At 69.2% G+C, this 44,624-nt stretch carries 41 protein-coding genes and 1 tRNA gene; 18 read left to right on the forward strand and 24 right to left on the reverse strand.

Annotated features, from left to right (window positions below):
* The 3 genes from rpsA to mscL form a co-directional block, all read left to right on the forward strand.
* Positions 1-1,635, forward strand: a 1,635-nt coding sequence (gene rpsA / locus VGE03_RS02770; RefSeq protein WP_331044945.1) for a 30S ribosomal protein S1, incomplete at its 5' end; no start/stop codon positions are given.
* A gap of 244 nt (positions 1,636-1,879) precedes the next feature.
* The gene (locus VGE03_RS02775; protein ID WP_331044946.1) at positions 1,880-2,161 is read left to right on the forward strand and encodes an integration host factor subunit beta; all 282 of its coding nucleotides are present in this window, start codon (positions 1,880-1,882) and stop codon (positions 2,159-2,161) included.
* Between the two features lie 14 nt (positions 2,162-2,175).
* Positions 2,176-2,589 carry a large-conductance mechanosensitive channel protein MscL gene (mscL, locus tag VGE03_RS02780; RefSeq protein WP_331044947.1) on the forward strand — a complete coding sequence of 138 codons (414 nt, stop codon included), beginning with the start codon at positions 2,176-2,178 and terminating at the stop codon, positions 2,587-2,589.
* Here mscL and VGE03_RS02785 read toward each other — a convergent pair.
* Positions 2,586-3,731 carry an N-acetyltransferase gene (locus VGE03_RS02785; RefSeq protein ID WP_331044948.1) on the reverse strand — a complete coding sequence of 382 codons (1,146 nt, stop codon included), beginning with the start codon at positions 3,729-3,731 and terminating at the stop codon, positions 2,586-2,588. The genes mscL and VGE03_RS02785 overlap by 4 nt on opposite strands.
* A 177-nt stretch (positions 3,732-3,908) precedes the next feature.
* On the opposite strand from VGE03_RS02785, the gene VGE03_RS02790 reads away from it, so the two are divergent.
* Genes VGE03_RS02790 through VGE03_RS02800 form a run of 3 tightly spaced genes read left to right on the forward strand, consistent with a single transcriptional unit; the run spans position 3,909 to position 9,359 of the window.
* Positions 3,909-4,562: a hypothetical protein gene (locus VGE03_RS02790; RefSeq protein ID WP_331044949.1), complete on the forward strand. Its 654-nt coding sequence runs from the start codon at positions 3,909-3,911 to the stop codon at positions 4,560-4,562.
* The gene (locus VGE03_RS02795) at positions 4,468-6,078 is read left to right on the forward strand and encodes a DNA polymerase Y family protein (protein WP_331044950.1); all 1,611 of its coding nucleotides are present in this window, start codon (positions 4,468-4,470) and stop codon (positions 6,076-6,078) included. Before VGE03_RS02790 ends, VGE03_RS02795 begins: the two co-directional genes overlap by 95 nt.
* Entirely contained in the window at positions 6,075-9,359 is a 3,285-nt protein-coding gene (locus tag VGE03_RS02800; RefSeq protein ID WP_331044951.1) for an error-prone DNA polymerase, read from the forward strand. The genes VGE03_RS02795 and VGE03_RS02800 overlap by 4 nt, the downstream gene beginning before the upstream one ends.
* Positions 9,360-9,366: 7 nt before the next feature.
* Here VGE03_RS02800 and VGE03_RS02805 read toward each other — a convergent pair whose 3' ends face one another.
* The 4 genes from VGE03_RS02805 to VGE03_RS02820 form a co-directional block, all read right to left on the reverse strand.
* Positions 9,367-9,555 carry a hypothetical protein gene (locus tag VGE03_RS02805; protein ID WP_331044952.1) on the reverse strand — a complete coding sequence of 63 codons (189 nt, stop codon included), beginning with the start codon at positions 9,553-9,555 and terminating at the stop codon, positions 9,367-9,369.
* Positions 9,556-10,641 carry a 4-hydroxyphenylpyruvate dioxygenase gene (gene hppD / locus VGE03_RS02810; RefSeq protein WP_331044953.1) on the reverse strand — a complete coding sequence of 362 codons (1,086 nt, stop codon included), beginning with the start codon at positions 10,639-10,641 and terminating at the stop codon, positions 9,556-9,558.
* A 225-nt stretch (positions 10,642-10,866) separates the two neighbouring features.
* Complete coding sequence (locus VGE03_RS02815; RefSeq protein WP_331044954.1) at positions 10,867-12,813, reverse strand: M1 family metallopeptidase; 1,947 nt, start codon at positions 12,811-12,813, stop codon at positions 10,867-10,869.
* 53 nt (positions 12,814-12,866) lie between these two features.
* Complete coding sequence (locus VGE03_RS02820) at positions 12,867-14,123, reverse strand: multidrug effflux MFS transporter (RefSeq protein WP_331044955.1); 1,257 nt, start codon at positions 14,121-14,123, stop codon at positions 12,867-12,869.
* A gap of 80 nt (positions 14,124-14,203) precedes the next feature.
* Here VGE03_RS02820 and arsC point away from each other — a divergent pair, with 80 nt between their 5' ends.
* Positions 14,204-14,551 carry an arsenate reductase (glutaredoxin) gene (gene arsC, locus VGE03_RS02825; RefSeq protein ID WP_331044956.1) on the forward strand — a complete coding sequence of 116 codons (348 nt, stop codon included), beginning with the start codon at positions 14,204-14,206 and terminating at the stop codon, positions 14,549-14,551.
* A 61-nt stretch (positions 14,552-14,612) separates the two neighbouring features.
* The gene (locus VGE03_RS02830) at positions 14,613-16,253 is read left to right on the forward strand and encodes a family 43 glycosylhydrolase (RefSeq protein ID WP_331044957.1); all 1,641 of its coding nucleotides are present in this window, start codon (positions 14,613-14,615) and stop codon (positions 16,251-16,253) included.
* A gap of 3 nt (positions 16,254-16,256) precedes the next feature.
* Here VGE03_RS02830 and VGE03_RS02835 read toward each other — a convergent pair whose 3' ends face one another.
* From VGE03_RS02835 to VGE03_RS02845, 3 genes are read right to left on the reverse strand one after another with little or no spacing between them, the layout of a single operon-like run.
* Positions 16,257-16,823 carry an SCO family protein gene (locus VGE03_RS02835; protein ID WP_331044958.1) on the reverse strand — a complete coding sequence of 189 codons (567 nt, stop codon included), beginning with the start codon at positions 16,821-16,823 and terminating at the stop codon, positions 16,257-16,259.
* The gene (locus VGE03_RS02840; protein ID WP_331044959.1) at positions 16,823-17,278 is read right to left on the reverse strand and encodes a copper chaperone PCu(A)C; all 456 of its coding nucleotides are present in this window, start codon (positions 17,276-17,278) and stop codon (positions 16,823-16,825) included. Before VGE03_RS02840 ends, VGE03_RS02835 begins: the two co-directional genes overlap by 1 nt.
* On the reverse strand, positions 17,275-18,645 hold the full coding sequence (locus VGE03_RS02845) for an MFS transporter (protein WP_331044960.1): 1,371 nt from the start codon (positions 18,643-18,645) through the stop codon (positions 17,275-17,277). Before VGE03_RS02845 ends, VGE03_RS02840 begins: the two co-directional genes overlap by 4 nt.
* A 157-nt stretch (positions 18,646-18,802) precedes the next feature.
* On the opposite strand from VGE03_RS02845, the gene cyoA reads away from it, so the two are divergent.
* Genes cyoA through VGE03_RS02880 form a run of 7 tightly spaced genes read left to right on the forward strand, consistent with a single transcriptional unit; the run spans position 18,803 to position 25,574 of the window.
* Positions 18,803-19,990, forward strand: a complete 1,188-nt coding sequence (gene cyoA, locus VGE03_RS02850) for a ubiquinol oxidase subunit II (RefSeq protein ID WP_331044961.1) — start codon at positions 18,803-18,805, stop codon at positions 19,988-19,990.
* Positions 19,990-22,026 carry a cytochrome o ubiquinol oxidase subunit I gene (cyoB, locus tag VGE03_RS02855; RefSeq protein ID WP_331044962.1) on the forward strand — a complete coding sequence of 679 codons (2,037 nt, stop codon included), beginning with the start codon at positions 19,990-19,992 and terminating at the stop codon, positions 22,024-22,026. The genes cyoA and cyoB overlap by 1 nt, the downstream gene beginning before the upstream one ends.
* A gap of 2 nt (positions 22,027-22,028) precedes the next feature.
* On the forward strand, positions 22,029-22,652 hold the full coding sequence (gene cyoC / locus VGE03_RS02860; protein WP_331044963.1) for a cytochrome o ubiquinol oxidase subunit III: 624 nt from the start codon (positions 22,029-22,031) through the stop codon (positions 22,650-22,652).
* Positions 22,649-23,029, forward strand: a complete 381-nt coding sequence (gene cyoD, locus VGE03_RS02865) for a cytochrome o ubiquinol oxidase subunit IV (protein WP_331044964.1) — start codon at positions 22,649-22,651, stop codon at positions 23,027-23,029. The genes cyoC and cyoD overlap by 4 nt, the downstream gene beginning before the upstream one ends.
* Positions 23,030-23,074: 45 nt before the next feature.
* On the forward strand, positions 23,075-23,770 hold the full coding sequence (locus VGE03_RS02870) for an SURF1 family protein (RefSeq protein ID WP_331044965.1): 696 nt from the start codon (positions 23,075-23,077) through the stop codon (positions 23,768-23,770).
* Positions 23,767-25,041 (forward strand): ATP-binding protein, encoded by a 1,275-nt coding sequence (locus tag VGE03_RS02875; protein WP_331044966.1) that lies wholly within the window; start codon positions 23,767-23,769, stop codon positions 25,039-25,041. The genes VGE03_RS02870 and VGE03_RS02875 overlap by 4 nt, the downstream gene beginning before the upstream one ends.
* Complete coding sequence (locus tag VGE03_RS02880; RefSeq protein ID WP_331044967.1) at positions 25,041-25,574, forward strand: response regulator transcription factor; 534 nt, start codon at positions 25,041-25,043, stop codon at positions 25,572-25,574. The genes VGE03_RS02875 and VGE03_RS02880 overlap by 1 nt, the downstream gene beginning before the upstream one ends.
* Positions 25,575-25,598: 24 nt before the next feature.
* On the opposite strand, the gene VGE03_RS02885 is transcribed toward VGE03_RS02880, so the two are convergent.
* The 10 genes from VGE03_RS02885 to VGE03_RS02930 all read right to left on the reverse strand — a co-directional run bounded on the left by VGE03_RS02885 (position 25,599) and on the right by VGE03_RS02930 (position 32,271).
* Positions 25,599-25,683, reverse strand: a tRNA-Leu gene (locus VGE03_RS02885).
* Between the two features lie 39 nt (positions 25,684-25,722).
* Positions 25,723-26,487, reverse strand: coding sequence for a hypothetical protein (locus tag VGE03_RS02890; protein ID WP_331044968.1), 765 nt, complete (start codon positions 26,485-26,487; stop codon positions 25,723-25,725).
* 2 nt (positions 26,488-26,489) lie between these two features.
* Positions 26,490-27,023 carry a DUF1453 domain-containing protein gene (locus tag VGE03_RS02895; RefSeq protein WP_331044969.1) on the reverse strand — a complete coding sequence of 178 codons (534 nt, stop codon included), beginning with the start codon at positions 27,021-27,023 and terminating at the stop codon, positions 26,490-26,492.
* A gap of 79 nt (positions 27,024-27,102) precedes the next feature.
* Positions 27,103-28,116: a fumarylacetoacetate hydrolase family protein gene (locus VGE03_RS02900; protein WP_331044970.1), complete on the reverse strand. Its 1,014-nt coding sequence runs from the start codon at positions 28,114-28,116 to the stop codon at positions 27,103-27,105.
* Positions 28,117-28,174: 58 nt separating this feature from the next.
* Positions 28,175-28,927 (reverse strand): hypothetical protein, encoded by a 753-nt coding sequence (locus VGE03_RS02905; RefSeq protein WP_331044971.1) that lies wholly within the window; start codon positions 28,925-28,927, stop codon positions 28,175-28,177.
* Positions 28,928-29,010: 83 nt separating this feature from the next.
* Positions 29,011-29,277 carry a hypothetical protein gene (locus VGE03_RS02910; RefSeq protein WP_331044972.1) on the reverse strand — a complete coding sequence of 89 codons (267 nt, stop codon included), beginning with the start codon at positions 29,275-29,277 and terminating at the stop codon, positions 29,011-29,013.
* Positions 29,268-29,726: an isoprenylcysteine carboxylmethyltransferase family protein gene (locus VGE03_RS02915; RefSeq protein WP_331044973.1), complete on the reverse strand. Its 459-nt coding sequence runs from the start codon at positions 29,724-29,726 to the stop codon at positions 29,268-29,270. Before VGE03_RS02915 ends, VGE03_RS02910 begins: the two co-directional genes overlap by 10 nt.
* Entirely contained in the window at positions 29,723-30,088 is a 366-nt protein-coding gene (locus VGE03_RS02920) for a cupin domain-containing protein (protein ID WP_331044974.1), read from the reverse strand. Before VGE03_RS02920 ends, VGE03_RS02915 begins: the two co-directional genes overlap by 4 nt.
* Positions 30,085-31,290 (reverse strand): isoaspartyl peptidase/L-asparaginase, encoded by a 1,206-nt coding sequence (locus tag VGE03_RS02925; protein WP_331044975.1) that lies wholly within the window; start codon positions 31,288-31,290, stop codon positions 30,085-30,087. The genes VGE03_RS02920 and VGE03_RS02925 overlap by 4 nt, the downstream gene beginning before the upstream one ends.
* 39 nt (positions 31,291-31,329) lie before the next feature.
* Positions 31,330-32,271 carry a hypothetical protein gene (locus tag VGE03_RS02930; RefSeq protein ID WP_331044976.1) on the reverse strand — a complete coding sequence of 314 codons (942 nt, stop codon included), beginning with the start codon at positions 32,269-32,271 and terminating at the stop codon, positions 31,330-31,332.
* Positions 32,272-32,433: 162 nt separating this feature from the next.
* Here VGE03_RS02930 and VGE03_RS02935 point away from each other — a divergent pair, with 162 nt between their 5' ends.
* Positions 32,434-34,374 carry an oligopeptide:H+ symporter gene (locus tag VGE03_RS02935; RefSeq protein WP_331044977.1) on the forward strand — a complete coding sequence of 647 codons (1,941 nt, stop codon included), beginning with the start codon at positions 32,434-32,436 and terminating at the stop codon, positions 34,372-34,374.
* Positions 34,375-34,604: 230 nt separating this feature from the next.
* Here the strand turns inward: VGE03_RS02935 and VGE03_RS02940 are convergent, their stop codons facing one another.
* Positions 34,605-36,686, reverse strand: coding sequence for a TonB-dependent receptor plug domain-containing protein (locus tag VGE03_RS02940; protein ID WP_331044978.1), 2,082 nt, complete (start codon positions 36,684-36,686; stop codon positions 34,605-34,607).
* Between the two features lie 149 nt (positions 36,687-36,835).
* Positions 36,836-38,881: a TonB-dependent receptor plug domain-containing protein gene (locus tag VGE03_RS02945; RefSeq protein WP_331044979.1), complete on the reverse strand. Its 2,046-nt coding sequence runs from the start codon at positions 38,879-38,881 to the stop codon at positions 36,836-36,838.
* A 171-nt stretch (positions 38,882-39,052) separates the two neighbouring features.
* Between VGE03_RS02945 and VGE03_RS02950 the strand changes: the two genes are divergently transcribed.
* On the forward strand, positions 39,053-40,012 hold the full coding sequence (locus VGE03_RS02950) for a TraB/GumN family protein (protein ID WP_331044980.1): 960 nt from the start codon (positions 39,053-39,055) through the stop codon (positions 40,010-40,012).
* Between the two features lie 84 nt (positions 40,013-40,096).
* Here VGE03_RS02950 and tldD read toward each other — a convergent pair whose 3' ends face one another.
* Genes tldD through VGE03_RS02970 form a run of 4 tightly spaced genes read right to left on the reverse strand, consistent with a single transcriptional unit; the run spans position 40,097 to position 43,307 of the window.
* Entirely contained in the window at positions 40,097-41,527 is a 1,431-nt protein-coding gene (tldD, locus tag VGE03_RS02955) for a metalloprotease TldD (protein ID WP_331044981.1), read from the reverse strand.
* A 44-nt stretch (positions 41,528-41,571) separates the two neighbouring features.
* The gene (locus tag VGE03_RS02960) at positions 41,572-42,348 is read right to left on the reverse strand and encodes a GIN domain-containing protein (protein WP_331044982.1); all 777 of its coding nucleotides are present in this window, start codon (positions 42,346-42,348) and stop codon (positions 41,572-41,574) included.
* A 15-nt stretch (positions 42,349-42,363) separates the two neighbouring features.
* Positions 42,364-42,942: a DUF1700 domain-containing protein gene (locus VGE03_RS02965; RefSeq protein ID WP_331044983.1), complete on the reverse strand. Its 579-nt coding sequence runs from the start codon at positions 42,940-42,942 to the stop codon at positions 42,364-42,366.
* Positions 42,939-43,307, reverse strand: a complete 369-nt coding sequence (locus VGE03_RS02970; protein WP_331044984.1) for a PadR family transcriptional regulator — start codon at positions 43,305-43,307, stop codon at positions 42,939-42,941. The genes VGE03_RS02965 and VGE03_RS02970 overlap by 4 nt, the downstream gene beginning before the upstream one ends.
* A gap of 246 nt (positions 43,308-43,553) precedes the next feature.
* On the opposite strand from VGE03_RS02970, the gene coxB reads away from it, so the two are divergent.
* A complete protein-coding gene (coxB, locus tag VGE03_RS02975) occupies positions 43,554-44,441 on the forward strand; it encodes a cytochrome c oxidase subunit II (protein ID WP_331044985.1) in 888 nt (295 codons plus the stop codon).
* Positions 44,442-44,624: the final 183 nt, after the last annotated feature.

Raw genomic sequence — 44,624 nt, forward strand, 5'->3', positions numbered from 1 at the left:
GACCTCGGCGAAGGCCAGGTCGTCCACGGCCGCGTCGTCGGCATGGAAAAGGACATCCTGATCATCGACGTCGGTCTGAAGACCGAAGGCCGCATCCCGGCCCGCGAATTCGGCATCGGCGAAGGCGCCGTGATCCCGAAGGTCGGCGATAACGTCGAGGTCTACCTGGAGCGCGTCGAGAACGCCCTGGGCGAGGCGGTCATCAGCCGCGACAAGGCCCGCCGCGAGGAAGCCTGGACCCGTCTGGAAGTGGTCTTCGCCGACGGCCAGCCGGTCAACGGCGTCATCGTCGGCCGCGTCAAGGGCGGCTTCACCGTCGACCTGGGCGGCGCCTCGGCCTTCCTGCCGGGCTCGCAGGTCGACATCCGTCCGGTGCGCGACGTCGCCCCGCTGATGGGCAAGGAGCAGCCGTTCGCGATCCTCAAGATGGACCGTCCGCGCGGCAACATCGTCGTCTCGCGTCGCGCCATCCTGGAAGAAGCCCGCGCCGAACAGCGCACCGAGCTGGTCGGCCAGCTGCAGGAAGGTGAAGTCCGCGAAGGCGTGGTCAAGAACATCACCGACTACGGCGCGTTCGTGGACCTGGGCGGCATCGACGGCCTGCTGCACGTCACCGACATGTCGTGGAAGCGCGTCTCGCACCCGTCGCAGGTGCTGGCGGTCGGCGACACCGTCAAGGTGCAGATCGTCAAGATCAACCCGGACACCCAGCGCATCTCGCTGGGCATGAAGCAGCTGCAGGCCGACCCGTGGGACGGCGTGGAAGCCAAGTATCCGGTCGGCGCCAAGATGTCGGGCCGCATCACCAACATCACCGACTACGGCGCCTTCGTGGAGCTGGAAGCCGGCGTCGAGGGCCTGGTGCACGTCTCGGAAATGTCGTGGACCAAGAAGAACGTCCACCCCGGCAAGATCGTCTCGACCTCGCAGGAAGTCGACGTGGTCGTGCTGGATGTCGACGCTTCGAAGCGCCGCATCTCGCTGGGCCTGAAGCAAGCCCAGGACAACCCGTGGGACGCCTTCGTGGCCTCGCACCCGATCGGCTCGACCGTCGAGGGCGAAGTCAAGAACGCCACCGAGTTCGGCCTGTTCATCGGCCTGGACAACGACATCGACGGCATGGTCCACCTGTCGGACCTGGACTGGAACGTGTCGGGCGAGGAAGCCATCCAGCGTTACCGCAAGGGCGAAACCGTCAAGGCCAAGGTCCTGGACGTCGACGTCGAGAAGGAACGCGTCTCGCTGGGCATCAAGCAGCTCGGCGGCGATCCGATGGAAGGCGACACCTACAAGAAGGGTCAGCAGGTCACCGTCACCGTGACGGCGATCGAAACCGGCGGCATCGAAGTCAAGTTCGGTGAAGACGACGCTCCGGTGACCTCGTTCATCCGCAAGTCGGACCTGTCGCGTGATCGCAACGAGCAGCGCACCGAGCGCTTCTCGGTCGGCGACCGCGTCGACGCCATGGTCACCGGCGTCGACAAGGCCTCGCGCCGCGTGTCGGTGTCGATCAAGGCCCTGGAAATGAAGGACGAGGCCGAGGCCATCGAACAGTTCGGTTCGTCCGACTCGGGCGCCTCGCTGGGCGACATCCTGGGCGCCGCCCTGCGCGAAAAGGCCGGCTCGAAGGAGTAAGCCTCTTCGCCATCGGCGAAAAACGGATCAGGCGGCCGGAGAAATCCGGCCGCCTTTTTCGTGGACGCAGTCCGCTCTCATCGGCGAATTTATGTACGGTTGCCGACAGTTAACTCACAATTTGCCCCGCTGACGGGCCTTTGGCCCTTTTTCCCCCGCCGCGCGAGCGTTAGGGTGGGGTTGCATCCGGCGTTCAGATGCACCCGTATGGGCCCGGGAAGGGCTGAACAGGGCGGGGGCCTGCATGATCAAATCCGAGCTCATCGAAAAGCTCGCTGCCGAAAACACGCATCTGACCCATGCGGAGGTCGAGCGTGTGGTGAATGTCGTGCTCGGCCGGATGGTCGATGCGCTGGGCGAGGGCGGTCGCGTGGAACTTCGCGGCTTCGGAGCCTTTTCCGTCCGGGGACGTCCGGCCCGCGCCGGCCGCAACCCGCGCACGGGGGAGTCGGTCGATGTGCCGGCCAAGGCCGTGCCCTTCTTCAAGAGCGGCAAGGAGCTGCGTGAGCGGCTGAACGCCGACTGACCCACAGGAGCCCCATGGGACTGGTCACCGAGTTCAAGGAATTCATCGCCCGCGGCAACGTCATTGATCTGGCCGTCGGCGTGATCATCGGCGCGTCGTTCGGCAAGATCGTCACCAGCCTGGTCGAGCAGGTGGTCATGCCGCCGGTCGGACTGCTGCTGGGTCGGGTCGATTTCTCGAACCTGGAATGGGTTCTGACGCCCGAAAATCCCGCGACCGAAGAGGTCGAGAAGGTCGCTATCCAGTACGGCGCCTTCATCAACACCGTGATCCAGTTCCTGATCGTGGCGGTGGTGATCTTCCTGATGGTCAAGCTGGTCAACAAGCTGCGTCGCGAGCAGGCGGCCGCTCCGGAAGCGCCGGCCGCGCCGACGCCGACCGAGGCCCTGCTGGCCGAAATCCGCGACGAACTGAAGGCCCGCCCCTAGGCCTTGGAGGCGGCCCCGGACGTCCTGAGCGGCGCCCGGACACCCTGGCGCCGGACTTCCAGCGGCACGGGGCGAAGACACATCGCATAGTCGCCATCGTAGGGGGTGGGAGACCACAGCGCCGGATCAGGCGCGTCCTGCGAGAAGTGGACGTGACAGTGGCCCCAGCCGCCCTCACGGCGGGCGCTGTCGGCAAATTCGCCCAATCGCGGCAGCATTCGAGGCGACACGGTCTGCAGCCTCAGCTTGGCGGCGCCCATGGCGCGGCCCGCGTTCATCAGGGCCTGCATCAGGACGGGGACGGCGTCGGCATGCCCGTCCAGCGCTTCGAGATCGAGGATCTCGAGCACCGGGGCTTCGAGGATGTTCGACTTGGCCATCATGGCCATGGCGTAGGCCGCCACGGCGCCGTCCCTCTCGAAGGCGAGGACCAGAGGGGGCTGTGACAGATCGGGGTCCTGAAGGCGCCAACGCTGCACCTCGGGGCTTCGGTCAGCCAGCAGCCGGCCTTCGCTCGCCAAAGCCTCCCAGAAGGCGGCGTAGAGCGAACGGTCGCCGAAGTCCGTCAGGATGGTGACGCCCTCAGGCAAGGTCGGACGGGCGATCCGGCCCAGCCGGTCGTTCATCAGACGCTCACGTGGGCCGATCAGGCCGGGCGCGGCCTGATAGAGCCGGCGCCACAGGCGGCTGATGGCCAGAGGCAGGGGATCGATCACCCAGCTCAGCTTCAGGGCGTGGGTCTGTTCGGGCCAGGCCTGCATCCCGTGCCGGACATAAAGGGGCTGGGACTTCGAATTGGCGTTGAAGGTGTAGCGGGCGAAGACCCCCGGCTGGCAGGTGAAGGTCTTCAGCATGCCCCGGCTGGACCCTCGCGCGGCCGCCGAGACGATGATGTTGAAGCCGGTCGCCCCATGCAGTCGTCGCTCGCCCAGCCGGAAGCGCTGGATCAGGGTGCCGACGTGGGCGGCGGGCTCGCCGTCGGGGCCGTCGACGATCCAGCCGGCGGGTGCGCCGATGTCGAGACGGGCCGGGTTGCTGTGCAGCCATCGCCAGCCCGCAAGGGAGCGCTCGGGCCAGCCGACGCTGCGATGCAGGGCCTGAACCCCGGGGTAGTCGCCTTCGATGATCTCTCTCGGCGTCATGGCTGGGCTGTCTCGTTTCGGGAACCAGTATGGCTCTCGCCGCGAGACGTGCATGGATCGGGCCGGTTGTACATCCTTGGGTAGTCTTCGGACGGCGCGCGGAGGTAAGACGGCGATTCCGGTTTGACTCTGTTCCGGCTGGAACAAATAATGAACATTCCTCGTTCCGAGCCCGCCATGTTCGCCCCCGATCTCTCTTCTCGCGCTGTGTTTCCGGAGACGCCCGAGTCCCTGGAAGAGGTGTGCGCGTCGGCGCCGCGGGACGGGGCGGCGACCTTGCTGTTCGCCCTGTCGCGACGGTGCGGGGGCGACGATCGGCCGGTGCTCATCGCCGCGTCCCGGGCCTGGCTCGGGGAAAACGGTCGGCCTTACGGGCCCGGGCTGGCGGGCGTGGCCCTGATCCTGACGCCGGTCGCGACGGCTGCGGAGGGGTTGTGGGTGATGGAACAGGCGTTGCGGTCCGGAGCGGTGTCCTTGGCGCTGGGGGCGGTGGATGGGGCGAACCTGGCCCAGACCCGGCGGCTGGCGTTCGCGGCGAAGGAAGGCGGGGCGACCGGCTTGATGATGCCGCGGCGTCCGGACGGGCTCAGCGCGGCCCGTCGCCGATGGCAAATCACGGCGGCCCTGTCGGCCCCGGATCGGGACGATCCCCGCGCGCCCGGGCGGACGAGGCTGGTCGCTGAAATGACGCGCGGGCGCGGCGAGCGGCCCGGCGTCTGGATGATGGAGCAGGATGATGAGACGCATCGTCTCCGTCTGGCTGATCGACTGGCCGATTTCGGTCCGCCGCCGATCGCTGGAACGGGCGCGGCGGCCGGCCTCGCCGCCTGATCCCGCCCTCGACCCTCAAACCCCGTTCGCCCTGATCCTGAAGAACAGCCGGGGCGCGGCGGTGATCCACGCCCTGAACCCGGCCGCTCGCGCCGCGGGGCTGCGGCGCGGCCAGACGCAGGCGGACGCCCTGGCCATGATCCCGCATCTGCTGTGCCAGCCCGCCGACATCGCCGCCGACGATCGGGCGCTGAAGGCGCTGGCGGTGTGGGCCGAGCGGTGGTCGCCCTCGGTCAGCCTCGATCCGTCGGAGGAGGGGCTGGAGGGGCTGTTCCTCGACGTGACCGGAGCGGCCCATCTGTTCGGCGGCGAGGCAGCCCTGCTGGCGTCGATCCGGACGCGGCTGGCCGAGACGGGGACGACGGCGCGTGTGGCCATGGCCCCGACGCCGGGCGCGGCCTGGGCTTTGGCGCGCTGGGGCGAGGGACAGGACCCGATCGCCACGGACGAGACCCTGTCGGACCTGCTGGCCGATCTGCCGATCGACGCCCTGAGGCTGGACGACCGGACGATCTCGGGCGCGCGGCGGCTGGGGCTGAAGACCATCGGCAGCCTGTACGCCATGCCGCGCGCGGGGCTGGCGCGACGGTTCCGGGACGGGGACGCCATCGGGCTGGTGAAGCGGCTGGATCAGGCCCGCGGGCATGTGGCGGAAGCCCTCGTGCCGGTGCGTCCGCCCGCCCGCTATCGGGTGTGGCAGGCCTTCGCCGAGCCCTTGGGCGACATCGCCGGGGTGGAGGGGCGCCTGCCGGACATGGCGCAGGATCTGTCGCGGACGCTGGAACGGGATGGGCGGGGCGCCAAGGCCCTGACCCTGACCGGCTTCCGCACGGACGGGGAGGCGACCCGGCTGTCGGTGCGCATGGGCCTGCCGGGGCGGGACGTGACGATCTGGATGCGGTTGTTCCGCGAGGCGGGGTTCGGGCGGCTGGAGCTGGGTTTCGGGCTGGACGCCCTGATGCTGACCGCCGACGAGACCGAGGTCATGGCGGCGCGGCAGGGGGCGCTGGAGACCGAGGCCGAGGCGAAGCAGGCGGAGAGTCTGGCGGGACTGATCGACCGGCTGACGGCGCGGCTGGGCGAGGGACGGGTGCTGACCCCCGCGCCGGTGGACAGTTGGATCCCCGAACGGGCCGAGCGGCTGGTCCCGGCGCTGGGCCGGGTTCCGGCGGCGGATGCGGCGGAGGTCGGTCGTCGGCCCATCCTGCTGCTGGACCCGCCCGAGCCGCTGGAGGATCCGGTGTTCGACCTGCCGGACGGGGCGCCCGCGCGCTTCACCTGGCGGCGGGTCAGCCGTCGCATCGTCAGGGCCGAGGGGCCGGAGCGGCTGTCGCCCGAATGGTGGCGACCCCGTCCGGACGGGCGCGAGGCGCGGACCCGCGACTACTACCGCGTCGAGGACGGCGAGGGTGGGCGCTACTGGCTGTTCCGGGAGGGGCGCTACGGCTGGGATTACGCCGGGGCGGGCGATGACCGCCGCGCGCCGAGCTGGTGGATGCACGGGGTGCTGGCGTGACTAGCTGGGATGGTCAGTACGCGGAGCTTGGGGCGATCACCAACTTCAGTTTCCTGGAGGGGGCGTCGCATCCGGGCGAGGTGATGCACCAGGCGAAGGCGCTGGGGCTGGCCGCCGTGGGGGTGGCGGACCGCAACACCCTGGCCGGCATGGTGCGCGCCCTGATGGGGGCGGAGGAGATTGGCATCCCCCTGATCGTCGGCGCGCGGCTCGGCTTCACCGACGGGACGGACCTGATTGTCTTCCCCCGCGACCGGGCCGCCTACGGCCGCCTGTGTCGCCTGCTGACCCTGGGCAAGAGCGAGGCGGTGCCGCAAGCCGGTGCTCAGGCCGAGGGTGACAGAATTGAAAAAGCCGAGACGCGGCTGACCTTCGAACAGGCGGTCGGTCTGGGCGCGGGGATGATCGCCCTGGCGCCCGCGCCGGAGACGCCGGACGCGGTCTTCGAGGCGCGGCTGGAGCGATGGCGGGCGGCGTGGCCGGATGATCTGTATCTGGCGGCGCCGCCGCTGTGGCGGGGTGATGACCGCAGAAGACTGGCCCGGCTGGCGGCCATGGCCGAGCGGACCGGCGCCCCGATGATCGCCACCAATGCGGTGCTGTATCACCACCCCGACCGGCGGATGCTGCAGGACGTGCTGACCTGCATCCGGGAAGGCACGACCATCGACAAGGCCGGGCGGCGGCTGCAGGCCAACGGCGAGCGCTTCCTGAAGCCGCCGGAAGTGATGGGGCGGCTGTTTCGCGGCCATGAGGCGGCGCTGGCGCGGACGATGGACGTGGCGCGGGCCTGCACGTTTTCACTGCGGGAGCTCGAATATCAGTACCCGGACGAACCGGTGCCGGCCGGGTACTCACCGCAGGGCTGGCTGGCGCGACTGACCATGAAGGGGGCGAGGATGCGCTGGCCGCAGGGCGTGCCGCCGGACATCCGCGCGACGATCCTCAAGGAACTGCGGCTGGTTCAGGCCCTCGGCTACGCCTCCTACTTCCTGACGGTGCACGATGTGGTCGCCTGGGCCCGGTCGAGACCCGATCCAATCCTGTGTCAGGGCCGGGGCTCGGCGGCGAATTCGGTGATCTGCTTCTGCCTTGGCATCACCAACGTCGATCCGACAAAGCAGGATGTGCTGATCGAGCGCTTCATTTCGTCCGAGCGATCCGAGCCGCCGGACATCGACGTCGACTTCGAGCACGAACGGCGCGAGCAGGTGATGCAGTACGTCTATGAGCGCTACGGTCGCGACCGGGCGGCCATCGTGGCGACCATCATTCACTATCGTCCGCGGTCGGCCATTCGTGATGTGGGCAAGGCGCTGGGGCTGACCGAGGACGTGACGGCGCGCATGGCCGACACGGTCTGGGGCTCGTGGGGCGATGCGGTGAAGGACGAACACGTCGACCGCACGGGGCTGAGCCGCGACGACGCGCGAATGAAACTGGCGCTGGAGTTGACGGCCGAGATCATCAAATTCCCGCGCCACCTGAGCCAGCACGTGGGCGGCTTCGTGTTGAGCCAGACGCCGCTGATCGAGATCGTGCCGGTGGGCAATGCGGCGATGGACGACCGCACCTTCATCGAGTGGGACAAGGACGACATCGATCATCTGAAGCTGATGAAGGTCGATGTGCTGGCGCTGGGCATGCTGACGGCGATGAAGCGCGCCTTCCGCATGATCGAGGACACCTACGGGCGACCGCTGAAGGATACGGCGGCGGTGCCGTCCGAGCGCCGGGGCGTCTATCGGATGCTGTGCAAGGCCGACTCGCTGGGCGTCTTCCAGGTCGAGAGCCGGGCCCAGATGTCGATGCTGCCCCGGCTTCGACCGCGCGAGTTCTATGATCTGGTGGTGCAGGTCGCCATCGTCCGGCCCGGTCCGATCCAGGGCAAGATGGTGCATCCCTATCTGCAGCGGCGGTCGGACCGACGCGCGCATGAGCGGGTGCATGGCAGGGGCAGCTACCGCTTCTCCATGCCGGGCTCGGCGGCCAATCCGGATGAACTGGCCAATGTGCTGCGCAAGACGCTGGGCGTGCCCCTGTTTCAGGAGCAGGCGATGAAGATCGCCATGGTGGCGGCCGAGTTCACCGGCGATGAGGCCAATGGCCTGCGCCGGGCCATGGCGACGTTCCGCCACAACGGCACCATCGGCAACTATGAGGAACTGATGGTCGGGCGGATGGTCGCGCGCGGCTATGACCCCGAGTTCGCGCAGAACTGCTTCAACCAGATCAAGGGGTTCGGGGAGTACGGCTTTCCGGAGAGCCACGCGTGCTCGTTCGCCCACCTCGTCTATGTGTCGGCCTGGGTGAAGTGGCTGTACCCGGACGTGTTCGCCGCCTGCCTGCTGAACAGCCAGCCGATGGGCTTTTACGCCCCGGCGCAGATCGTCCGGGACGCGCGGGAGCATGGGGTCGATGTCCGGCACCCGGATGTGAACATGAGCGACTGGGATGCGACGCTTGAGCCGCGGCCCCGGCGGCGTCGACGGGCCCTTCGCCTCGGCCTGCGCGCCATAGACGGGTTCAAGGAGAGCTGGGCGCTGGCCATCATGGCGGCGCGGGCCGAGGGGGCGTTCGCCGATCTGGACGACCTGCGGCTGCGGGCGCGGCTGACGCCGGCGGCGATGGACCGGCTGGCGGAGGCGGACGCCTGCGGCTCGCTGAAGCTGACGCGCCGGCAGGGGATGTGGGCCGCGCGCGGGGCGCCGCCGGTGGCGAGCGCGCCCCTGTTCGAGGCCATGGGCCTGCGCGAGGCGGACGGGCGTCCGCCCGAGGCCCTGCCGGAGCTGGCGCCGTCCGAGGAGGTGGTCGGCGACTACCAGACCATCCGCCTGTCCCTGAAGGGGCACCCGGTCCGCTATCTGCGCGACCGGCTGGAGGCGGTGGGGGCGTTGACGGCGGCGGCCTATCCGGCCGTGACCAACGGGAAGCGGGTGGTGGTCGGGGGCGTGGTGCTGGTCCGCCAGCGGCCCGGTACGGCCAAGGGCGTCTGCTTCATGACCGTGGAGGACGAGACCGGCGTCGCCAATCTGGTCCTGTGGCCCGACGTGTTCGAGCGCCTGCGCCCGGTGGCCATGGGCGCGCGGATGGTGCTGGCGCGGGGCAAGGTTCAGACCGCCGAGGGGGTGACCCATCTGGTGGTCGAGGAACTGGAGGACTGGACCCCGATGCTGGGCCATCTGAGCCCGGATGCGGCGCCGGGCTCAGGCCATGCCCCGACACGCGGCCGACATCCGAGGGATGTGCGGGTGCTGCCGGGGTCGAGGGATTTTCACTAGGCGGCGCTCACCCCTTCCGGAACCAGCGCCATTTCCAGATGCGGTAGCCGATGATCGGGGCGAAGCCGCAGACGAGGGCGGCGATCAGGACGGTCCAGAAGCCGCCGCCCAGCCAGAATTCGCCCGCCAGCGCCCCGACCCCGGCCGCGACGAGCGGGCCGAGCCAGGGCAGCCAGTGCGGCGGGCGCATCTGCATTCAGGCGTCGACCTTGATGACGCCGCGACGGATCTGGTCCAGCTCGATGGAGTCGAACAGGGCCTGGAAATTGCCGTTGCCGAAGCCCTCGTTGCCCTTGCGCTGGATGATCTCGAAGAAGATCGGGCCGAAGGTGTCCTGGGTGAAGATCTGCAGCAGCAGGCCTTCCTCGTCCGAACCGTCGATCAGGATGCGGTTCTTGCGCATCCGCTCCACGTCCTCGCCGTGGTTCGGCAGGCGTTTGTCGATCAGCTCGAAATAGGTCTCGATGGTGTCCTGGAAGTCGACGCCGCGCGCCTTCATGGTCTCGACCGTCTCGTAGATGTTCGCGGTCGTCAGGGCGATGTGCTGGATGCCCTCGCCGTTGTAGCGACGCAGGAACTCCTCGATCTGCGAGTTGTCGTCCTGGCTTTCGTTCAGCGGGATGCGGATGGCGCGGTCGGGCGCGATCATGGCCTGCGAGAACAGGCCGGTCGCCTTGCCCTTGATGTCGAAATACTTCTGCTCCTCGAAGTTGAAGATCGAGTTGTAGAAGCCGGACCAGGTGCGCATCTGGCCGCGACGGACGTTGTGGGTCAGGTGGTCGAGGATTTCGAGGCCGACGGAGTTGGTCTTCTCGGCGTCCTGCCAGCCCTCGATCTCGGTCCAGCCGTCGTAGAGCGAGCCGTTCGCGCCGTACTGGTCGATCACGTACAGCAGCGAACCGCCGATGCCCTGCAGGATGTAGGGATAGTCATTGCCTAGCGCGCCGCCGGCGGCGTCCGTGGCGGCGACGGCGCCGCGGGCCAGGGCGCCTTCATAGGCTTCCTTGGCATTGGCGACGCGGAAGGCCATGCCGTTGGCCGACGGACCGTGGTCCTTGGCGAAGTCGGCGGCCTGACCGGTCGGCGAGAGGTTCACCAGCATGGTGATGTCGCCCTGCTTCAGGCGGACGGCGCCCGTGGCCGGGTTCACATGGGTGCGGGTGAAGCCCATCAGCTCGAGACGGCTGACCATGGCCTCGGGCTCGGGCCCCGTGAACTCGACGAACTCGAAGCCGTCGACGCCGAGCGGGTTTTCCTGGTCGATGGTGGCTGCGTCAGTCATGGGGCGTCTCCTGAAACTGGGGCGTCGGCCCTCGGGGGTCGATCTTGTCGAGCGGAACCTAGTGTCGCGGGACGGTGAAGCCAAGGCGTCGCGGGACACAGGTTCGGGACCGGAAAATTTTTGGCCGGAGTCCTGAAAACGAGAAGACTCGAACTTGAACATGACGGACCCCGACCGGGGAGGTCGGGGCCATCATAGGGGACCGATGCGACAAATACGGTCAGATCAGTTCGGGCGGCCGACCACGGCGTCGACGGAGTTGGTGGTCACCGGGTGATAGCCCGGGCGGGCCTGGGCGTAGACGCGGGTGGCGATGGGGCGACCCCAGTCGCCTTCGGCCCACAGGCTGGTGAACAGCGGCAGGACGAATTTGCGGCGGCCTTGGGTGGTCAGGAAATGCTCCAGCGTCGGCACGGCGGGCTGATAGCGGTGCTGCACCGCGATCTGCAGCCAGGCGTAGACGACCTCGGCATTGCCCTCGGCCTTCAGGTTCAGGGTCGATTCCAGATCGGCCAGCTGGGCCGGGGTCAGCCAGTCGGCGCCCTCGGCGCGGCCCTCGGGGCGGAAGGCCAGGAAGCGCTGGCGCTCCTGCGTCGACCAGCCCGCCCACGGAACGGCCGAGGCCGGACCGCCGGCGGCGAAGGCGCGCGCCGCCGCATCGACGGGCACGAAGGCGTTGGACACCGGCGGGACCCAGTTGGACGGCATGCCCGGCTGGTAGATCCAGGCGTCCATCATCAGTTGGGCCTCCAGCGCCTGATCACCGCGGATGAGGTGGGCGCGGATGTCCTCCAGGAACAGTTCGGTGGTCATCGGGCGGAAGGCGTTGCGGTCGAAATAGCCCTTCAGCCAGGCGTCGAAGCGCTCGCGGCCGACGATGCGTTCGATGGTGCGCAGGAAGGCGGCGCCCTTCTCGTAGGCGATGTCGGTCAGGCCCTCGTCCGGATCGCGGCCGGTCAGGTCGATCTTCAGGCGGGTGTCGGCGGGCGGCAGGTCCGCCAGCGTCGACTGCAGGTCGCCCCAGCCGAGGGACTGCAGCATCAGGGCGCGCTCCTCGCCGTAGAGGGCCTCCATGATCCGGTTCTCGAAATAGACGGTGAAGCCCTCGTTGAGCCAGAAGTCGGCCCAGGTGGCGTTGGTGACCAGGTTGCCCGACCAGCTGTGCGCCAGCTCGTGCGCGACCAGCGAGACCAGCGACTGGTCGCCGGCGATGATGGTCGGGGTGGCGAAGGTCAGGCGCGGGTTCTCCATGCCGCCGAAGGGGAACGACGGCGGCAGGACCAGCAGGTCGTAGCGGCCCCAGCGGTAGGGGCCGTAGAGCTCCTCGGCCACATCGACCATGCGGGCGGTCGGGACCAGTTCGTCATGGGCGGCGTGCAGGCGCGACGGCTCGGTCCAGACGCCGGTCCGCTCGTCGATGGCGGCGAAGTCCACGTCGCCGACGCCGACGGCGATCAGATAGGGCGGGACCGGGTTGGTCATGCGGAAGCGCCACGCCTTGCCGCCGTCGACGGTCTCGCCGTCGGTGGTCAGGGTCTCGGCGCTCATCACCACCTTCAGGTCGGCGGGGGCGACGATACGGGCGTCCCAGGTCTGGCGGATGCCGGGGCTGTCCTGGGTCGGGACCCAGGTGCGGGTGAGGATCGCCTGACCCTGGCTGAACATATAGGGCAGACGGCCGCCCGCGGTCTGGGCCGGGGTCAGCCATTGCAGGGCCGCCGCGTCGGGGCGGGTGGCGTAGGCGATGACGATCTTCTGCGTGCCCCCAGCGGCCAGGGCCGGGAAGCGGACGGTCAGCGGCTGGCCGAGGATCGGGTCCGAGGCGCCGACCGTGAACTGCAGCGGGGCGCCGGAGGCGTCGGTCACGGCGCGGATGTCGAGGTTGCGGACGTCGAGGATGACCTCGGTCGCGCCCGGGACGCCCTGGACGTCGAGGGTCGCCGTGCCCGACAGGGTCTTCGCGGTGAAGTCGGCGGTCAGGTCCAGCGAGACGTGGCGCACGTGGGCGATCTCGGGCCGCGCATAGGAGTGGATGTCGCGCGCATACTGGATCGGCGCGGTGGCCGAGGCGGGCAGCGGCGGCATGTCGGAACCGGAGGCGTTCATCATGGCGCACCCTCCCGTGGCGAGCGCAAGGGCGAGGGCGGAGACCAGACCGGCCGTGCGGATCATTGAACTACCTCTTTCAACACGTGGCGGGACAACGCCCCGCCACGGTGAAAAGATCAAGGGGCCTGCGTCTTCGGCGCCGTGTGGCGGGAGCGGAACAGCTGCCCCCGCTCGGCGATCAGGACGAAGGTCAGGGCCAGCAGGCCCATCAGGGTGAAGCCCACCAGCATCGGCGTGGCCGTGCCCGCGAACTGCTGGCCGATGGTGAAGCCGGCGATCGAGCCGAAGGTGGTCGACAGGAAGCCCTGGGCCGAGCTGGCCGTACCGGCGATGTGGCCCATCTTCTCCATGGCCATCGCGCCGAAATTGCCGGCGATGAAGCCGAAGCAGAACATGGTCAGGCCCTGCAGGACGCCGAAGACCCAGATGGTCTCGTAGCCCAGGGCGGAGACCGTGGCGTGGATGCCCGCGACGCTGATGAAGCCGATCAGGGCGGCGTGGGAGATCAGGCGGCTGCCGAAGCGTTCGACGAAGGTGGCGTTCAGCAGGCTGGCGGCGGCGATCCCCCCGGCGACGGCGGCGAAGACCAGCGGGAACAGGTCGGCGGCGTGGAAGACGTGCTCGAAGATCGACTGCGACGAGTTCAGGAAGCCGAACAGGGCGCCGGTGATGGCCGTCATGGCCAGGGTGTAGCCCAGCGACTGGCGCTCGGTCAGGGCCTCGCGGAAGGCCGCGATGATCCGGCTCGGCTGGATCGGCAGGCGATCCTCCGGATGCAGGGTTTCCGGCAGGCGGATCGCGGCCCAGGCCATGACCAGCAGGCTGGCCGCGGCCAGAACACCGAAGATCCACGGCCAGGGGGCGACGTGCAGGATGGCGGCGCCCAGGCTGGGGGCGATGATCGGCACGCCGAGGAAGACCAGGAAGCTGAGCGACATGACCCGCGCCATGGTACGGCCCTCGTAGCGGTCGCGCACGATGGAGACGGCGAGCACCCGCAGCGAGGCCGCGCCGACGCCGCAGCCGACGCGGGCGGCGATGAGCAGTTCGAACGTCGGCGCCAGCGCCGCCATCAGGGCGAAGACGGCGTACAGGCCGACCCCGATCATCAGGATGGGCTTGCGGCCGAAACGGTCAGCGAGGGGGCCGTAGATGATCTGGGCCACGCCGAAGCCCAGCAGATAGGCGGTGATGATCCACTGGCGGTCGTTCTCGCGCAGCACGCCCAGCGCGTTGCCGATGTCGGGCAGGGCCGGAAGCATGGAATCGATCGCCAGCGCGTTCAGCGCCATCAGGCAGGCGATCAGGCAGACGAATTCGGGGAAGCCCGGTCCCTTGTGGGCGGGGGCGACGTCGGGCGTGGGGGAGGTCATCCGGGCCAGATGCGGTCAAGGTGCGACAATCGCAACCGCAAGGCCGTGAAAAGATGCGTGGGACGGCTATAAACCGCCGAATGAGCATCACCATCTTCCACAATCCGAACTGCGGCACCTCGCGCAACGTCCTGCAGATGATCCGCGACGCCGGGCATGAGCCCGAGGTGGTCGAGTACCTGAAGACCGGCTGGACCGCCGAGGGGCTGACGGCCCTGCTGGCCGGGGCGGGGCTGACGCCGCGCGAAGCGATGCGGACCCGGGGCGACGTCGCCGAGGGGCTGGGCCTGCTGAACCCGGGCACGTCGGACGAGACCATCCTCGCGGCCATGCTGGAGCACCCGATCCTGGTCGAGCGGCCGTTCGTGCGCACGCCGAAGGGCGTGGTGCTGGCGCGTCCGAAGGAGAAGGTGCTCGACGTCCTGTAGGTCGCCGCCTTGACGAAGTTAGCGCTAACATCGACGGTGCGGCTGCTGTCTGGAGCCGCCCGTGACCCTTCCTCGCCGTAGTCTGTTCAAGGCCGCCGTGGCCGCCGCCGCCCTGCCGACCGGGGCGCTGGCCGCGCCGGTCGTCGCGCGTCCCGAGAGCGCCGCCGCCGGTGCGCCGCCGCCGAACGGCCCCCGCTGGGGCGTCGGCGCGGAGGGGCAGCGCAAGGCGGACCTGGGCAACGGCCTGTTCCGCAATCCCGTCGTTCCCGGGGACCATCCCGACCCCACGATCCTGAAGGACGGGGACGACTACTACATGACCTTCTCGTCCTTCCTGTCCTACCCGGGACTGGTCATCTGGCACTCGACCGATCTGGTGAACTGGGCGCCGGTCGGGCCCGCCCTGCACACCTACTTGGGGGTCATCTGGGCGGTCGATCTGGTCAAGCACGGAGACCGCTACTTCATCTACATCCCGGCCGATCCGAAGAAGGAGGGCTGGTCGATCTTCGTCATCTGGGCCGACGACATCCGCGGCCCGTGGAGCGAGCCGATCGACCTGAACATCCACGGCTGCATCGACCCGGGCCACATCGTCGGCGAGGACGGGCGGCGCTATCTGTTCACCAACGGCATCCGCAAGATCCGGCTGACGGACGATGGCCTGGCGACCGACGGGACGCTGGAGCACGCCTATGCGCCGTGGCGGTATCCGGACGACTGGGTGGTCGAGAATTTCGCGCCGGAAGGGCCCAAGCTGCTGCGCCGGAACGACTGGTTCTATCTGGTCACCGCCGTCGGCGGGACGGCGGGGCCGCCCACCGGACACATGGTCATCGCGGCCCGGTCACGGTCGATCCACGGCCCGTGGGAACACTGTCCGCACAATCCGCTGGTGCGCACGTCGGACGCCGCCGAGCCGTGGTGGTCGCGCGGCCATGCGACCTTGGTCGAGGGTCCGGCCGGCGACTGGTGGATGGTCTATCACGGCTATGAAAACGGGCTGCGGACGTTGGGCCGCCAGACCCTGCTGGAGCCGATCGAGTGGACGGACGACGGCTGGTTCCGGGCGCTGGGCGGAGACCTGTCACAGCCGCTGACGGCGCCGCGCGGCGGCCGCGCCGGCCCGTCGACGCCTGCCCTGTCGGATGACTTCAGCCGGGACCGGCTGGGGGTGCAGTGGGCCTTCCACACCGAAGACCCGGAGGCGGCGGATCGCGCCCGCTATGACGGGACCGGGCTTCTGTTGCGCGGGCAGGGGAGCTCGCCGGCGGACTCGGCGCCCCTGCTGTGCGTGGTCGGGGACCCGGCCTATGAGGCCGAGATCGTGCTGGAGCTGGAGGGCGAGGCCGAGGGCGGTCTGGTGCTGTTCTACAATCCCAGGGCCTTCGTCGGGATTGGCTTCACCCCGACGACGCTCAAGACCTTCCAGTTCTCCGAGGAGCTGAGCTGGATGCGCGGGGCGAACGACCGTCGGCGCCTGCGCCTGAAGGTCCGGAACATCGACAATGTGGTGACCTGGTTCACCTCGTCCGACGAGGGGGCGAGCTGGGTGCGGAACGAGATGCGTATGGAGGTCTCGGGCCTGCACCACAACGTCTTCGGCGGCTTCCTGGCGCTCCGGGTCGGGGTCTATGCGGCGGGCGAGGGGCGGGTCCGGCTGACGGACTTCCGCTACCGGGCGCTGACGGGCGAGGGCTGAGGCTCAGCCGTTGCGGACCAGGCGGCGCAGGTGGTCGGCGACCACCTGGACGGACTCGCCGTAGCTGACCGGCTCGACGAAGCCGCCCCGGCTGTCGAACAGATAGAGCATCGACGAGTGGTCGATGGTGTAGCCGCCGTCTTCGGTCGGGACCTTGCGATAGTAGGCGCGATAGGCGGAGGCGGTCTTCGCCACGGCCTCGGGGCTGCCGGTCAGGCCGCGGATGCGCGGGTCGAAATTCGACAGGTAGCGGGCCAGTTCCTCCGGCGTGTCGCGCTCCGGGTCGACCGAGATGAAGACGACGTTCAGCCGGTCGGCGTCCGGGCCCAGGGCGGCCAGGGCGGCGGTCAGCTCGCCCAAGGTCGTCGGGCAGACCTCGGGACAGTAGGTGAAGCCGAAGAAGACGGCGGACGGCTTGCCCAGCAGGTCGGCCTCGGTGACCGTGCGGCCACGGGTGTCGACCAGTCGGAAGGGGCCGCCGATGTCGGCCTTCGGACCGGTCACGGTCGGCGAACCGCAGGCGGTCAGGCTGAGGGCGGCCAGCAGGGCCAGGACCCCGCGCCGGACCATCAGTGGCCCGCGCCGTGGGCGGGAGCGGGGGCCCGGACGGCGGCCTGGACCGTGATCGCCGGCGCGGCCTCGAAGCTCAGCGTCAGGGGGACAGTCGCCCCCTCGGTCAACGGGGCGGCCAGGTCGATCAGCATCAGGTGCTCGGCGCCGGGACGCAGGGCGACGGCCTCGCCGGCGGGGAGGGCCAGACCCTCGGGCAGGGCGCGCATGCGCATGACGCCGCCCTCGGTCGACATGGTGTGGATCTCCGGACGACCGGCGGCCGGAGTTGAGAAGGCCGTGAAGCGGTCATCCGTCGAGGCGGTCAGGGTGACGTAGCAGGCGCCGACCCGGGCCCCGTTCGGCGACGGACGGCACCAGGCGTCCGCCGCCTGCACGACCGGGGCGACAGGCTCCGCACGACCGCAGGCCGCCAGCCCCAGCAGGGCGGCGGACACGAGGATCAGACGTGTCATGCGGCGTCGTCCGACGCGGTCGCGGCGGCGGCGCGCTTGCCTTCCGGCAGACGGCCCTGGCCGAGGGTCCGGTTCAGCCAAAGGGCGATCAGGGTGATCACCGCACCCGACAGCAGATAGGCGCCCGAGGCGATCAGGCCGCCGTGCACCGACAGCAGCAGGGCCGCGGCCGGGGCGAAGCCGGCGCCGAACAGCCAGGCCAGGTCCGAGGTCAGGGCCGAGCCGGTGTAGCGGTGGCGGGTGGCGAAGCTGTTGGCCACGGCGCCCGAGGCCTGACCGAAGGCGAGGCCCAGCAGGATGAAGCCCGAGACCATGAAGACCAGCTCGCCCATCGGACCGGCGTCCAGCAGCTGGGGCGCGAAGCCGCTGAAGGCGGCGATGGCGGCGGCGGTGGCGGCCAGGACGGCGCGGCGGCCGAAGCGGTCGGCCAGCACGCCCGAGGCCATGATGGCGAAGACCCCGGCTACGGCGCCGACCATCTCGATCATCAGGAAGCGGCTGGGCGCCTCCTCGGTGAACAGGAAGACCCACGACAGGGGGAAGACGGTGACCATGTGGAACATGGCGAAGCTGGCCAGCGGGGCGAAGGCGCCGATGACGATGCGCGGACCCTCGGCGCGGATGGCCTGGAAGACCGGGGTGGGCTGCAGGTCGCGGCTTTCGAACAGCTCCTGGAAGGTCGGGGTCACGACGATGCGCAGGCGGGCGAACAGGGCCACGACGTTGATCGCGAAGGCGCAGAAGAAGGGATAGCGCCAGCCCCAGTCGAGGAAGTCGTCGGCCGACAGGACGGTCAGCAGATAGGCGAACAGGGCCGAGGCGACCAGCAGGCCGATCGGGGCGCCCAGCTGGGGCACCATGGCGTACCAGCCCTTGCGGTTCTCGGGCGCGCTTAGCGCCAGCAGGGAGGGCAGGCCGTCCCAGGCGCCGCCCAGGGCCACGCCCTGGCCGATGCGGAACAGGCCCAGCACCACCGCGGCCCAGACGCCCAGCTGCGCATGGCCGGGCACGAAGGCGACGGCCACGGTCGAGGTGCCGAGCAGCAGCAGGGCCGTCGTCAGGCGCGTCGCGCGGCCGAAGCGGCGGTCGATGGCGATGAACAGGGCGGTGCCGATCGGGCGGGCCAGGAAGGCCAGGGCGAACAGGCCGAACGACCACAGCATGCCGCTGACCGGATCGAGATGCGGGAAGATCAGGCGCGGGAACACCACCACGGAGGCGATGGCGTAGACGAAGAAGTCGAAGAACTCGGAGGTGCGGCCGATGATCACCCCGACCGCGATCTCACCGGCGTCGACGCGCCCGTGGAGCTGCCCGGCGTCATGTTCCAGGTCTTCGGAATTGGGCAGTTCGGCCTTGGCGGACATGGACGGGACGTAATCCTGTGTTTTCAGCGCGCCCCTTTCACAGGTACAACGTTCTGAGGGGATTGGACAGATTGTCCAATGTCCAGACGCTGCGTCCCTTTCTAACGAGCCGCGGCCTTCGCTCCTCCCGAAGGCCCCTTGCGGAGAGTTCACGGTCTTGCGCCCGCTAGCGTTTATCAGTCTCTGCCTGACCGGACTCCTGCTGTCCGGATGCCAGGCTGTCGTCCTCGATCCCGCCGGCCACATTGCCGCGCAGCAGCGCGACCTGCTGGTGGTGTCGGTCATCCTGATGCTGGTGATCATCGTGCCGGTGATGGCGCTGACGATCTTCTTCGCCTGGAAGTACCGCGCCTCGAACAAGGACGCCCGGTACGAGCCGGAGTGGGACCACTCGACCCATCTGGAGCTGGTCATCTGGGCCGCGCCGCTGCTGATCATCATCTGCCTGGGCGCGATCACCTGGACGGGCACCCACCTGCTGGACCCTTACCGCTCGCTGGACCGGATCAACCACGACCGCCCCGTCACCGCCGAGGTGCGGCCGATGGAGGTGCAGGTCGTCGCGCTCGACTGGAAATGGCTGTTCATCTACCCGGAGTACGGTGTCGCCTCGGTCAATGAGCTGGCCGCGCCGGTCGACCGGCCGATCCGTTTCACCCTGACCTCGTCGTCGGTGATGAACTCCTTCTACATCCCGGCGCTGGCGGGCCAGATCTACGCCATGCCCGGCATGGAATCGAAGCTGCACGCCGTGATCAACGCCCCGGGCGAGTACCGCGGCTTCTCGGCCAACTATTCGGGCGACGGCTTCTCGGGGATGAAGTTCGACTTCCACGGCCTGGAGCCGGCGGCCTTCGACGCCTGGATCGCGCAGTCGCGCGGCTCGGGCCTGAATCTGGACCGGGGCTCCTATCTTGCGCTGGCCCGGCCCAGCGAGCACGTCGCCCCGATCCGCTACGGCCGCGTCGATCCCCTGCTGTGGGACGCCGTGGTCGGCCGCTGCGTCGAGCCGGGCAAGATGTGCATGAGCGAGATGACCGCGCTCAACCGTCAGGGCGGCGCGGGCCTGCAGAGCATCCGCAACACCCTGCCGCCGGGCGCCGACGCCTACAGCCGCGCCCGTCCGTCCGTTCTGGGCGGCGACGCCGCCGGCTACGTCATGCAGGTCTGCACCGCGGACGAGGCCCGCGACGCGGCCATGGCCCGGTCCGAACTGGCCCGTGAAAGCCTGCTGGCCCCGCCGCGCTCGCTGGAGCGCCTGCGCGGCGCCGGCCTGCCCCGTAATCCGTCTTCCGCTACCGCGACGCCGACCCCCCGCGCCGCCGCCCTGGATACCGCCTCCTGATGGCTCACCTGACTTCGTCCGACCCGTCCGCCTTCGTCGAGATTTCCCCGCTTCTGGGACGCCTGACCTGGGCCGCGCTCCCGAAGGACCCGATCGTTCTGGGCACCTTCGCCGTCGTCGTGCTCGGCGGCCTCGGCCTGTTCGCCGTGATCACCCGCTACAGGCTGTGGGGCTATCTCTGGAAGGAGTGGTTCACCACCGTCGACCACAAGAAGATCGGGATCATGTACATGATCCTGGGCACGGTCATGCTGCTGCGCGGCTTCGCCGACGCGATCATGATGCGCCTCCAGCAGGCCATCGCCTTCGGCGGGTCCGAGGGCTATCTGAACGCCCACCACTACGACCAGATCTTCACCGCCCACGGCGTGATCATGATCTTCTTCGTGGCCATGCCCTTCATCACCGGGCTGATGAACTACGTCGTGCCGCTGCAGATCGGCGCGCGCGACGTGTCCTTCCCGTTCCTGAACAATTTCAGCTTCTGGATGACCACGGCGGGCGCGGTGATCGTGATGGCCTCGCTGTTCGTCGGCGAGTTCGCGCGCACCGGCTGGCTGGCCTATCCGCCGCTGTCGGGGATCGGATACAGCCCGGGCGTCGGGGTCGACTACTACATCTGGGCCCTGCAGATCGCGGGGGTCGGGACGACCCTGTCCGGCATCAACCTGATCGCGACCATCATCAAGATGCGCGCCCCGGGAATGGGCCTGATGAAGATGCCGGTCTTCACCTGGACCAGCCTCTGCTCGAACATCCTGATCGTGGCGTCCTTCCCGGTGCTGACCGCGGTGCTGGCCCTGCTGACGGCCGACCGCTACCTGGGCACCAACTTCTTCACCACGGATCTCGGGGGCAACCCGATGATGTACGTGAACCTGATCTGGATCTGGGGTCACCCCGAGGTCTACATCCTGATCCTGCCGCTGTTCGGCGTCTTCTCGGAGGTCGCCTCGACCTTCTCGGGCAAGCGCCTGTTCGGCTACACCTCGATGGTCTACGCCACGGTGGTCATCACCATCCTGTCGTACCTGGTGTGGCTGCACCACTTCTTCACGATGGGCTCGGGCGCCTCGGTGAACTCGTTCTTCGGGATCACCACCATGATCATCTCGATCCCGACAGGGGCGAAGATCTTCAACTGGCTCTTCACCATGTACCGCGGCCGCATCCGCTTCGAGCTGCCGATGATGTGGCTGGTCGCCTTCATGCTGACCTTCGTGATCGGCGGCATGACCGGCGTCATGCTGGCGGTCCCGCCGGCCGACTTCGTCCTGCACAACAGCCTGTTCCTGGTCGCGCACTTCCACAATGTGATCATCGGCGGCGTGCTGTTCGGCCTGTTCGCGGGGATCAATTTCTGGTTCCCGAAGGCCTTCGGCTTCAAGCTGGACAAGAAGTGGGGACTGGTCAGCTTCTGGTGCTGGGTGGTCGGCTTCTGGGTCGCCTTCGCGCCGCTGTACGTGCTGGGCCTGATGGGCGTGACCCGTCGCCTGCGCACCTTCGACGATCCGTCGTACCAGATCTGGTTCGTGATCGCGGCCATCGGCGCCTGCATCATCGCCGTCGGCATCCTGGCCTTCCTGATCCAGATCGCCGTCAGCGTCCTGAACCGCGACAAGCTGCGCGACGAGACGGGCGATCCGTGGGACGGCCGGACGCTGGAGTGGGCGACCTCGTCGCCGCCGCCGGCCTATAATTTCGCCTTCACCCCGATCATCCGGGACGGCGACGCCTGGTACGACATGAAGCAGGCGAAGTACGTGCGGCCGACCAAGGGCTTCAAGGCCATCCACATGCCGCGATACACCGGCACGGGCGTCATCCTGGCGGGCCTGTCGACGGTCTGCGGCCTGGCCATGATCTGGTACATCTGGTGGCTGGCCATCGCCTCCTTCATGGCGATCGTGGGCTACGCGATCTGGCACACCTTCAACTACGACCGGGACTACTACATCCCGGCCGATGAGGTCCGCGCGGTCGAGGACGGCCGGACCGGCGCCCTCAAGGCCTTCGCGGCCAAGGCGGAGGGCTGAACATGGCGACCGCAGTGAAATCGAACGAACCCTTCGCCTTCCATCCGGAGGAAGAGCCGCATCATCCGGAGGGGCACAGCACCCTGCTGGGCTTCTGGCTCTACCTGATGAGCGACCTGCTCATCTTCGCCATCCTGTTCGCCACCTTCGGCGTGCTCGGCACCTCCTACGCGGCGGGGCCGGGTCCGAAGGATCTGTTCGACCTGGAGCTGGTCGCGGTGAACACGGCCATGCTGCTGTTCTCCTCGATCACCTACGGCTTCGCCATGCTGGCGATGTTCAAGGGCAAGAAGGCCCAGACCCTGATCTGGCTGGCGGTGACGGGCCTGTTCGGCGCGGTCTTCCTGGGCATCGAGCTGTATGAGTTCCACCACCTGATCCATCTGGGCGCGACGCCCCAGCGCAGCGCCTTCCTGTCGGCCTTCTTCACCCTGGTCGGCACCCACGGCCTGCACGTGACCTTCGGCCTGATCTGGCTGGTGACGCTGATGGTGCAGGTCAGCCTGAAGGGGCTGATCCCGGCCAACCGCCGCCGCCTGATGTGCCTGTCGCTGTTCTGGCACTTCCTCGATCTGGTCTGGATCGGGGTGTTCAGCTTTGTCTATCTGCTGGGGATGGTGCGATGAGCGCCCACGACGATCACCACCATCATCACGATGACCACCACGACGACGGCCACGATCACGGCAGCTATCGCAGCTACCTGACCGGCTTCATCATCTCGGCGGTCCTGACGATCATCCCGTTCGCCCTGGTGATGACCGGGGCCGTGTCGCCCGCCGCCACCATGGGCGTGATCGTGAGCTTCGCGATCATCCAGATCGTGGTGCAGATCATCTACTTCCTGCACCTGCATCCCAAGTCGGAAGGCGGCTGGAACCTGCTGGCCTTCCTGTTCACCCTCATCATTCTGGTGATCGTGATCTCGGGGTCGCTGTGGGTCATGCACCACCTCGACAGCAACATGATGCAGACCCACGACATGGAAGCCCTGCAACAGTGAGGTCCGGCCTTGGCCGCTAAGGGACGTTGGCTCGCGGCGCTGTGCGTGGGGCTGGCCGTTCTCTTCGGCGGCCTTGGCGTCTGGCAGGTGCAGCGGCTGCAGTGGAAGCTGGACCTGATCGCGCAGACCGATGCGCGCGCGCACGCCGCGCCGGTCACGGCCCCCGCGCCGGAGGATCGCGAGGCGGGCGCCCGCGCGTATCAGGCCGTGCGCGCCCGGGGCGTGTTCGCCCACGACCGCGAGGTCCTGGTGCAGGCGGTGACGGCGATCGGGCCGGGCTACTGGGTGGTCACCCCGTTGCGGACGGACCGGGGGTTCACCGTGCTGGTGAACCGGGGCTTCGTTCCGCAGGACGCCGCCGCGACCCGCCGCTGGTCCCGCCCCGACGGCGAGCAGGACGTTCGGGGTCTGCTGCGCCTGACCGAGCCGCGCGGCGGCTTCCTGCGCGCCAATGATCCGGCGGCGGACCGCTGGCGGTCCCGCGACGTGGCCGCCATCACGCGGGCGAAAGGGGTGGCCGGGCCCGTCGCCCCCTATTTCATCGACGCCGGGCGCGGCGCCGGCGACGACGGGCCACGCGACGGGCCACGTGACTGGCCGCGCGGCGGGCTGACGCAGATCCGCTTCTCCAACAACCATCTGGTCTATGCCCTGACCTGGTTCGGCCTCGCCGCGCTGGCGCTGTTCGGCCTGTGGCGCGTGCGCAGGGAGCGCCACGCCGCGCGGGAGGGCGGGGCATGAGCGGGACGACCATCACCGAGACGGCCAATCGCGACAACCTGCGCCTGCTGGTGATGCTGCGCTGGATCGCGGTGATCGGCCAGCTGGCGACGATCACGGCGGTGGATCGCCTGATGGGGATCGCCCTGCCGCTGGGTCCGATGCTGGCGGTGCTGGGCGTGCTGGCGCTGATCAATCTGGTGTCTTTGATCCGGTGCCAGTCCGAGCGGCCGGTGTCGGGGCTGGAGCTGTTCATCGGCCTGATGATCGATGTGCTGGCGCTCTCGCTGCAGCTCTATCTGAGCGGCGGAGCGTCCAATCCCTTCGTGTCGATCTTCCTGCTGCAGGTGATCCTGGGGGCGGTGCTGCTGGAGGTCCGGTGGGCGACCGCCCTGACCGTCGCGACGGCGGGCGCCTTCGCCGTCCTCGCCTTCGTGCACCAGCCGCTGGTCATGCCGCATCACCGCGAGGGCCAGTTCCTGAACCTGCACCTGCTGGGCATGTTCCTGTGCTTCGTGCTGACCGCCGGGCTGCTGCTGTTCTTCCTCGCCCGGATCGCCGCCAACCAGCGCGAGCGCAGCCTGAAGCTGGCGGAGCTGAAGCAGAAGGCGGCGGAGGAGGATCACGTGGTGCGCATGGGCCTGCTGGCCGCCGGCGCCGCGCATGAACTGGGCACTCCGCTGGCCACCCTGTCGGTGATCCTGAACGACTGGCGCGGGCTGGAGGTGTTCCGCAAGGACGCCGACGCCCGCGAGGAATTGCAGACGATGACGGCGCAGCTGGAGCGCTGCAAGGCGATCGTCTCGGGCATCCTGCAGTCCTCGGGCGAACTGCGCGGCGAGGGCACGGTGAAGACCACGGTGCGCGGCTTCCTTGACGAACTGGTCGGCGACTGGCGCGCGCTCAGGACGCCGGTCGATCTGGTCTATGACAACGCCTTCGAACCGGATCAGGCGATCGTCTCGGACATCGCGCTGAAACAGGTGGTCACCAACCTGCTGGACAACGCCTTCGAGGCCGCCGCCGACCGGATCACCCTGACCGCCCGACGGCGCGAGGCGCATCTTGAGATCACCGTGTCGGACAGCGGCCCGGGTTTCGAGGCTTCGGTCCTGGAACGCCTCGGCCAGCCCTACGTCAGCACCAAGGCTCGCCCGGGCGGCGGACTGGGCCTGTTCCTGGTGTCGAACGTGGTGCGCAAGCTGGGCGGCGGCATCTCGGCCGGCAACCAGGCGGGCGGCGGGGCGGTGGTGACCCTGCGCCTGCCCCTTTCGGCCCTCGGAGGCGCCTGATGAGCGAGACCCCGTCCCTGATCATCGTCGAGGATGACGCCGCCTTCGCCGAGACCCTCGCCCGGTCGTTCCGGCGGCGCGGTTATATGGTCGAGACCTGCACCGGCCTGCCGGAGCTGGAGGAGCGGCTGACGGGGTTCTCGCCGGGCTTCGCCGTGGTCGACCTGAAGGTCGTCGGCGGCTCGGGGCTGGAATGCGTGCGGCTGCTGCACGCGCATGACCCGGCGATGCGGATCGTGGTCCTGACCGGCTTCGCCAGCATCGCCACGGCCATCGAGGCGACCAAGCTGGGCGCCTGCTACTACCTGGCCAAGCCGTCCAACACCGACGACATCGAGGCCGCCTTCTCGCGCGTGGACGGGGACGTCTCGACGCCGCTGACGGTGCGCCCGACCTCGATCAAGACGCTGGAGTGGGAACGCATCCACGAGGTGCTGGCCGAGACGGACTTCAACATCTCCGAGACGGCCCGCCGTCTGGGCATGCACCGCCGCACCCTGGCCCGGAAGCTCGAGAAGCGCCGGATCACCTGAGAAGACGGCCTGACAGAAGATGGATGGTGCGGGCGGTCGGGCTCGAACCGACACTCCTTGCGGAACCGGATTTTGAGTCCGGCGCGTCTACCAGTTTCACCACGCCCGCTTGGACCCGGGCCTACAGGGGCGGCCCGGGGAATGCAACTCAGGACGGGCGGTTCAGGCGCACGGTGAAGCGCAGGATCCGGCCCCGTACATCCGTGCCGTCGGCGGGCGGCGCGATGCGGGCGGCGGCGGTGGAGGCGAGGGCGGCGGCCGCGAAGCCCTGCCCGGCGGGGGCCTCGCCCTCGGCGCGGCAGTCCGCCAGCCCCCAGTCGGGGCTGACCACGCAGGAGACCTCGACCGCACCCTCCCCGGCCGTGGCGGCGGCGGGCCAGATCGGGCGCGGCTGGATCAGCCATGTGGGCGCCGGCTCCAGCGGCACCCGGACCAGCAGGTCGCGCGGCTCGTCCAGCGGCTCGCCGCATGCGGTCAGGACGGCGTCCACGGCGGCGGCGGAGGCCGGGGCGGTCAGGCGATAGCGGCGCACGCCCTCGGTCCCGGGCTCGGGCTGGAGGCGCAGGTCCAGGTCGCCGCCGGCGCGCAGCTGGCGCGCGAGACGGGCGGGCTCGTCGGCGCCGATGACCGGCTGGCCCGGACGGGCGGCCCAGACCTGCTCCTCATTGGCGACGGCGCCGATGGTGACGCGCGCGGTGCGCAGGGCGCCGGTCGAGACCGGGACGCCGGTCAGCAGCAGGTCCAGCGTCCCGGCCTGACAGCGCAGGGCCAGGATGTTGTCGCCGAAATCGAGGGTGGCCAGCGTCAGCTGACGCTCGGCGTTGACGGTCAGGTCCCAGTCCTCGGCCGGGTCCTGCGCGAGGGTGGGGCCGGAGGCGGCGAGGAGGGCGAGGGCGGAGACGAACAGACGCATGATCAGGCCTCGACCTTGACGTGGGCGTCCGTGCCGCCATGGCGGATGTTGCGGGCGCGGATGAACATCTCGACGCGCTGGGTCACGACCATGGCGGCGGCGAACAGCATGAAGGCCTCGATGATGGCCAGCGGATTGACGTGCCAGTCGGCGGCGTGGACCTCCAGCCAGGGCTGGAGCGCGCGGCGAGCCAGCAGGACCCCGATGACGATAATCAGGCCGATGGGCGAGGCCTGGGCCTTCAGCACGCCGTCGGCCTCCTTGTGGATGGTGGTCATCCGGCCCCGCTGCCAGCCGAAGGCGGCGCCCAGGGCGATGCCGACGGCGAGGATGACGAGCGACAGGGGATCGGCGGGCAGGGCGCCCTTGCCGCTCGCGTTGATGGCGAACAGGCCGCCGCCGATGGCCAGCACCACGATCAGCGGAGAGACCCACAGGAACTCGGGCCGCAGGGTGCGCGGCCTGCGGTTGCGCAGCAGCACGAGCGGGATCACGACCGCGATCACGATCAGCGGAATAAGTTGTTCTTGAGACACCGGACTTCCCCCGTCCGCGCGCCGGAAGCGACGGCGGACGGGCGGAGATTATCCGTCCCGCGGCGCGCGTAAAGCCGGATCAGCCGCCGGTCGGGGCCACGGTCTGTTCGATGGCGCCGAAGATGGAGTGGTGCTTCTCGTCCAGCATCTCGATTCGGACGGTGTCGCCGTGCCTGAGGAAGCCGGTCTCCGGCTTGCCGCGCAGGAGGGTCTCGACGGTGCGGACCTCGGCGATGCAACTGTAGCCCAGACCGCCTTCGCTGACCGGCTTGCCCGGGCCGCCGTCGGCGTCGCGGTTCGACACCGTGCCCGAGCCGATGACCGTGCCGGCGCACAGGGCGCGGGTCTTGGCCAGGTGGGCGATCAGGGTCCCGAAGTCGAAGGTCATGTCGACCCCGGCGTCGGCCTTGCCGAAATCCTCGCCATTCAGCTGGACTGACAACTCGCCATGCAGCTTGCCGTCTTGCCAGCGGTTGCCGAGGGCGTCCGGGGTGACGAGGACCGGCGACAGGGCGCTGGCCGGCTTGGACTGGACGAAGCCGAAGCCCTTGGACAGCTCGGCCGGGATCAGGTTGCGCAGGCTGACGTCGTTGACGAGGCCGACCAGACGGATGTGGCTCAGCGCCTCCTCGCGGGTCACGCCCTGGGGCACGTCGCCGGTGACGACAACGATCTCGGCCTCGAGGTCGCAGCCCCAGCTTTCGTCGGCCAGCGGGATCGAATCACGCGGGTTCAGGAAGCCGTCCGAGCCGCCCTGGTACATGAGCGGATCGGTCCAGAAGCTTTCCGGCATCTCGGCGCCGCGCGCCTTACGGACCAGTTCGACGTGGTTCACATAGGCCGAGCCGTCGGCCCACTGATAGGCGCGGGGCAGGGGGCTGGCGGCTTCCCGTTCGTGGAAGCGGCCGCGCGGCACGCCGCCGTGCTCGAGGCTTTCGGCCAGGGCGCGCAGGTCGGGTTCGACCCGGTCCCAGTTGTCCAGCGCCGCTTGCAGCGTGGGGGCGATCAGGAAGGCGTCGGTGAACCAGGCGAGGTCGCTGGAGACGACGACGAGGCGGCCGTCACGGCCATGCTTGAGCGAGGCGAGTTTCATGCCGCAGGCCTAGCCGGTTTCCTCGCGGGGGGAAACCGGGCGCCGCGTCGGTGGCGGATCAGTCGTGGCTCAGACCGGGGCCGCCGTCGCCGCCGGACAGCTCGGCCAGCGCCGCCCGAAGCGCGCGGACGCGGTCGTCCCTGTGCCGCCAGTGCTCGTTGAAGGCGGCGACGGCGAGACGCAGGGCGTCGGTCTGTTCGCGGACCGTCATCTCCTTGCGGGGCGCGGGCTCGGGAGGGTGGTGATCGTGGCCCGGTTTTTCGGGGTGGGCCGCGGACGGGGCGACGTTGATGGTGATGTTGGCCGCCGCCGCGCCGACGCTGGAGGTCGGGCCGTGGCCGTCGTGCCCGTGGTCGTCGCCATGCTTGTCGTCATGACCCTTGCCGTGGTCGGCCTTGGGCGGATGGGCGTCGTGCTTGTCGTCCTTCGGCTTGTCCTTGAGCTTGCCGTCGACCGCGCCGCGCAGGGCGGCGACACAGGCCGACAGGCCGTCCTTGCCTCCGGCCAGCGCCAGCGTCTTGCCCAGCCGCTTGTCGACCACGGACAGCAGGTGCTCGGCCCGGCTCTTCAGCGCGCTGTCGTCGGCCTTCATGGCGTCCTTGGCCGCGCCGTCGATCGCCTTCCAGATGCTGTCCGACCCGTCGCCGCCCTTGGGCCCCGAGCGCGAGCCCAGGAACCAGCCCAGCAGGCCGGCGGCGAGCAGCAGCAGGATCAGCGCGCCCCACAGCACCGGGTCCGCGCCGAAATAGATCGGGGCGTCGAGCGGGGCGTTGGCCGGATCGGCCGTGGGGAAGTCTGCGCCGTAGGACATGAAGGCTCCCGCTGAATGACCGAACGGCATTCTGCGCGGACCGTCCCGCTTGGCAACGGGAAAAGGTTAACGGCGGTGCGGATTCAGCCGGGCGGATGGATCAGGGCCTTGGCTTCGGCGCCCTCGCGGCCGCCGATCAGGCGCACCTCGACCTCGACGCAGATGGCACCTTCGGGCTGGTGGGCCCAGAGGTAGCGGCGCTCGACCTCGACGTCGCGGCCCGAGGGGGCGACGCCCTCGAAGGTGTCGCCCCACGGGGTGACGGCCTTCATGTCCGGCCAGGGCAGGGCGCAGGCGGCGTCCAGCTCCTCGATGGCCATCTCGGACAGTTCGTCATCGCTCACAGCCATCGGCGCACCTTCGATCGATAGGCGTCCCAGGCGGCGCCGAACCGGGCGGCGAGATAGCGCTCCTCGCGCAGGACCACAAACCGGTCGATGACCACCATGCAGGGGATCAGCAGGGCCAGGGCGATCAGGCTGTCGATCCAGACGGCGATCCCCGCGTAGGCCAGGGCGAAGCCGAGGTAGATCGGATTGCGGCTGACGCGGAAGACGCCGCCGGTCTCGAGCGCGACCGGCTCCTTCCACGGCTCGGCGGGCGTGCCCTTGCGGCGGAAGCTCTCCATCGCCGCCCCGTCCAGCAGCACGCCGCCGATGATGAGGGCGAAGGCGATGTAGCGGCGCACATCCCAGCCCACGCCGACGCCCGGATCGGCGACGACGAATGTCAGGCCCCAGCCGAGCAGGAGGAAGCCGACGTAGATCAGGGGCGGCGGAAAACGGACCGGTCCGGTCATACGGTCTGTCCCGACGGCGCGGTGAACTCGGACGCCGGGGCATCGCCGGTGTTGATGACCTCGGACGGCTCGAAGATCATCACCTCGGCCTCCTCGTCGGCGGCGGTGCGATGCTCGATCCCGCGCGGGACGACGATGAACTGGCCGGGATCCAGGCTGACGATCCGGTCGCGGAACTCGACCCGGAACCGGCCCTTCCAGACCAGGAACATCTCGTCGGCGTCGGCATGGCTGTGCCAGGGGAAGACGCCCTGCACCTTCACCAGCCGCACGTCCTGCCCGTTCAGCTGGGCGGCGATGCGGGGCCGCCAGTGGTCGGAGAAGGCGGCGAACTTTTCGGTCAGGTCGACGGCGGCGGTCATTCCTCCGGCTCCTCCTGCGCGTCTTCGCTCTGCCATTCGTCGGCATAGATCGCGACCTGTGCGGACGCGGTGCTGGAGACGAAGCCACGGTACATGCCGGAGGTGTTCATGGAGAAGGCGGGCTCGCCTTCCGGGTTCATGACAATCACGCCGCCTTCGCCGCCAAGTCTCCCGACCTCGGCGATCTCGGCGTCGGCCTGATACTGGCCCAGCGCCGGGAAGACCCGCTCGTAGATCGTCACTTCGTCCATCATCCCAGGCTCGCCCGGCTGGACCTGCACCCACCCCAGACGCTCGGACTCAGCATTCCGTCGATCCGCAGCGGCCCGGCTTTCGGCGAAGCGTGCACAGATATCCCGCGCCACCGTCGCCCGGATGAAATACTCGCCCGAGCCCGTCGCCGAGACCGCGCAGCCGTCGGCGTTGGAGGCGTAGGTGCCGGCGCCGATGACCGGCACGTCGCCGACGCGGCCCCAGCGCTTGGCGGTCATGCCGCCGGTGGAGGTGCCGGCGGCCAGTCGGCCCTGCTGGTCCAGCGCCACCGCGCCGACGGTGCCGAATTTGCGCTCGTTCAGGGGCGGGGCGGGCAGGTTGGCCATGGCGCCCGGCGCGGCGCCGGCGGGGCGCGGCGGGACGGGCAGGTTCTGGCGGCGCAGCTCGCGCTCCAGCCCCTGCCAGCGGCGCTCGGTGAAGAAGAAGCTGGGGTCCACCTGCTCCAGCCCGATCGAGGCGGCAAATGAATCGGCCCCTGCGCCGATCAGCATGACGTGGGGCGACTGCTCCATCACCGCGCGGGCGGCGGCGATGGGGTGGCGGGTGGTGGTCAGGCCCGCGACCGATCCGGCGTGCAGGGTCGAGCCGTCCATGATTGCCGCGTCCAGCTCGTTGCGGCCCTCGGCGGTGAAGACGGCGCCGCGCCCGGCGTTGAACAGCGGGTCGTCCTCCATGATCTGGATCGCCGCCTGCACGGCGTCCATGGCCGAGCCGCCCTCGGCCAGGATGGCCTGACCGGCCTGCAGGGCGCGGTGCAGGGCGGCGCGGTAGGCGGCGTCCTGTTCCGGGGTCAGGCTGTCGCGCTCGATCACCCCGGCGCCGCCGTGGATGGCCAGCGACCAGCGCGGCGGATCCTCCTCCTGCGCCGCGACCGGCGTGGCGATGAGGGCGAGGACGGCGGCGGCGAGCGCGAGGGCGTGACGGTTCATGGCCGCAACCTCGACCAGCGGAGCCCCGAACTCAAGCGGTCAGATCAGCCACTTCGGCATCTGGATCTCCGCCGGAGCCATGCCGTAGAGGCGGCGGCTCAGCAGGGCCAGCCGCGCGGTGGGGCCGTCATCCGGATGCGCCAGCCAGGCGCAGCCCAGCAGGCGGTTGACCGACGGCGGCCGGTCGATCCAGCCGAAGGGCCGGTCGGGCAGCAGCAGCAATCTGCGCCGGGCGCCGTTGCGGCGTGTCCGCCAGCGGATGTCCCCGCGGACGGCGTGGGCGAAGTCCGCGTTCAGGGTGACGAGAACCTCCGGGTCCCAGTCCGCCACCTGCTCCAGCGTGGTCGGGCCGATGCCCTCGCCGCCGACGGCGACATTGGTCCAGCCCGCGCCCTCCAGCACCTCGGTGGCCAGGGCGCTGCGGAAGCCGGTCTTCAGGCCGTCGGCGCCGCGCGCGTAATAGAAGCTCGGTCCCGGCCCGGACGCCCGCCATTCCGCGAGAACACCCTCGGCGTCCTCCGCCAGCGACTCGCCGCGCGCGGCCTCGTCCAGCAGGCGGCCGGCCTGACGGAAGGCCTCGGGAATTCGGGTCAGGGCGCCGTCGATCAGGGCCCAGGGCACGCCCAGCTGGGCGCTGGCCTCGCGCCCGGTCTCGACCACGTCGGGGCGGGTGTCGCCGTAGTCGAGGATCAGCCTCGGATGCAGGGTCGACAGGGCCGCGGTGTCGGCCTTGCGGCCGGGGCCGGACAGGCGGCCCAGTTCGGGCAGGGCGGCCGCCGACGCGCTGAGCCCGGTCAGGCAGTCCGGATGGGGCTTCACCGGCCATCCCGCCAGCCGCTCCCGCGCGACGGCCCAGATCAGCACCGCCGCGGGCTGCCCCGCGGCGATGACGTCCCGCGCGTGCGAAGGCGGACGCGCGCAGCCCGAAGGGGCCAGCGCGGCGGCGCTCCCGAGAGCCAAGGTCATGCGGCGGGTCAGCATCCGGGAATCGGCTCCTGCGACGTCGCCGTCGGGTCTCACATGGGGTTACGGCTTGTAAACCCCGTCGCCCGGTGGTCCTATCGCGCCTTCGTCAGGGGAGGCGGGGCGCATGCGCGCGCCTGCATCAAACGGGCATCGCACCCCGCAAGCCAAAGGGTAAGAATGAATATCGTCATCTTGCTGGGGGTGATCATCACCCTCGCCACGGGCATTCCCGTGCTTCTTCAGATCCTCAAGGGGCACCCCCGCGGGCTGATCATCTGCTTCTTCGCCGAGATGTGGGAACGGTTCTCGTTCTACGGCATGCGCGGCCTGCTCATCTTCTATCTGACCCAGCACTTCCTGTTCCCGGACGATACGGCCTCGGGCCAGTACGGCACCTACGGCTCGCTGGTGTACCTGCTGCCGCTGATCGGCGGCATCGTCGCCGACCGTTACATCGGCACCCGCAAGGCGATCATGTTCGGCGCCATCCTGCTGGTCATGGGCCACGGCCTGATGGCCTTCGAAGGCAGCCCGGCCCGTCAGGTCGTCAATGTCGGCGGCCAGTCCTATCCGGTCCAGATCGTCGATCGCGGCGAGCAGAAGGTCGGCCAGGTCGTCGTGGACGGTCAGGGCTATGACTATGCGACCGGTGAGAACGGCAGCATCACCGTGGCCTCGGCTCCGGCCGGTTCGCCGCTGGCGACCGCCGCTCCGGGCTCGCTGAAGGTGGATGTGGTCAAGTCGACCGGCGAAAACTGGTTCTTCCTGGCCCTGTCGCTGATCATCATGGGCGTCGGCTTCCTGAAGCCGAACATCTCGACCCTGGTGGGCCAGCTGTATCCGCAAGGCGATCCGCGCCGGGATTCCGGCTTCACCCTGTACTACTACGGCATCAACCTGGGGGCCTTCTGGGCCGCCGTCCTCTGCGGTTACCTCGGCCAGAACTTCGGCTGGGGCTGGGGCTTCGGCCTCGCCGGCATCGGTATGGCCCTCGGCCTGCTGGTCTTCTGGCTCGGCAAGCCGCTGCTGCAGGGCAAGGGCGAGAGCCCCTATCCCGAGCTGATCAAGAAGCCGGTCGCCGGCTTCCTGAACCGCGAGATCATCATCTACCTGCTGGGCTTCGTCGGCGTCGGCCTGCTGTTCTTCGTGGTGCCGAACCACGCCCTCGTCGGTCAGGGCCTGCTGCTCTCGACCGTCGCGGCGCTGGCCTTCATCACCTGGTTCATCATCTTCAAGATCGGCAAGGACAAGGTCGCCCGCGAGCGGATGATGCTGGCCATGGTGCTGATCTTCGGTTCGGCGGTGTTCTTCACCCTGTTCGAACAGGCCGGTTCGTCGCTGAACCTGTTCGCTGACCGGAACGTCGACCTGTCGGTCACCGCCTCGGCCGGCACCCTGTTCGGCATCCCGTACGGCACCCCGGCGCAGATGGCCGCCGCGGGCCTGTCGACCACGGGCCTGTGGATCGACACCTCGATCACCGCCGCCCAGACCCAGTCGTTCAACGCCGGCTACATCCTGATCTTCGCCCCGGTGTTCGCGGCCCTCTGGGCCTTCCTGGGCAAGCGCAAGATGGACCCGAACCCGGTGGTCAAGTTCGGCCTCGGCATCATCCAGGTCGGCCTCGGCTTCCTGGTCGTGGTGTGGGGCGCCAACTCGGGCATGGTGGACGACGCCTTCCGCACCCCGCTGGTGCTGCTGGGCCTGCTCTACATGCTGCACACGACGGGTGAGCTGTTCCTGTCGCCGGTGGGCCTGTCCGAAATCACCAAGCTGTCGGTCCCCTCGATCGTCAGCTTCATGATGGCGGTGTGGTTCATGGCCTCGTCGATCGCCCACTTCATCGGCGGCGAGATCGCCAAGCGGGTCGGCACCGAGACCGTCGGCGGCCAGGTGACCAATCCGGAAGCCGCGCTGCAGTCGTCGCTGGACACCTTCAACCAGATCGGTCTGTGGGGCGTCGGCATCGGCGTCTTCTTCATCCTGATCAGCTTCGTCATCTCGAAGTGGTCGAACGGGGTGAACGACCCCGACGCCCACCCCGGCCCGGCCCTGTCGGACGCCGGTCGCGAGGACGGCAACGTCGCCAACCCGTCGGCCACCACCACGGGCCACTGAGCGGCGGACCATCGCTGAAACGGGAAGAGCGGAGCCGCAAGGCTCCGCTCTTTTCTTTTGGCGCTATCGCTCGGCGCGCGGCGCCTCGCTGCCTGAGCGCGGGACGGGCTCTGCCGCTCGGCGCGGGTGGCGGCGCAACAAACCTGCGCTCAAGCAATGACGCGTCGCGAACGATAGCGCCCCTCATCTGCGCTCAAGCAGCGAGCGCCCGCGGCGCGAGCGGTAGCGCCCTAGAATGTCTTCCGGAGCTGCAGGTAGAGCCAGGGGCTGGCCTCGGTCTGGCGGACCTCGCGCTGGCTGACCGGGGCGAGGTCGCGGGGGCCGCTGTGCAGCAGGCGGTCGTAGCCCTGGGTCTGGTCGGTGGCGTTGCCGAGGTCGAGCCGGACGGTCAGGTCCTCGCGCGGCTTCCACTGGCCGTAGACCAGCACGAAGGGCTCCTCGCGCAGGGCCCGGACCTCGCGCACGCGGAAGATCCGGCCCTTGTCGACGTTGCAGCCGTGCTCGAAGCCCCAGGACCAGCGGCCGCCCGCCAGATCGTGGTTGAAGTCGACCTGGCAGCCGAAGGCCTGATCGCCCTGGAAGCGGCGCGTCTCGCCGGTGACCGGGTCGGTCACCTCGGTCCAGGACCAGGTCGTGCGGGCCTGCAGGCGGGCGTTCGGAACGCCCAGCTTGTCGAAGGGCAGGGTCAGGCGCAGGCGGAAGAAGCCCGAGGTCCCGTCGCCGATGTTGCCCACGCCGTCAAAGCCGCCGGCCAGGGGAATGACGTCGACCACGTCCTCGACCTCGGCATGCTGGATCGTGGCGTCGAATACGCCGTCGTCCCAGAAGCGGCGCTCGTACAGGGCCTCGAACACCGTCTGCTGCTGGGGCTCCAGATCGGGGTTGCCCGCCTCGACCTGGCCGATGTCGATGTCGGCCGAGGCGACGAAGTCGTCGAAGTCCAGCTGGCCCACGTCGCGCTCGATGCGGAAGCGGAACTGGTGACCCGCGCGCGGCGTCCAGGTCGCCTGCACCCGGGGCTTGGGGTAGACGAAGGTCTTGCTGGCGTCGCTGTCGCCCGACTGGCTGATCTCCGAGGCCTCGACGCGCAGGCCGAACTCCAGGGTGAAGTCTGGCGAGGGCCGCCAGGTCGCCTGTCCGAAGGCCTCGCCGCGCAGCTCCTCGACCCGCACGGAGGCCGAGGGCAGGTGCACGGGCACGCCGTTCTCGGCATAGGTCGTGGCGCTGTCGAGGAAGTTCCAGGCGGCCTCGCCGCCCAACTCCAGCGCCCAACGGTCCGATGGGCGGAAGCGCAGGGCGGCGCGGGCGATGGACTCGCCGGCGGACCCGTCCGAGGTGAAGGTCTCGCTGTCGCCGCCGCTGGTCGAGACGCCGACATAGTCCTCGGTCTCGTAGCGCTGCAGGCCGGTCAGCTCCAGCGTGGTGCGGGGCCCCAGATCCCGGACCCAGTTCACGCCCAGTTCGGCCTCGAGCGACTGTTCCTCCTCGGCGTTGTCGCTACTCGCGCCCGGGCCGGAGCGGATCAGCACCGCCTGGGTGTTCTCCTCGTCGAACAGTCCCACCAGCCCGTTGATCCGCAGCCGTCCACCCGCGAGGCGGCGTTGCAGGGCGCCGGTCGCACGCACGTTGCGATACTGGTCCCAGCGGTCCAGGTCCGCGTCCTGGACAAGGGCGCCGGACGGGTCGTAGCGGCGGCGGAAGCCGGGGCCCGTGCCGTCCGTGCGGTCGCTGGCGGCGCTGATCTCGGCCTCGATCTGCTCCTCGCCCTCGCGGCGCGACCAGCCGAACAGCAGAACCGGGCCGAGGTAGCCGTCGGGATAGACGTAGGTGTTGGTCTCCAGCACCCGCTCGGTGGTCACGGTGCGCACCAGCACGACGTTGGCCACGACCGGATGGCCACGCATGTCGATGCCGGGGGCGCCGCCGCGGATCAGCTCGATCCGGGCCACCGAGGCGGCCGATATCCGGCCCAGGACGTCGCCGAGGTCGTCGGTCTTGCTCGCGGGCGGCTGGCCGTCGATCAGGACGTTGCCGCTGGCGCCCGCGAGGCCGCGGGTGTCGCTGTCGCCGGAGCTGAACGAGAAGCCGGGCAGGCGGGCGATCATGTCCCAGGCGGTGTTGGGGCGGCTGTCGGCGAAGAAGGCGGGTTCGAACACCAGAACGCCGCGCTGGGCGGCGTCGACTTCCGGGGCGTCGCTCACGGGGCCGGTCGGCCGGGGCGCCTGGGCGACGCCGCCGGGAGCGACCTGGGCCATGGCCGGAGCCGCCAGTACGGACGCCGCGACGCCCGCCAGCCACACAGCCCTGCGCATGAACCTCTCCCCCCGTTCCGGCCGCGACCTATGCCTGTGCTGCGAGGCGCTCGCAAGCGCCAGATGCCGGGTGGGCGGCGGAGGTTAAGGGGACCTCCGCCGCCGCTTCGGAACTCCGGCCTGATCGAGGGCGCGGGCCGGAGCCGAACTCAGAACGTCTTGCGCAGACGGATCTGGTAGAAGGTCCGCGGGTCGATTTCGCGGGTCTCGATGAAGGCGATCGGCCGCGTGAGCCGGTCGCCATAGGCGATGCGCTCCTGGTCGAAATTGTCCCAGATGTTGATCTGGGCGCGGATCGAGAGGGTCGGGGTCGGCTTGTACTCGGCCCAGAACTCGAAATAGTCGCGACCGCGCCAGCTGAAGCGTTGATCCGGGTCGAAGCTGGTCTGGCCCAGCAGCGGGATGTAGGCGCCGCCCCACTGCAGCTTCCACGAGGTGATGTCCTGGGCGATGGTGAAGGTCGCCTGCGACGCCCGCACGTTCGAGATCGCGCGCGTCTCGCCGGTGGTCGGATCGGTCACCTCGGTGTGGTTCCAGGTGTTGCGGAAGCCCAGACGGCCGCCGGTGAAGCCGGCCCAGTCCATCGGCACCAGGATGTTCACCGCCAGCTGGTCCAGCGTGCCGTCGCCGATGTTGCCGACCGCCGACAGGCCGGCGTCCAGCGGGATCACGTCGATGGCGTCGACGATCTCGTCATGGCGCAGGCCGATGCTGACGATGCCGTCGCCCATGAAGCGGCGCTCGTAGATCAGTTCGCTGATCCAGCGCTGCTCCGGCTCCAGATCGATGTTGCCGCCGAAGACGTTCTCATCCTCGAGGTCCGCCGAGGCGGCGAAGTCGCCGAAGTCCAACTGGCCGACCTCGCGCTCGAAGCGCAGGCGGAACTGATTGTTGGCCATCGGGGTCCAGGTGGCCAGCAGGCGCGGCTTGGGGAAGAAGAAGCTCTTCTCCTGATCGGCGTCACCCGATTGGGTGATGGTCGAGGCTTCCAGCCGCAGGCCGCCCTCGACCGTCAGGTCGTCGCGCAGGCGCCAGGTGCCCTTGCCGAACAGCTCGCCGCGCGTCTCCTCGACCTTCACCGAGGCCGAGGGCAGGGGGACCGGCGTGCCGCCGATGCTGAAGGCCTGTTCGGTCTCCAGCATGTTGTAGGCAACCTCGCCGCCGAACTCCCAGGTCAGCTTCGGCGACTGCTCGAAGCGGACCAGGCCGCGCAGGATGGTCTCGGAGGCGTTGCCGTCCGATTCGAAGCGCTGCTCCGGGCTGGCGACGCCCGACAGGGTGGTGCGGTTGGTCGAGACGCCGGTGAAGTCGCTGAACTCGTGGATGAAGCGGGTCTCGAGGTTGAACCGGCTGCTCAGCGGGCGAGTGTAGACCAGCCCCAGTTCGCCCGACGATCCATCCTCCTCGTACCGGCTCTCGCGGCGGGTCGTGGGCGAGGTCTGCAGGTTCAGGTTGGCGAAGTCGTTGACGCCGTAGCGGGCGGTGGCGTCGATCTTCCCGCCCAGGAAGGGGCTGGCGTAGTTGACGCGGGCCGACTGGCCGCCGCCGGTCTGGTCGTTGAAGAAGTCCTCGTCACGGATGACCGTGCCGGCGCCGTCGCGGCGGATGACCGGGCCGACGCCGTTGGCGTCGCTCATCGACAGGCCGTCGCTCAGGGTGAAGCCCCAGGTGCGGTCGCCGTCGCGGGCCGTGAACTGGATCGAACCGCCGTAGACGTCCTGACCGCCCTCGAACAGCACGGCGTTGCCGGTGACGATGGTCTGCTGGCTGGCCTGATTGCGGGTGATGACGTTCACCACCACCGAGAAGCCCTGCATGTCGATGCCCGGGGCGCCGCCGCGGATCAGCTCGATACGCTCGACGTTCGAGGCCAGGGTGCGGCCCAGAACGCTGGAGCCGGTGTCGTTCTTGGAGGCCGGACGCGAGCCGTTGACCAGGACGTTGCCGACCGAGCCTTCGAAGCCGCGGCTGCCGTCGCCGTCCGAGACGCTGAAGCCGGGCACCCGGTTGACCATGTCCAGCGCGGTGGTCGGGCGCTGGTCGGCGAAGAAGTCGGGGTTGAACACCAGCACGCCCTGCTGGCCGGCTTCGGCCTGGGCCGTGTGCTGGGCGGGCGGCGGAGGCGGGGTCTGGGCGGCGGCCGCACCGGCGCCCAGAAGGATCGCCGTCGTCGCCAGAAGAATGGTCTTGGTCATTGCAGAACTCCCCTCGTCGTGTGACGAGAGGTGTGACCGCATGATCCGCCCGTCTCCAGTTACAAGACGGACAGGTGGATTAAATCGGCGACAGCATTACAGCGCTGTCATCTTCGTGTTCTGATCTTGTCTGTTCAATACTGTCGTTCATCAAGTCTAACGGGTGGTTCTGTGAAATCCGTCGCTGTTTTCGCCTCTGTCCTGCTCAGCTTCAGCGCCGCCGCGCCGTCGGTCCTTGCGCAGTCCGCGCCCCCGGTCGCCCAGGAGGCGACGGAGCTGGATGAGGTGGTGGTGCTGGCCCGGCGCTCGGGCGCGCCGATGTGGACGGTCACACGCGGCGACTCGACCCTGATCCTCGTCGGCTCGATCCGCTCCATTCCGCGCGACGTGACCTGGCGCCCCGACGCGCTGGAGGCGGCGGCGGCGAAGGCGGACCTGATCCTGCTGCCGCAGGAGGGCCGCGCCTCATTCAGCGACCTGCTTCGCGTGATCTGGCGCGCCCGCACCATCGGGCGGATGCCGCAGGGCCAGACCACGGCCGACTATCTCAGCCCGGACTATCAGGCCCGTCTGGAGGCCCTTATGGCCGGGGAGCGCGGGCAGGGCTGGCGCACCCAGAGCCTGCTCTTCGTCGGTCTGGACCTGATGCAGGACAAGGCCGGTTTCCGCGCCGGGGGCGAGACGCAGGACGCCATCGACGTGGTCCGGCGGTCGGGGCGGCGGGCGCGCATCGATATGCGGCCCGTGGGCATCGTGCGCGGGGACGAGATGGTCGCCAGCCTGATCAACGCGCCCCAGACGGTGCACGTGCCCTGCGTCGAGCGGGCCATCGCGGCGGCGGAAGCCGGACCCGAGGCCTCGCGCGACCGGGCGCTGGACTGGCGCGCCTTCCGCGTGCCGGACGTGGTCAACTCGCCGATCGAGCAGGCGCTGAACGTGTGCTGGCCGTGGGGCGATCCGGAACTGGCCCCGCAACTGCACCAGCAATGGGCGGCGGCGGTGGAGACGGCGATGATCTCGCCGGGCGTCACCATGGGCGTCGCCCCGGTCCGCCTGCTGGCCGAGGAGGGCGGCGTCCTGGACAGCCTGAAAGCCCGCGGCTTCGAGATCGTCGGGCCGGAGTGGAGGTAGGTTCTAGGTTCGAGGTTCTAGGGGCAGGGTTGGCCCAGGGCGGCGCATGCCGCCCCCTAAAACCTATCACCTAGCCCCTAGCCCCTAGACAGCCGTTCCCCCCACCGTCAGCCCGCCGATCTTCAGCGAGGGTTGGCCGATGCCGACGGGGACGCCCTGTCCGGCCTTGCCGCAGACGCCGACGCCCGGATCGAACTCGAAGTCATCGCCGATCATCTGCACCTGCGTCAGGGCCGTGGCGCCGTCGCCGATCAGGGTGGCGCCGCGCACCGGGGCGGTGATCTTCCCGTCCTCGATCAGATAGGCCTCGGTGCACTGGAACACGAACTTGCCGTTGGTGATGTCCACCTGACCGCCGCCGAAGTTCGCCGCGTAGAGACCGCGCTTCGTATTGGCGATCATGTCGGCCTTCGAGTCCTTTCCGCCTTCCATGAAGGTGTTGGTCATGCGCGGCATCGGCATGTGGGCGAAGGACTGGCGACGGCCGTTGCCGGTGGCCTCGGCGCCCAGCTGGCGGGCCGACAGGCGGTCGTGCATCAGGCCGACCATGATGCCGTCCTCGATCAGGACCGTGCGGTTGGTCGGGGTGCCCTCATCATCGATGGTCAGGGAGCCGCGGCGACCGGCGATGGAGCCGTCGTCGACCACGGTCACGCCCGGGGCGGCGACGCGCTTGCCCATCATGCCGGTGAAGACCGACGAGCCCTTGCGGTGGAAGTCGCCCTCGAAGCCGTGGCCGATGGCCTCGTGCAGCAGGACGCCGGGCCAGCCCGCGCCGAGCACCACGTCCATCTCGCCCGCCGGGCAGTCGACGGCTTCCAGATTGACCAGCGCCTGACGCAGGGCCTCGTCGACCTGCGCCTGCCAGCGGTCCGGAGCGACCCAGGCCTCGAAGCCCGCGCGGCCGCCCGCGCCGGAGGAAGCGCTCTCGCGGCGGCCGTCTTTCTCTACGGTGACGGAGACGTTCAGCCGGACCAGCGGGCGCATGTCGCGCATCAGGCGGCCGTCGCCGCGCAGGATCTCGATCTGGCGGTGCTCGCCGATCAGCGAGGCCGAGACCTGCACGACGCGCGGATCGCGGGCGCGGGCCCAGGCGTCGATCTCGGCCAGCAGGGCGATCTTGTCGGAGAAGGCGGGGGAGGCGAGGGGATCAACCTCGTCATAGAGCTTGCGGTTGGTCGCCTGGGGCGCCTCGGCCGCGATCCCGGCGTGGCCTGACTTGGCCAGGGCGGCGCTGTCGGCGGCGCGACGCAGGGCAGGGCCGCTGATCTCGTTGGCGTGGGCGTATCCGGCGGTCTCGCCGGCGACGACGCGAAGGCCGAAGCCCTCGCTCGCGTCATAGGCCGCCGACTTCAGGCGGCCGTCGTCGAAAACGAGCGACTCCGATTCGGATCGCTCGAGGAACAGTTCGCCGTCGTCGGCTCCCGTCAGGGCGTCCTGCAGGATCGAGAGGGCTTCGTCGGCGCCGACCTCGGCGCTGTCGAGGATGGCGGGCGGGGAAACGAGGACGGTCATGGGCCTTAAGTAGGGGCTGACCGTCCCCGCGTCACGCGTCCGCTTTAGTCGAACTCGACCTCGCCCCAGCCGGTGATGGACTGGGTCACCTGGGCCGGATTCCGGGTCAGGGTCACGTCGCCCTGGCCGGAGATGTCGATCTCGGCCCGCTCGGTCGGGCCGACCCGGACGTCGCCGTCCCCGGGGACATTGACCACGGCCTCGGCCAGCAGCAGGCGGGACAGGTTTGCGCCGCCGTCGCCGTTGATCGTGACCGTCGCCTTGTCGGCGCGGCCCTCGACCTTGATCGAGCCCTCGCCCTGGGTGGTCACCGACAGGGCCGGCTGGTCGTAGCGGCGGACCCGCAGCAGACCGTTGTCGCCCATTTCGAAATTGGTCACCGACGGGGCGGTGACCGTGATCCGCAGGGCCTCGCTTTCGCTCCACACATGGATGCCCGAGCCGCTCCAGCGGATGTAGCCGCGTTCCGGACGGTCATCGCTGTCCATGGTCAGGCGGCCGTCGACGAAGCGGATGCTGTCGACGATGTCCTTCGGGCCGCTGATGCGGATGCCCGCCTCATCGCCCTGGACGTAATCGACCTCGCCGGGGACGTCGACCGACAGGCTGTCGCCGCCGCTCCAGGCGATGGTGCGCTCGATATCGGGCTGCACCGGGCCGCGTTCGAAGCGGAAGTTGGAGTCGCCGGGGCCGTCATCGGTGACCACCCAGGTCCAGTCGTGCTTGCGGACGTCGTTGCCCACCAGGGCCACGGCCCCGCCGATGCCGACCAGCGAGAGCAGGAAGCCGACGCCGGTGATGACGAGAAGATTGCGCATCATGGTTCAGGTCCTCCCTCAGGCCTGTTGGACGGGCTGGGTGTCCAGCGCCGGCTTCAGCACGCGGTAGTGCAGGCGGGCGTACCAGACGGTGGCGTCGATCAGCCACTTGGTCAGGATGGCCATCAGGCCGCCCATGAACAGGCCGAGACCCATCAGGCCGACGCCCAGCAGCACCGCGGCGATCACGCCTCCCGGGCCGTCGAAGAACGGGCCCACGACCGCGACGATGCCGCCGCTGACGAAGACCGCGATGCCCGCGACCAGGAAGGACAGCACCGTGCCCACGACCGAGAAGAACAGCGGCAGGATGATGATGATGTCGAGCGCGCCCAGGCCGATCAGGCCGAAGACGGCGCCCACGGCGGCCGACGGGTTCTGCTCCTGGGTCCAGCGGCGGGCGCCGGCCTCGGCGCGCAGTTCGCGGGCCAGACGGGCGGGGTCGCCCAGCGCGGCTGCGATGTCCTCTTCACTGCGGCCGGCGGCGGCGCCGTCGGTGAAGTGCAGTTCGTAGTCGGCGGCGATCTCGGCGGCGGTCGACATCGGAAGTCCCACCAGCCCCTGTCTCAACCGGGCCATGAAGTCGGCGCGGGTCATTGTTCAGCTCCCTCTTCGCTGAGTTCGGCGACGGCGGGCGCGGCCGCGTCGTCAAGAATGGTCTCGACCGCCAGGGCGAACGCGCGCCACTCGGCTCTCTGGGCGTCCAGCGCCCGGCGACCGGCGTCGGTCAGGCGATAATATTTGCGCGACGGGCCAGAGGGCGATTCGCGCAGATAGGTCTCGACCTGGCCGTCGGACTGCATGCGGCGCATCAGCGGATAGATGGTCCCTTCCCCCATTCCGATGGCGTCGGACAGGGTCGAGGCGATCTCGTAGGCGTAGCTTTCGCGCCGGTTCAGCAGGGCCAGAACGCACAGCGTCAGGGCCCCCTTCTTCAACTGGATTTCTATGGTTTCAGGCACATCAACCTCTCCCGTGATGTGTCCAAGGGGTATCGCAAGGTATCTTGCCACGCAAGGTAGCTGGCGAAACATGACTCCGATTTAATCCGGGGTGCGAACGAACCCGATCTGTCGGAACGCTTGGCAAGCGAGGGAGGGGACGATATGGACCGCCCAAGTATCGCCGCGGGGGCGTCAGGTTCCAACGGCTGTTTGCGATTCACTCGCAACTGATTGCGACGAAACGGTTTTATGAGGATGTCTCGCATGGGGATGGGCACGCGGGCCCGGGCGCTGATCGGTGGTGGTCTCACCGCCTTGGGCCTGGCCGTTTTCGCCGCTACGCCGGCCTTGGCTTCGGAAGGTGACCGCATGGGTCAGCCGACGCCGGGCGGTATCGCGCTGCAGCCGGCGGCTTCGCCGCTGAAGGTGGAAGCGCACTTCTTCCACGACGTCGTCCTGCTGCCGGTGATCAGCATCATCACCCTGCTGGTGCTGGGCCTGCTGATTTGGATCGTCATTCGCTATAACAAGAAGGCGAACCCGGTCCCGGCCAAGTGGAGCCACAACACCCTCGTCGAGGTGATCTGGACGGTCGCGCCGGTCCTGATCCTCGTCGCGATCTCGCTGTTCTCGTTCCGCCTGCTGTTCGCCTACAACGACATGCCGGAGCCGTACCTGACCGTTAAGGCCACGGGCAACCAGTGGAACTGGGGTTACGAATACCCGGACCAGGGCATCCCCGAGTACGTCTCGAACATGCTGTCCGAGGAAGAGATCGCCCAGCGCGGGATGGATCACGCCCTCTACCGTCTGGCCGCCGACGAACCGATCGTCGTGCCGGTCGGCAAGACCATTCGCGTCCAGGTCACCGCCGCCGACGTCATCCACGCCTTCGCCCTGCCGGCGTTCGGCCTGAAGATCGACGCCGTCCCGGGCCGCCTGAACGAAACCTGGTTCCGCGCTGACCGCGTCGGCACCTTCTACGGCCAGTGCTCGGAACTGTGCGGCGTCGACCACGCCTTCATGCCGATCGAGATCCGCGTCGTCAGCCAGGCCGACTTCGAAGCCTGGGTCGCCTCCAAGGGCGGCTCGATGACCCCGAAGGCTCCGGAAGGCGCCGCGGCTCCGGCCGCCGCCCCCGCTCTGAACTGATCCGAGGACCGATAGTCCCATGGCTCACGCCGCCGCTCATCACGACGATCACGATCACAAGCCCGGGTTCTTCACCCGGTGGCTGCTGTCGACCAACCACAAGGACATCGGCACCCTCTACATCCTGTTCGCCATCATGGCGGGCCTGATCGGGGGCGCCCTGTCCGGCCTGATCCGCTGGGA

Origin of the sequence: Brevundimonas sp. (assembly GCF_036400995.1) — a bacterium.
Classification (GTDB): domain Bacteria; phylum Pseudomonadota; class Alphaproteobacteria; order Caulobacterales; family Caulobacteraceae; genus Brevundimonas.

Coding starts and splice junctions, on each gene's coding strand:
- VGE03_RS02775 (WP_331044946.1), top strand. CDS start 1,880: ATGATCAAATCCGAGCTCATCGAAAAGCTCGCTGCCGAAAACACGCAT.
- mscL (WP_331044947.1), top strand. CDS start 2,176: ATGGGACTGGTCACCGAGTTCAAGGAATTCATCGCCCGCGGCAACGTC.
- VGE03_RS02785 (WP_331044948.1), bottom strand. CDS start 3,731: ATGACGCCGAGAGAGATCATCGAAGGCGACTACCCCGGGGTTCAGGCC.
- VGE03_RS02790 (WP_331044949.1), top strand. CDS start 3,909: ATGTTCGCCCCCGATCTCTCTTCTCGCGCTGTGTTTCCGGAGACGCCC.
- VGE03_RS02795 (WP_331044950.1), top strand. CDS start 4,468: ATGAGACGCATCGTCTCCGTCTGGCTGATCGACTGGCCGATTTCGGTC.
- VGE03_RS02805 (WP_331044952.1), bottom strand. CDS start 9,555: ATGCAGATGCGCCCGCCGCACTGGCTGCCCTGGCTCGGCCCGCTCGTC.
- hppD (WP_331044953.1), bottom strand. CDS start 10,641: ATGACTGACGCAGCCACCATCGACCAGGAAAACCCGCTCGGCGTCGAC.
- VGE03_RS02815 (WP_331044954.1), bottom strand. CDS start 12,813: ATGATCCGCACGGCCGGTCTGGTCTCCGCCCTCGCCCTTGCGCTCGCC.
- VGE03_RS02820 (WP_331044955.1), bottom strand. CDS start 14,123: ATGACCTCCCCCACGCCCGACGTCGCCCCCGCCCACAAGGGACCGGGC.
- arsC (WP_331044956.1), top strand. CDS start 14,204: ATGAGCATCACCATCTTCCACAATCCGAACTGCGGCACCTCGCGCAAC.
- VGE03_RS02835 (WP_331044958.1), bottom strand. CDS start 16,823: ATGGTCCGGCGCGGGGTCCTGGCCCTGCTGGCCGCCCTCAGCCTGACC.
- VGE03_RS02840 (WP_331044959.1), bottom strand. CDS start 17,278: ATGACACGTCTGATCCTCGTGTCCGCCGCCCTGCTGGGGCTGGCGGCC.
- VGE03_RS02845 (WP_331044960.1), bottom strand. CDS start 18,645: ATGTCCGCCAAGGCCGAACTGCCCAATTCCGAAGACCTGGAACATGAC.
- cyoB (WP_331044962.1), top strand. CDS start 19,990: ATGGCTCACCTGACTTCGTCCGACCCGTCCGCCTTCGTCGAGATTTCC.
- cyoC (WP_331044963.1), top strand. CDS start 22,029: ATGGCGACCGCAGTGAAATCGAACGAACCCTTCGCCTTCCATCCGGAG.
- cyoD (WP_331044964.1), top strand. CDS start 22,649: ATGAGCGCCCACGACGATCACCACCATCATCACGATGACCACCACGAC.
- VGE03_RS02875 (WP_331044966.1), top strand. CDS start 23,767: ATGAGCGGGACGACCATCACCGAGACGGCCAATCGCGACAACCTGCGC.
- VGE03_RS02880 (WP_331044967.1), top strand. CDS start 25,041: ATGAGCGAGACCCCGTCCCTGATCATCGTCGAGGATGACGCCGCCTTC.
- VGE03_RS02890 (WP_331044968.1), bottom strand. CDS start 26,487: ATGCGTCTGTTCGTCTCCGCCCTCGCCCTCCTCGCCGCCTCCGGCCCC.
- VGE03_RS02900 (WP_331044970.1), bottom strand. CDS start 28,116: ATGAAACTCGCCTCGCTCAAGCATGGCCGTGACGGCCGCCTCGTCGTC.
- VGE03_RS02905 (WP_331044971.1), bottom strand. CDS start 28,927: ATGTCCTACGGCGCAGACTTCCCCACGGCCGATCCGGCCAACGCCCCG.
- VGE03_RS02910 (WP_331044972.1), bottom strand. CDS start 29,277: ATGGCTGTGAGCGATGACGAACTGTCCGAGATGGCCATCGAGGAGCTG.
- VGE03_RS02915 (WP_331044973.1), bottom strand. CDS start 29,726: ATGACCGGACCGGTCCGTTTTCCGCCGCCCCTGATCTACGTCGGCTTC.
- VGE03_RS02920 (WP_331044974.1), bottom strand. CDS start 30,088: ATGACCGCCGCCGTCGACCTGACCGAAAAGTTCGCCGCCTTCTCCGAC.
- VGE03_RS02925 (WP_331044975.1), bottom strand. CDS start 31,290: ATGAACCGTCACGCCCTCGCGCTCGCCGCCGCCGTCCTCGCCCTCATC.
- VGE03_RS02930 (WP_331044976.1), bottom strand. CDS start 32,271: ATGCTGACCCGCCGCATGACCTTGGCTCTCGGGAGCGCCGCCGCGCTG.
- VGE03_RS02935 (WP_331044977.1), top strand. CDS start 32,434: ATGAATATCGTCATCTTGCTGGGGGTGATCATCACCCTCGCCACGGGC.
- VGE03_RS02940 (WP_331044978.1), bottom strand. CDS start 36,686: ATGCGCAGGGCTGTGTGGCTGGCGGGCGTCGCGGCGTCCGTACTGGCG.
- VGE03_RS02945 (WP_331044979.1), bottom strand. CDS start 38,881: ATGACCAAGACCATTCTTCTGGCGACGACGGCGATCCTTCTGGGCGCC.
- tldD (WP_331044981.1), bottom strand. CDS start 41,527: ATGACCGTCCTCGTTTCCCCGCCCGCCATCCTCGACAGCGCCGAGGTC.
- VGE03_RS02960 (WP_331044982.1), bottom strand. CDS start 42,348: ATGATGCGCAATCTTCTCGTCATCACCGGCGTCGGCTTCCTGCTCTCG.
- VGE03_RS02965 (WP_331044983.1), bottom strand. CDS start 42,942: ATGACCCGCGCCGACTTCATGGCCCGGTTGAGACAGGGGCTGGTGGGA.
- coxB (WP_331044985.1), top strand. CDS start 43,554: ATGGGGATGGGCACGCGGGCCCGGGCGCTGATCGGTGGTGGTCTCACC.